A 57,671-nucleotide genomic window follows, 5' to 3' on the forward strand; every position below is an offset into this window, starting at 1 on the left:
TATCTAAAGTAGAATCCAGTGAAAAACTGATTATATTAGGTACTCAAATGAATACTTATATGCTTTTAGTTGGTGGACTCTTATCGATAGGAGTCATTAATTTTGCAGATTTAATTATAAATATTATGTATGGTGAATCATTTATAAGTACAATTCCATTATTATATGGGTTTGCTGTTACATTATTTTTACGTTACTTTGCCGCTACTCATGGTGCAGTTTTGACGATTTCGAACAAGCAGGGGCTAAGGGCGTTAGGAGTAACCTTATCATTGTTGATTAATGTACTTTGTAATGTGCTATTAATACCTAGATTTGGATTGAAGGGTGCCTTGTTGTCAGGAATGATTACAGTCTTTTTCTTAAATATGCTATATTTTGTGGCTGTATATCGATTAATTAGAAGTGTATTTTTGGATAAAAAAAATATACTTCTTTTAATTTTATATGTTGTTTTATTAATTTTATCTTTTGCATATTTAATTCACTATAATATTTTTATACGGATTATTATATGGATAATAGTCGCTACTCCTTTAATGATATTTTTATCGATTAAAATGCGAGGAGTGAAAAGGAGATAATATGAAAAAAAGTAAAATATTGAATTTTTTATCTATTATACTGAAATATCCATTCTTTATGTTATCTTTTTTAGTTCCTAAATCTTCTAAGATATGGGTCATGGGTGCGTGGTATGGTGAAAGATATTCTGATAATAGTAAATATTTATTTGAGTATATAGTTACAAATGAAGATAATATTATACCAATATGGTTAACTCATAATCAAGAAGTCTTAATGGAATTAAGATCTAAGGGACAAAGGGTATATTTAATAAATTCTATTTTGGGATATTGGTATTCTTGTAGAGCATCTGTAGCAATTTTTTCATCAGGGTTAGTAGATGTAAATCCATTAGGGTTATATAGGGCTAAGAAAGTTCAGCTCTGGCATGGTATTCCTTTAAAAAAGATTGGCTATGACGATAAATTTTCTTATCCACAAGGGAAACAAAAAAATTTGGTTGGTCACATTAAAAGCATAGTTTTCCCTTATACTAATGAAAAATGGGATGCTATGATTTCTACAAGTCCTTTAGTATCAAAATATTTTCATTCAGCTTTTAATATAGCAGAAGATAATATATATGTTACTGGATATCCGAGAAATGATATTCTTTTTGAGAAAAATATTCCTGAAATTAAAATGATAAGTGAGTTAAGAGAAAAATATAAATGTAATAAAATAATTGGTTATGTGCCTACTTTTAGAAATGGTCAATTCAATCTATTAAAAAATGAGGATAGGGAAAAATTGGAGCGATTTTTAGAGGAAGAAAATTGCATCCTTTTGGTAAAGTTACATTTTATAGATATGGTTAGAAATAATTTTAAAGTTAATAATTTTAATTCTCGATTGATATTCTTGGGAGAAGAAGTTAGTGATGTCAATATTCTTTTACCGCACCTAGATATTTTATTAACGGATTATTCTAGTGTATATTTTGATTATTTATTATTAGATAGACCTATAGTATTTACACCATTTGATTTACAGGAATATAAAAATAGTAGTCGTGAACTATATGAAGATTATGAGGATGTAACCCCTGGTATAAAATGCAAAAACTGGGAAGAGGTTGAAGTTGCGCTATCGGAATTAATAAATGGTCATGATAATTATAAACTAGAAAGAAGTTTAGTGAGAGCGAAACATTTTAGTTATGTAGATAATAGAAATAGTATGCGAGTTGTAAATATAATTAATAATTTGAAAAATAAAGGTCTGAGAGGGGAAAAGAAGTGAAAGGAATAATTTTAGCAGGTGGTAGTGGTACACGTCTCTACCCATTAACAATGGTAACAAGTAAACAATTATTACCAATATATGATAAACCGATGATTTACTATCCACTATCTACATTGATGTTAGCAGGAATTCGTGAAATCTTAATTATTTCAACACCAGAGGATACGCCACGTTTTGAATCTTTGTTAGGAGATGGATCTCAATTTGGTATTTCTCTTCAATATAAAGTGCAACCAAGTCCAGATGGACTAGCACAAGCATTTATTATTGGTGAAGAGTTTATTGGTGATGATTCTGTAGCGATGGTGTTAGGGGACAACATTTATTATGGTAGTGGAATGAGAAAAATGTTACAACGAGCAGCTCAGAAAGAAAGCGGAGCTACAGTATTTGGTTATCATGTACATGATCCGGAACGTTTTGGTGTAGTTGAATTTGATGAGAACGGAAAAGTATTGAGTGTAGAAGAAAAACCGAAAGAACCAAAATCTAATTATGCAATTACTGGTCTATATTTCTATGATAATCGTGTAGTTGAAATTGCAAAAAATGTTAAACCATCGGCACGTGGAGAATTAGAAATTACATCTATAAATGAAGCATATTTACATAGTGGTGAGTTAGAAGTTGAATTATTAGGTCGTGGTTATACATGGCTAGATACGGGTACGCACCAAAGTCTTGTAGATGCAACAAACTTTGTAAAAACAGTTGAAGAACATCAAGGGATTAAAATTGCAGCACTTGAAGAGATTGGATTTATTAATGGTTGGATTAATAAAGAAACTTTAATTGAATCAGGTGATCAGTGCTCTAAAAATGGCTATGGCCAATATTTATTAAAAGTAGCAAATGGCAGTATTAAATACTAATTTGGAGTGAACATAATGAAAGTTTTAGATACAAACTTATTAGGTGTTAAAGTAATTGAACCGAAAGTGTTTGGAGATCATCGTGGTTGGTTTATGGAAACATATAGTGACCAAGCGATGAAAGAAGCAGGAATTGATCTACAATTTGTACAAGATAATCAATCATTTTCAGCAACAAAGGGAACACTTCGTGGTTTACACTATCAATTAAACCCTAAAGCACAAACTAAGCTTGTACGTTGTACACATGGATCAATATTTGATGTAGCAGTAGATATTCGTAAAGGAAGTCCTACATACGGTCAGTGGTTCGGTATTGAATTAAGTGCTGAAAACAAAAAACAATTACTAATTCCAAAAGGATTTGCACATGGATTTATGACATTAACAGACGATGTTGAAGTTCAGTATAAAGTTGATGAATTATATGCTCCTGAATGTGATCGAGGAATCGTTTGGAACGATGTTGAAGTTGGTGTTGAGTGGCCAATGGAAATTCAACCAGTGTTATCTGAAAAAGATGAAAAAGCACCTTCACTAAAAGAAGCAGAAAATAACTTTATATACGGGGAGTAAAAAAATGAAAATTTTAGTAACCGGTTATAATGGTCAGCTTGGATATGACGTAGTAAAACGTGGAGAGAAGCAAGGGCTAGAAATGCAAGGTATTGGAATAGAAGATTTAGATATTACAAATGAAGCTGCAGTTTATGAATTTGTAGATAAAGTAAAACCAGATGCAATTATTCATTGTGCAGCATATACAGCTGTTGATAAATCTGAAGATGATAAAGAACTTTGTTGGAATGTGAATGTAGAAGGTACAAAGTACCTTGCTACAGCAGCAAAAAAATTAAATGCTAAATTTGTTTATATTAGTACAGATTATGTGTTTGATGGAGAAGGAACTCATGCATTTGTAGAAACTGATGCGCCTAATCCGGTTGGGTACTATGGTTTAACAAAGCATGAGGGAGAAAAAGTAGTTAGAAGCTTAATAGATAACAACTTTATTGTGCGTATTTCATGGGTATTCGGTATTAATGGAAATAACTTCATTAAAACGATGCTTCGTTTAGGTGAAACACGTAATGAACTGAATGTTGTGGGAGACCAAATAGGATCACCAACTTATACGTATGATTTAGCTCGTTTGTTAGTTGATATGGTTGTAACAGAGAAATATGGTACATATCATGCTACAAATGAAGGTTTCTGTAGTTGGGCTGAATTTGCGCAAGAAATTTTTGAAATAGCAGGGCAAGATGTGAAAGTAAATAGCATTACAACGGAAGAATATCCTACTCGTGCAGTACGTCCTAAAAATTCACGTATGTCTAAGAAAAAATTAATTGATAATGGATTTGAGCCATTACAAGATTGGAAGAAAGCGACAAAACATTATATTACACAATTACAGCAAGAGGTGAAATAAGATGAGAAAAAAGAAATTATTAGTAACAGGTGGCGCAGGTTTTATAGGAGGAAACTTTGTACAGTATATGGTAAATAAATACCCAGACTATCATATTGTAAATTTAGATGTATTGACATATGCGGGAGATTTAACAAAGCATAAAGATATTGAGAACAAAGATAACTATTCATTCGCTAAGGTTGATATCGTAGATCGTCAAGCGGTAAACCAACTATTCGAACAAGAAAAATTTGATTATGTTGTGCATTTTGCTGCAGAGAGTCATGTGGATCGTTCTATTGCTGAACCTGAAGTATTTATTAGTACCAATGTATTAGGAACACAAGTATTATTAGATGCAGCAAAGGCGTATGGTATTACTAAATTCGTTCACGTATCAACAGACGAAGTATATGGTGAATTAGATTTTGATCCAACTACATTCTTTACAGAAGATACACCTTTACAACCAAATAGCCCATATAGTGCAAGTAAGGCTTCTTCTGATCTATTAGTTCGAGCGTATCATGAGACATTCGGTTTACCAGTTAACATTACACGTTGCTCAAACAACTATGGACCATTCCATTTCCCTGAAAAATTAATTCCATTAACAATTTCACGTGTATTGAATGATGAAAAGGTTCCTGTATATGGGGACGGTAAAAATATTCGCGACTGGTTACACGTTATTGATCATTGTGCCGCAATTGATCTAGTTATGCATGAGGGTGTAAATGGAGAAGTTTATAATGTTGGTGGACATAATGAGCGTACAAATTTAGAGGTAGTAAAAACTATCATTAGTACGCTTGGTAAATCAGAAGAACTAATTGAGTTTGTTCAAGATCGACTAGGCCACGATAAGCGCTACGCAATTGACCCAACAAAATTAGAGAAATTAGGCTGGAAACCAACTTACACATTTGAAACAGGAATTGCTCAAACAATTCAGTGGTATTTAGATAATGAAGAATGGTGGAAGGCAATTGTATCTGGTGAATATAAGGGGTACTTTGTTAATCAGTATAAAACATTATCAAATGAGTGATGAATTATTTTAATTCTATTATTTTATAAAAATCCTAATTCTAAATATAAGGGGAAATAAGAGGGGTATATTAAATTCTTTTAATAAAAAATCATGCATATAAGAAATTTAGTAATAGGAGTGAAACTTTTATAATGCGAAGAGTTTTGACATATGGAACATTTGATTTACTACATTATGGTCATATAAATTTAGTAAGGCGAGCAAAAGATCTAGGTGATTATTTAATAGTTGGATTATCAACAGATGAATTTAATGCATTAAAAGGAAAAGAATCTTATTTTAAATTTGAAGAGAGAAAAATGCTACTGGAAAGCATTAGATATGTAGACCTAGTAATATCGGAAAATACTTGGGAACAAAAGATTGAAGATATCATAAAGTATGAAATTGATGTATTTGTTATGGGTGATGATTGGGAAGGGAAATTTGATTTTTTAAAAGAACATTGCGAAGTGGTTTATTTACCAAGAACTGAAGATATATCAACTACTCAAATAAAAAGTGAACTTTCGTTACAATCATAAGGAATAAAAAAGCTTTTATTTATAAATGTATTTGTTGTAATATGGTGAATAGCAATAATGCATAATTAGTTATAAATAAAAATTAAAGAAGGTAAAAAATATGAAAAAGAAAATTTTATTTTGGGTTTTAGGTATAATAGGTTTTCTAGTGATCGCAGGGGGGGCATATGCATACTATGTTTATTCTAATGTATCAAATACATTAGATGCAGTACATAAGCCATTAGATCGTGATAAGTCTGAAAAACGTGATAAGAAAGTAGATGTCGCTGATAATAAGCCAATATCTATTTTGTTAATGGGCGTGGATCAAAGAGCGGAAGAGACAGGGCGTTCAGATTCAATGATGCTATTCACACTAAACCCACAAAAAAAGTCTATGAAAATCACTAGTATTCCACGTGATTCATATACAGAAATTGTAGGTAAAGGCAAAAAGGATAAGATTAATCATGCATACGCTTTTGGTGGAATCGATATGGCTGTCAAAACGGTGGAAAACTTCCTTGATGTACCAGTCGATCACTATATTGAAGTGAACATGGCCGGCTTTAAAGATGTTGTCGATGCAGTTGGTGGAGTAGATGTTAATAACGATTTAGCATTCAAATATGAAGGATCACAATTCGCTAAAGGGAATATACATCTTAATGGTACAGAAGCATTAAGATATTCCCGTATGCGTTACGAAGACCCACGTGGTGACTTCGGTCGTCAAATGCGCCAACGCCAAGTCATCCAAGCTGTAATTAAAAAAGGTGCAAGTGTATCTTCTCTAGCTAGTTACGGTGATGTGTTAAAAGCAATTGAGAAAAATGTTAAAACAAGTTTAACTCAGGATCAAATGTTTGATATTCAAAAGAACTATAAAGATTGCATGGAAAATAGTGAAGAAATCCAAATCCCAGGTGACGGCCACAAAGCCGCTGATGGTATTTGGTATTACTATGTTCCAGATGCAGCGAAACAAGATATTACGAATAAGTTAAGATCACATCTTGAAGTGATTAAGTAATTATGGAATAACCCAACTCCTTTGGTAGGAGTTGGGTTTATTTTTGCGTGAATTTATATTAGTATTATATGTTGTGAGAATAATAGATGAGGTGAATCGATGAATAAGAAGGCAGTACTTGTCCTAGTTATTTTTGTATTGTTTGTCGCTTCGGTTGTGAGCGGTAAATTATACTGGAATAAGAAGGTTGCGAATGCAACAGGACAGACGAGTGAAGTAACGAAAACGAAGTCTGAAGTTAAAGATAGTGGAACGAAGAAATCAGAGAAGAAACAAGATGCGAAAGCATCTTTTAATGAAGCATATGCGAAGAATTTACCAGATGAAGTGAAAGAGAAGTTAAAGAAAGCCGCTGAGGATAAAAAGGCAGTAAACCTTGTTATTGTTGGTGATGAAGCTTCTTCATCTGCAAAAGATGCTTGGGCAGCTAAGTTAACGGCTAACCTAGATGCTTCTTATGGTAAAGGTTTATGGAATGTGACGGTAAAAGAATATAAGGGTGAAAGTACAGACGAGTTGATTGCGAATAAACGTGATAAAGAGATTGCGAAAGAAAAGCCAGATGTGATCTTATTTGAGCCACCGTTTATTACTGACAATGGTAAAACTGGTAATGGAAACTCTGTTGCGAGTACACAGAAGTTTGTACAAGCACTTTCTACTAGCGCAAAGGGTGCTACAATTATGATTCAACCACCAAACCCAGTGTATGGTGCGAAGAATTATCCAAAAGCAATTGAGGCGTTAAAGCAATTTGCGACACAAAATGGTTATACATATGTGGATCATTGGGGAGCATGGCCTGATGCATCAACGAAGGCTATCCTGCCGTACTTAACAGAAGAGTTTGGTTTCCCAAGTGCTAAAGGCCACGAAGTTTGGGCACAATATGTAACGGATTATTTCGTTGCTAAGTAAAGGTACACAAAAGGTATACGAGCAATCGTATACCTTTTATAATAAGAGAGTGAATAAGAAATCCTAATATATAGTAGGAGGAAGACAATGAGTTCAATCCTAATTTGCGGCGGAGCTGGATACATCGGTTCTCACGCTGTGAAAAAATTAGTAGACGAAGGTTTATCTGTAGTAGTAGTAGATAACTTACAAACGGGTCATGAAGATGCAATTACGGAAGGTGCAAAGTTTTATAATGGCGACCTTCGTGATAAAGCATTTTTAAGAGATGTGTTTACACAAGAAAATATTGAGGCGGTTATGCATTTCGCGGCTGATTCTTTAGTTGGAGTTAGTATGGAGAAGCCTCTGCAATATTATAATAATAACGTGTATGGTGCACTTTGCTTATTAGAGGTAATGGATGAGTTTAAGGTAGATAAGTTTATTTTCTCTTCTACTGCGGCGACGTATGGTGAGGTAGATGTAGACCTTATTACTGAGGAAACGATGACAAATCCAACGAATACGTATGGAGAGACGAAGTTAGCAATCGAGAAGATGCTTCATTGGTATAGCCAAGCTTCTAATTTACGTTATAAGATTTTCAGGTACTTTAATGTGGCTGGTGCAACTCCAAATGGTATTATTGGGGAAGATCACCGTCCAGAGACGCATTTAATTCCTCTTGTATTGCAAGTGGCGTTAGGTCAACGTGAGAAAATTATGATGTTTGGTGATGATTATCATACACCAGACGGTACTTGTATCCGTGATTATATTCATGTTGAAGATTTAGTAGCGGCTCACTTCTTAGGTCTTAAAGACTTGCAGAACGGCGGAGAAAGTGATTTCTATAACTTAGGAAATGGTAATGGTTTCAGTGTAAAAGAAATCGTTGATGCAGTTCGTGAAGTTACAAATCATGAAATTCCAGCTGAAGTAGCACCGCGCCGTGCGGGAGATCCAGCACGTTTAGTTGCTTCTTCTCAGAAAGCGAAAGAGAAGTTAGGTTGGGATCCTCAGTATGTAAATGTGAAGACAATCATTGAGCATGCTTGGAATTGGCATCAGAAGAAACCTAATGGGTATGATAAGTAAGACTAATAAGTGAAGGAGAGGGTATTGTCGTTCAACATATGTTCGACAATACCCTCTCTTTTTTTATAAGATTTTTGCTATACTAAACTGTACTATAATACAGGATGGAAGGAGGAGAACAATGAAAATACTTGTAGTGGATGATGAGTCGAGTATTCGTAATTTGATTCGGATGCAGCTTGAGATGGAAGGATATGAAGTGCTTACGGCGGCTGACGGGAGAGAAGCTTTAGAGAGATGGAAGGAAGGGCCGGATGTTTTGATTTTGGATGTTATGCTTCCAGATACAGATGGGTATGAGTTACTTCGTTTGTTCCGGGAGAAGGATCGGGATATTCCAGTGCTCATGTTAACTGCGAAGAGTCAGATGAATGATAAATTGCTTGGCTTGCAACTTGGTGCAGATGATTATGTGACGAAGCCGTTTAATTATGCGGAGCTTATTCTTCGGGTTAAGAATATGACGCGCCGCGTGAAGAAGAAAGAGGTAACGGTAAGCCATGAAGTAATCGGGGCGGGAGAGATAACGATTTGTCCTAAGGAAAGAAAAGTGCATGTGAGTGGACAAGAGGTTCAGTTAACGTACAGAGAGTTTAATTTATGTCAGTTGTTTGTTTCAAATCCGCAACGTGTATTTATGAGAGATGAGTTACTTGAGAAAGTATGGGGATTTGAGTATATCGGAAATACGAGAGCGGTTGATATTATGGTACAAAGACTGCGGAAGAAGCTCGGGAAGAGCGGGGAATATATTAAGACGATTTATGGCGTTGGCTATAAACTGGATTGTTAAGTGGTGATGGTATGTCTTTAAAAAGAAATATGGTGTTTGGAATCGTTGGACTATTAATCCCGATTTTTGTTCTTTTGTACGCAGTTGTTTATATTACGTTAGAAAAGAATATGTATCATAATGCGGCAAATTCTTTAGAAAAGTTAAGTGTAGAAGCACAAATTTATACGATGAATTATTTAGAGAAGGAAGCAGAGGTAGAGACGCTCGGTCCGAATTCACTTTTAATTGCTTCGTATTTAGCGAAGCGCATGGATGTCCGTGTACAGATGATTGGGAAGAATGGAGATGTTGTGGCGGATACGCAAAAGGGAGCGCTTCTTCATCGGAATATTGATATCGAGAGTTCCTTGAAGGGAAAGAAATCTTATGTGTTTGAAGAGGGAGACCCAGCTCCAATTCTTTTGTTTTCAAGCCCGGTTTATTATGGAAACGATGTCATTGGTAGTGTTCGTTTTATAAATGAGTTAACGGGTGAGAAGGAAGTTTTAACAAATGTTGGTTGGACGTTTTTAATGACGTCTCTTTGTCTCGTAGCTGCAGGTATTTTCTTTGCAATTCGTTTGGCAAAGTCTCTTCATAAGCCGATTGATCAGTTAAGACAAATGGCGCACCGGCTTGCGAATGGTGATTATAAAAGTAAGATTGAGTTAAATGAATATGTGGAAATTGCGCAGCTTTCAGCGTCTTTTAATGCGATGGCTGATGGGATTGAACTACATATTAAGCAATTGAAGGAAGAGAAAGAGAAGCAGAAAGATTTCTTAGACCGTATTACGCATGAGCTAAAAACACCGCTAACGGCGATTATTGGCTATGTGGATTTAATTCCGAAGTTAAAGGCGAAGGAAGATGTACAGGAGAGCTTGCGTTATGTAGCTGTAGAAAGTGAGCGTTTATTATCACTTGTAGAGGAATTACTTAAGTCTTCAAAGTACGGTACGAGTACGTTTGAAATATCACCTACAGTTGTGAATATAAAGGAGTTAGCCGAAGAAGCAGTTTCAATCGTGAAACCTCGTCTGCAGAAGTTTGAGATTGAAGTTATTAATGAGTTAACAGATGTATATGTTGTTGCCGATTTCGATAAGACGAAACAGATTTTCTTAAATGTGCTTGATAATGCGATAAAATATAGCGATGCTACGCAAATTCGTATGAATGTCATTGTAAATGAGCGTGAGGCGAAGGTGTTTGTTCATGATGATGGCATTGGTATCGATGAAGGGGTGCTGGCAGAGTGGAATGAATCGCCAGAAGGGAAGGTACTTTCTTCTAGTTACGGGAATGGGTATGGTTTGTATATTTGTCAGGAGATTATGAATAAGCAGGGCGGAAGTATGCGGATTGAGAGTAGTGAAGAGGTTGGTACTACCATATTTATTACATTCTTACTTCCGAGACGGATGGAAGACATAAAAAACTTGAAAGCGGTTAAATGATACATTTATGAAACAATTATGCGGTATTTTCGAAACAACGTTTTTTTATCTTGGAGGTAGGCAGAAATGAAAAGGCTATCATTTCAAATTCTTATGTTTGTCTTTTGTATCATTGTTTCTCTTATTTTGTTTTATGTGATGGAGAAGCAAATATATAATCGGATCACAATTGTGAATGACAAACAAGCTGTTTTACAAAGAGTGAATGAATCCCTGCCTACTGAAATGAAGGTTAGGCATGAAAAGTGGGGAGAAATTGTTATAACGGATGAAGTTCGTTTGCATACGATTGTTTCATTCTTTGACCGAATTCAAATCAATCCGAGTGAAGCTAAGAATCAAGAACAAGTATTTACTGGAGAAGTAACGTACTTGAATGGTCAGAAACGTACTTTTGCAGTAGGTGACTTGTTCCAGTACGGGGCTGATATGTACGGAAAGAATGGTACGGATCCAATGATTTCAGTATTGCAAACGTATTTGTTAAGCCTGTATTACACACCGGAACGTATTCATGATTTTTTTGCGTCAGCACAGGATGTCATAGTACGCCAAGGTGATGTAGAACGTGCGGTGAATGTTACGCACATACTTGATTCGATTCGGTATGCAAAGCAAATTACAGATTACGGAGAAATTCAGAAGTTATTACAATCACAGAATGAACCGATCGCTTATGTTACCGCTTATAAATCTGGTAAGCGTATAAAGAATGAGCGTGAAGACATTCTTACTATTTCTGTGTATCCATCGTATTTTGTTGTGCAATATCTCGGTGATAATAATGGGAATGTCATGTATATGAAAAGCTCCCTCGCAAATGTATTTGTAAAGGAGAATGTGTCATGAGAAAGATAGCCTTTTTCTTCTTTTTGCTAGTAATTGGAGGAGCGATGTCTAGTTGCTCTCGAGATACGACCTCTATTAAATATAATAAAAGTGGTCTCCCTATTTTGAATGATCGTCATCTTGTTGCGTATGTAGCGGCTCGCGAGGAAGTTGGGGAAGCGTTGCTTTCATCATTTTGTAAACCACGCGGCTGTACGTATGAATTTATTCGTCTTTCGACAGAAGAGCTTCTTCGGAGGGTAGAAGAGGAAGCTGGAAATCCGAAAGCGGATATTATTATTGGCGGTACGGTAGACGCGCATCAAATGATGAAGCAAAAAAATCTATCTATTCCTGTTACGAGTCAGCATGCGAACCGTATTTCAAAAACTGTGAAAGATAAAGACGGTTATTGGTACGGTTATGAAGTAGAGAAGCTGGCAATTGCAATCAATAAAGAGCGGTGGAACGAAGAAATAGCACCGCTCGGACTTCCTTATCCATCAAGGTGGCAAGATTTATTAAATATAGTATATAAGGGACAGATTGTTATGCCAGATCCAAATGTTTCAGGAACAGCCTATACGTTTTTTCAATCACTTATTGATACTGTAGGTGAAGAGGAAGCAAAAGAATATGTTAAGAACTTTGCAGGGCAAGTTGGTGAAGTAACGGTGAATGGTTACATGCCAGTAGAGCTTGTTGCGAGTGGTGAGTATATGATAGGCATCAATTTCATGGGAGATCAAAGAATGCTTCAAAAACAAGGCTTTCCAGTTGTAAGTATCGTACCTGAGCAAACAGGGCTATCTGTTAATGCGATTTCGAAACTAAAGCGTGCACCGAATGGTATTATTGCGGATTTATTTATTGATTATTGTTTATCAGAAGAAGCGGGTCACATTTTAGAAAAGGTTTCGTTTGGCGTGCCAACGATGTTTGCGAAGAACGAGAAAGAAATAGAAGGACAGCCGGTTAGAAGAACGAACCAACATATATCAAATAGTGGAATAATCGAGATATGGAATAGACAACGTCTCTCTCAGAAGTGAGAAAAGGAGACGAAAGAATATGTTTAAATGGCTCAAGCCAGCACCTGCAATTGAAAGATTGCCAGCGGATATGATCGATCGTGTATATCGATTACTACGTATTCGTGTGTTAATCGGAATTTCAGTTGGATATGCTGCTTATTATTTAGTTCGTAGTAATTTTAATTTATCTACTACATATTTAGTTGATGAGTTCGGATTTAGCACTACACAAATTGGGTTATTGGGTGCAGTAATGGCTGTTGTTTACGGACTTAGTAAATTCTTTATGGGTAATTTATCTGATAAGGCATTTGCTCAACGATTTATTGCAGTAGGTTTATTTTTATCTGGACTTGTTAATATTTGTTTCGGCTATGCATCTTCCTTTGGGATGATTTTAACATTACTTGTTCTAAACGGTATTGTGCAAGGTATGGGTGCACCACCTTGTAGTATCGTTATGACGAAATGGTTTTCAAAGAAAGAACGCGGTACGAAAACAGGTCTTTGGAATATTTCACATAACGTTGGAGCACTACTTGTTCCGCCATTCATTGGAATTGGTGTAGGTATTTTTGGGGAAAGTCATTGGCAAGGTGGCGTATTTATTTTCCCAGCGATTATCGCAATGGTAATTGCAGTTCTTGTTTGGATTAATGCGAAAGATACACCAGAATCAGAAGGTCTTCCGCCAATTGATGAATATCGTAATGACTATGAAGAGCTTGAAAAAGTAGATAACGCTAACAAGATGTCACCAAAAGAAATCTTAATGAAGTATGTAGTGAAAAATAAATTTGTATGGTTCTTATGTATTGCGAATGCATTTGTTTACTTAATTCGTTTCGGTGTTATTAACTGGGTACCAATTTATTTAACAACAGTTAAAGGTTTTACAAAAACAGAGGCGCATTTTGCGTATTCAATATTTGAAACAGCAGCGATTCCAAGTTCTTTAATTGTCGGTTTTTTAAGTGATAAATTATTCAAAGGGAAACGTATGCCGTTATGTGTTATAAGTATGGCTGGGGTTGTTGTTGGAACAATCGTGTATTGGCAAGCAACTAATATTATAGTTGTGAGTATTGCAGTTTCTATTATCGGTTGTTTAATTTATGTACCACAATTCTTAATCGGTTTAAGTGCAATGGAATTAGTACCGAAATTTGCAGTAGGTACGACAGTTGGTATGTGTGGTCTGTTCGGTTATGTTGGAGGAAGTTTCATAGCAAACGCCGCAATTGGTATTATTGTTGATCGTTCTGGCTGGGATGGTTGCTTCATGTTACTGTTAGCAGGTGGTATTTTATCAACAATATTCTTATTGATTGTTCAAATAGGACATGAGAGAAAAGCTTCTAAAGTAGCATAATATTTCATCTTAAAAAGCTATCCAGTTTATATGCTGGATAGCTTTTATATTTTTATACGAGGAAAATCAGTATGTAAAATTGCAGTTTAATATGTAAATGATTTTTATTAATTAATATAATTTTTTTAGATTTAATAAACCAATTACGTACATAGTTAGACCAAAAAATCCCCCGCCACAGATGAAAATTACAACTTTAAATAAAGAAATAGAGATTTCCTCCGAACCTACATAGGGAAGGATATAATTCATAAAAACAAACATTTGAAAGCCCCAAAGCAAACCTGCTTTTAAGCCAGCTTTTCTTAATTTTTTCTTGTGTTGCAAATATTCTTCTTGTGTTGCACATTCAGTATCACTTAAACCTTTTTTCTTAAATTTAAAGGCTAAATAATTAGCATAAATCATATTAGATAGAAAAACTAATATAGTTCCTATAGATATTGTATGGTTCATAGTATCAACAAGTAACATAATAAGCATGACCAACATATTTAACCACCATAAACCAATTCCAGCTACAGATAATTCTTTATTGATTTCTTGTTTTTGATATTCATCTCGCTCACTCATTGTTCCAACAAAACTATTATAAACTCTTTCTTTCCATTCAATTTTCATCATTTAATCTCCCTCCCAAAATAAACTGTTTAAATCTGTTTTTAGTGTTTTTGCTAATTCGATACATAAGGCTAAAGAGGGATTATATTTATTGTTTTCAATTAAGTTTATTGTCTGTCTCGCCACTTTAACTCTTTTAGCTAATTCTAGCTGCGATAGACCTTCAGATTTTCGATATTGTTTAACGTTATTCAAATATAAACCTCCTATTAATAGTTGTAGACCTTGTGTACCAGAATGTCATGTATATGTGACATTTTATAATTGAATAAATTAAATGTCAAATATATATGACAAAAATGACAGTGGTGCAATTAGGAAAATGATTTTAAGAATTTATCTTGGTAAGTAGTTTATTAATAAACGATAGCTTTTCTTATATTACTATAATCTTTCCTTAAATCTATCTTAAAAGACATAATGTCATATTTCTAATCATTGGAATTTTTGTTACAATATAAATGGATGTGTAAAACTTTGTAAAAAGAATGTAATAATATGTAATTCATTTTCAGAAAGTTTTATACAATTTTTATATTAAACTATTAAGTTATAAAAAGGAGCGAGAATATGGTACCAAATACGGTTCGTACTCCAAACAAGAAGAAAAAATGGATTATTATCGGGGTTATTGCACTAATTGTTATTGTAGCAGCAATTAATATTTTTGTAATGCAAGGGAAGAAGAAGGGGGCATCAACATCGGCTGATGCTGTAAGTTTTGAGAAGGTAACGGAGCGTAAGCTGAATAATACGAAGTTAATTTCTGGTCAGGTGAAGCCTGGGAATATTGAAAGTTTTTATGCGGATCCGGCCAAAGGAAAAGTGAAAGATATTGAGGTAAAAGAAGGACAAGAGGTAGAGAAAGGTGCGAAGTTATTCTCTTATGATAATGAAGAGATTAATCTTCAAATGAAGCAAGCTGAGCTTGATCAGAAGATGGCAGATATGCGTTATGATCAAGGGAAAAAGAAGATTGATTCGCTGAAGAAAGAAATTAAGAAAGCGAAAGATAGCGGAGCTGGGAAAGAAGTAACAGATCCGATGGAAGAGCAAGTAAGTGAGTTAGAGATAGCACAAAAGACAACTGATCTTGAGAAAGAAAAAGGGAAGTTGCAGAAAGAAGAGTTAAGTAAAAAGCAGAAAGAGCTTACGATTTATAGTAACTTTGCTGGCGTTGTTCAAAAGTTAGATAAAGATGCAGCACAAAGTTCATCTCAAGCGTTAGGTGGTCAAGGGAAAGCATTTTTACAAGTGGCTTCTAAAGATCCATTCCAAATTCAAGGTACGTTAACTGAGCTTCAAAAGTCACAAATTCAAAAGGATCAAACATTTACTGTTACTGCGAAAGCAAATAATAAGAAGAAGTGGACAGGTAAGATTACAGAAGTAAGTGAATTCCCAACGAGTGCAGAGATGGCGCAAGCTGGAGGTATGGGCGAAGCGACTCAAAATATGTCTCAATATACATATAAAGCAAGTCTTGATAGTCAAGATGGTTTATCTCCAGGTTATCACGTTTCTCTGCAAGTAAATTTAGAGAATAAGAAGATGGTTGCTGTTCCGACTAAGAGCATTGTAGAAAAAGACGGTGATGCATTTGTTTATGTTGAGGATAAAGGAAAGCTTCGTAAACAAAATGTGAAAAAAGGTTCTACTGATGGAGATTGGACAGAGATTACTGAAGGCGTAACAGTGGGGCAAAAGGTGGTTAAAAATCCTTCCGACGATGTGTATGACGGAATGGAAGTGAAAGAGAAATGATTACGTTAAATAATATTGCTAAAACGTATTATCAAGGAAAATTGGCAGTGCCGATTTTGCACGGTATTAGTTTAACGATTCAGAGCGGCGAGTTCGTTTCGATTATGGGACCGTCTGGTTCTGGTAAATCAACGCTTATGAATATTATCGGTTGTTTAGATCGTCCAACAGAAGGCGAATATATGCTGAACGATGTGAATATCTTAACAGCAGACGAGTCAAAGCTTGCTTTAATTCGTAATGAATATATCGGCTTTGTGTTTCAGCACTTTAATTTGCTTCCGCGTCTTTCAGCAGTCGAAAATGTTGAGCTTCCGCTCGTATATGGCGGCGTGAAGAAGGCAGAGCGTCGTAAGCGTGCTTTAGAGGCATTAGGTAAAGTTGGATTAGCAGATCGCGTACATCATTTACCGAACGAATTGTCAGGTGGACAGAAGCAGCGTGTCGCAATTGCAAGAGCGATCGCGAATAATCCAACGTTCATTATGGCCGATGAGCCGACTGGTGCACTTGATACGAAGTCTGGTGAGCAAGTTATGGATATTTTCACGAAGCTTAATGCGGAAGGTACGACGATTGTTATGGTTACGCATGAAGAGGAAGTAGCAGCGTATTCTTCCCGCCGCATTGTACTGCGAGACGGGAAAATTACAGAAGATAGAAGGTGTGCGGTATGAGTTTACTAGATAGTATAAAAATTGCCCTCTCTTCTATTTTAGCTCATAAACTGCGTTCAGCTCTTACGATGCTCGGTATTATTATCGGTGTTGGTTCCATTATTACTGTCGTTGCGATTGGGCAAGGCGGGGAAGCAATGCTGAAGTCGAAATTCGCAGGTTCTGGTGGTAATAATCTTATGCCAATTCAATTTCAACCAGATATTAATGATGAGTTTGCTATGGGTGGATTTGAAATGCCAAAGTTAACGGAAGAGGATATTTTGGAAGTAAAACAAGTCAAAGATGTTTCACACGTTATTACGACAAACCGGAATTCAGAGGTGCTTGATGTAAATGATAAAAAGGCAAATCTGAATGTTATTGGTCTTGATAATGAATATTTTGCCGTTAATAAAGTAAAGGTCGTAAAGGGACGTACTTTAAGTGAATCAGATATTACTCATGCAAATAACGTTGTGATGATTAGCACAAAAACAGAAGAAACGTTATTTAAGGACGTAAACCCAGTTGGACAAATTATTGAGATGAAGGGGCAGCCAATGCAAATTGTTGGTGTGTATACATCTGATAATGAGTTTATGGGATTTGAAATGGAAGAAGCGCTAATCCCTCTTACGTTATGGCCTGTTTTATACGGAACAGATGAGATTCAAAACATCGCAATTCAAACTAAAAATGTAGACGATTTAGAAAAAGCTGGGAAACAAGCTGTTGATGTACTGAATAGTCGTAAGCCAAGTGAAATTCCAGGTAAATACGAACTGGTGAATTTAAAAGAATTACAAGAAAATGTTTCTAAGGTAACTAATATTATGACGATGATTATCGGTGGTATCGCGGGTATTTCATTAGTCGTTGGTGGTATTGGCGTTATGAACATTATGCTCGTATCTGTAACGGAGCGTACGCGCGAAATTGGGATACGTAAAGCACTTGGGGCAACGCGTAGTAAAATTTTATTACAGTTTTTAATTGAAGCAGTTATGTTAACACTTCTAGGTGGTTTGATCGGAATTGGTCTTGGATATGGCGGAGCATATATCGTTTCCACGTTCGCAAAATGGCCACCTCTTGTTTCATGGGAAGTTGTCGTTGGCGGCGTATTATTCTCGATGACACTCGGCATTATTTTCGGATTAATTCCAGCAAACAAAGCTGCGAAATTAGATCCAATTGAAGCATTACGTTATGAGTAATTACTAGTGTAGTAGAACTATACACTACCGTTCTAGTGGGCGGTTCGTAGCCTCTATATGAGGAAGTGAACCGCCCGTTAGAACGGGTTATATAAATAGAAGGAGGCGTTATAATGGAAGCTAATGTGAATACGCAAAAAGCTGGCGGCGAGAAGCCATCACTGTTCGGAATGATTACTTCTCCTGGTTTACAGTTTGAGAGAATGAAGACGACTGAGAAAGTTTGGGGTATGTTCTTCATAGTGGCAATATTACAAGGGCTTGTAGGTGGTTTAAATTCGTATATTACGTATACATCACCTGAAATGATTGAAATGCAAAAGAAATTAGGAGGCGAATTTGCAAATAAGGATTCGCTTGTATCAGATGTAATTTCTGGTACGATATGGGGAATAGTAGGTGTTATGATTGCAACATTAGTTGTTGCAGCTATTTATAAAGTGTTCATGATGTTTTACGGGAATGATACTTCTTATAAAAAAATAGTAATGATTATTGTATACGCAGATATTATTGTTATTATTGGTGGACTTATTAACGGTGTTATAGCTTTAATTTTAGGTGCTGGACCAACTGCGTATACAAGTTTAGGACCACTATTCGATCAAGGTTCACTTGCATATGGAATTGGTAATACAATTGAATTGTTCTATTTATGGAATTTAGTTTTAATTTGGTTAGGATTACAAGTTACAGCCGGATTAAGTAAAGTGAAAGCAGCTATTCCAATTATTGTTTTATTCATTATTAAAGCGGGATTCTTAGCTGCGATTGTTGTATTGATTGCAAAGTTCTTACCTGGTTTGCCTGTATAATAATATGATTGAATTAAAAGGTGGCTCTTCGGAGTCACCTTTTTTATTTTTACCCCTATTTCAAATACCACTAACAGAATTTCAAATTCTACTTCATGTAATTTCAAATTCCGTCGGTAGTATTTGAAATTACCCAAAGTGAAATCCTTTCTTTATTTTTATATTGTGAAGGTACCGCGGAATACGAGAAAGGTATACCTTTTAGAAGTGGGTACTGTGTGAAGCCAGCGACTTTTAAAGAGGCAGTTGTTTTGTATGAGGGAATGATCGTAAATCAAATAAAGAAGTTAGGGATTTATCAAGATTATGAAGAGTATTATCAATGTGGGTTAATAGGTCTTTGGCATGCGTATGAAAAGTTTGATGCGGAGAAAGGGAGTTTTCCTGCATATGCAGTTGTAACGGTACGTGGTTATATATTAGAGAGGTTGAAAAAAGAATTCACAGTGCAAGAAAAGTGTGTATGTGTAGGAGAGTATGAGGATATCTTTCGTTTTGAAGATATTGAAATGAAAGTGAAGGATTTTATGAGTGTATTAGATGAGAAGGAGAAGTATATTATTTTTGAACGTTTTTTTGTAGGAAAGACGATGGGGGAAATCGCTTTAGAGACAGAGATGACCTATTATCAAGTGAGGTGGATATATCGGCAGGCGCTTGAGAAAATGCGAAATAGCTTAAGAGGATAAATAGTATCATAAGAATGGAAGGCAAGGGATATTGCTTTCCATTCTACTTATTTTGTTAAGGTAGTAAATGTAATAAGAGGTTTTTAAATTGTAGTGAATCTTGCATGTTCATACGTGATAATACATATCCAGCTTTTAATAATTGTTGTTTTAACTTATGGGGACTGATATGTATAGTTGTAGTTGTGCCATTTGAAAAATGAATGGTAGCTTTTTTACTTTTTTTGAAAAACTCTATGTCATCTATATGGTTATAAAAAAGCCATATACAGTTTGGAGAAGAAGGAGACTCTGTTGGGAAAGCACAAATATATTCTCGATGATTAATTGGAATCGGGACATTTTGTTTGAAATGAAAGTTTGTTTGAACTGCTTTCCGTCTGCCTTGATAAGTAGAGTGAACATTGGTTAAACAAGATTTTTTTATGAGCTGGAGAGCGGTTTGACAGGAGTAAAGATGGTTCCCACTACTGTCGATCACTTTTGTGTAATAAGAAGGGTGCTTGCAAGGTTCTAACATCATTGTTGAATTAGAAATAATAATAGCATTTTCGTCATTCATAAATTTAATTCCCCCTTTATAAATGATAACAATTCTCAATATAATTATATACGAATTAAGTAAATTAATTGTTAATCTTTTATTTCATATTGTAAATTTTAGCTATTCGTTTACAATCAATAGATGATAGTCTTTCTAATTTGCATCGCTTGTACATATATATGAAAATAGAAAAGAGTAGGCGGTGAGATAGTATGAAGAAAAGGTATATTATTATGGCTCTAGTTGTTGTTCTTCTAGTATATTTAGCAAATAGTAATCCGAGTAAAGGTGAATATACGGATTGGGCAGCGAAGCAGTTTATGAAACGTAATGATGTAAGTAAGAAGCTAGACGAAGTTCAAAAGGAAAATGAAGAGGGGCTCCTTGGCGATTTAGCATCGGCTGGTAAGAAGTTGGCGAAAAAATATGTTGAGCCGCAAGTTGGATTATTAATCGATCATTATACGAAGCGAGATGATTATATATTCTTCTCAACATATAAGACGGAATTTGATATCGGCGGAGAACACTATAAATATGTATGCGTCGGTTTTTCAAAAATCTTTATTCCAATTGAAATGCCGAAGAAAAAAGACGAATCTGCAAAATGATGCAGATTCGTCTTTTTGTCTATAAGGTAATGGGAACTTCAGATACAGTCTTTTCTACGAGACGAGCTCCTTTTTTTCGGGTATTTTCATTAATTGATGAAAATACAGATGAGGCAAGGATCGTATCCATTACTTGATTTACGACTTGTGCATCAATAGGTGTGATCGGCTTCTCGATAGAAAAGACAACTGTTTTTCCATCTTCTTTCGCGAAAATTAATTCTAGTACTTGCATACATTGTTTCCTCCTTTTTATTTATCTTGTAATCAGTGGGGGCATCCCCACTGATTACATTGCCACCTTAAAGGTTAGAAAGATCTGATGTGCTAACAAGTTGTACAGCGTGAAGTGGTGATGCTTGTAAAGAAGCAAGAGCACGTGCTACGTTTTGTACTTTCTCTAAGTTTGCGTTTGTTTTTACGCGCTTAAATTGTTTGTTCTTAAAAACTGTTTTTCCATTCTTATCTAATCCATTGTTTAAGACGAGACGTAAAGTTAAATCCATTACGATTGTTTCGACTGCCATGTTTATCACCCCCTTTCACTATATAAATAGGATGCAAATGTCATGTTTTGGCGTGAAATTTATTCTTTTTTTTGGTACTCTTAAAAGACTAAGAGAGGGGTTTCGGAAGAATGAATCGTAAATGGTTATTTTGGATTCCTGTTTTACTATGGATGGGGCTGATTTTCTATTCCTCGGCACAACCATATAAAAAGCAGGATATGCGTTCGGATATTGAACAATATGTAAATGTGGAGTTTGTGAAAGAGCATTTTTCATGGGTATCTATCGATTACGGTGGTGGTACACCTGTTAGCATTGCAAATAAAGGTGTAGGCGGATTTATTGAGTTTTTCCTTCGTAAAGGTGCTCATTTTATGGTGTTCTTTATGCTCGGTTCATTGACGTATTATGCATTTCATCGATCGGGTTGTTCGAGAAAACGATGTTTCATGTACGCGCTCCTTTTCGTTGCGGGATATGCAACGTTTGATGAAATTCATCAATGGTTTACGGGCGATCGTACACCGATGTGGCAAGATTCATTGCTAGATACGTGCGGCGGATTAACAGGGATTATAATAAGTAATTGGTTTTGGAATAGAAAAAGGAGCTAATCTCGAAAAGATTAGCTCCTTTTGTTTATACACCAAGTAATTCTTTTAGTTCATCTGTAGATAGTTCTGTCATCCAACTATCGCTTGTAATGACGGCGTTGTTTAATGACTGTTTTCTTTCTAACATTTCATCGATTTTCTCTTCAAGTGTCCCCGTTGTAATCAGTTTATGAACGTGAACGAAACGCTTTTGACCAATGCGATATGCACGATCTGTTGCTTGATTTTCTACCGCTGGATTCCACCAACGATCGTAGTGAATGACATGGTTGGCAGCTGTTAAGTTTAACCCTGTACCACCTGCTTTTAACGATAAGATGAAGATGTCATACGTGCCGTTTTGGAACTGTTCGATCATTTTATCACGTTCTTTCTTCGGTACACTACCGTTTAAGAAGAGGACGCGCTGACCGAAATGTTTTTCTAACACATCTTTTAGCATGTTCCCCATACCAATGTATTGCGTGAAGATTAAGCAACTTTCATTTTGATCTTTTATATTTTCAATAAGTTCCATGAGCGTGCTCGTTTTCATGGAACGTTCGATAATGTCTTTCGGTTCTGTTTCTTTTAAATAAAGAGCTGGGTGATTACAAATTTGTTTAAGTTTGTTCAGCATGAGTAATATAAATCCGCGTCGTTCAATTCCGCTTAATCCTTCTACATTTTGCAATGTATCTTGAACAAGTTGTTCATATAAGGAAGCTTGTTCACCAGTTAGTGGACAGTAAGCTTTCTGTTCTTGTTTATCTGGTAAGTTTAATGCGACTGTTTGATCTTTCTTCGTACGACGCAGTAAAAACGGCGAGATAAAACGTTGAACTTGTTGGATTTTTCCTTCGTCACGGTCCTTTTCAATTGGTGAGACGAAGCGGCGCTGGAATTGTCCTAAGCTGCCAAGGTATCCATGATTAATGAAGTCGAAAATAGACCAAAGCTCGGCAAGGCGGTTTTCCATCGGTGTTCCAGTTAATGCGATTTTGTGATTTGCTTGTAAGTTTCGCACTGCTTTAGACTGTTTCGTGTGTGGGTTTTTAATATTTTGTGCTTCATCCAAAATAACAGCATCCCAGCATAACGTACTAAGTTCTTCCTCATCAAGCTGAGCTAATGCATAAGACGTTAATACAACATCTGCTGATTGAAGGAAGTCTTTAAATGATTCTCCTTTCGCCCTATTACTTCCATAATGTAACTGAACGCGTAAATTCGGTGCGAAACGCTCAAATTCTTTTTGCCAATTTCCAAGAACAGATGTCGGTGCCACGATTAAGGCAGGACCTGTTTGGAGATTGTTTTCTTTTATATATAGTAAGTAAGTGATCGTTTGAATACTTTTTCCAAGTCCCATGTCGTCAGCTAATAATGCACCGAATCCAAGCTTTCTTAAATATAATAACCACTCAATGCCATGTTGTTGATACGGACGGAGTGTTGCGTTTAGTGAAGAAGGGACATCTACTTTTGGAATATCTCCAATGTGCAATAGTTTTTGGAATAGATCTTCATAATATCCATCTAGTTCAATTTCAATATCGTTAAATGGACTATCCTCTTCTACAATTTCTGTTTCAGCAGTGTTTGATAAATGTTGCTGAAGGACATCTTTCATTTCAAGTCCATACTTATCAGCACGGTTCATGAGCTTTCGTACTTCTTCAATAAAGGCTGGATCTAGTCGCATCCATTGACCATTTATATTGAATAACCGTTTGTTTTGTTCAACGAGTTCAAAAAATTCGCTTTCTGATAAATCAATGCCGTTCGTTGAAATGCGCCAGTCAAAGTTAACGAGTGTATTCATACCGAAGAAAGATTGCGTTTGCGTAGCATTTTGCTTCAGTTGCACACGTAATTTTGGTTTTGTCGCTTTTAAATTTTGCCACCACGATGGTAATAAGATTGTAATACCTGCGGCGAGTAATTCGTTACTTGCTTCTGTTAAGAAGTTCCACGCTTCTGTTTCAAAGAGTTCACTTCGGAATGTATCCCCTTCTTTTAACCACGGTACGAGCTTACTGAAGCTTTCTTGTGTTTCAAGAATACGTTCTTCATAATCGTGCCATCGTTTGGGTAAAGAATCGATACTTTCATATACATATATGCGATGTGCCCCGCGCTTTGGTGTAACAATTGTTTCAAGCTTCCACATTTCAAATTCTTCTTGCGGCTCTTGTAGTCGTAGTCCGATTGTAAAGGGAAGGTCATCTTCAATGTAACCAATTTTTCGAAGCCAATCTTCTTCATGTAGTGCTGCGTCTAATTGTCTTTTCGTAAAGTCGTAATGTTCATAAAGTCTCTTTGCATCTTCCCATCCGTCATTTGAACGGTTATCTTGTAATATGCTTTCATTTACTGCAGCCGAGAAAAGAGATGCCAATGTTTCATCTTCGATTGGAGTATTTTGAACTTTCCAAGATGGTTGTTTAGGCCAGCGCTCCATATCAGGTACGAAGCTACCGCTTGTGAAGGCATCCCACAATTCGTTCGCATCTTCCGTAAGTGCTGTAATAGGGCCGTTCATTTGAATACGGGCAAAGGAGTTCACCGGTTTATTCGCGATGTATTCAAATGCTTGTGCGTTTGTTAGCATAACACCTTGTCTTCCTTCAAAGCTTGCTTCTTTTAGAAACGTGCCGTAGAAGGAAGTGGAGTGCCATGTAAATGCATTTCGTTTCCAACTTGTTACGGATAATGGAGTACCGCTATCATCTTCTCCCCAAAGGAACCAACCGTGACTAACGTGCTGGAGCCTAATTGTTACTTCAGTTTGATTGATCATCGATTAATTTTCCTTTCCGTAATTCCTCTTGTAGTGCACGCAGACGTGAATGTAAGTTTGCGATATGAATAATGAAAGCATCCCATTCATCGGTACGCTTTAATCGTTTATATAATGTACGTAATTTCTTTAAGTAACGAACTGCACGTCTATATGATTTGCGATTTCGCTCTTCAATAGCTTCGGTAGCAGCAAGGTGATAAAGAGGAAGGGCTGCTTCTGGTGCTTCCTTCTCAATATCTTTCAGCGGTTCTTTCAAAAGTTCAATTGCTTCAAAACCGTGTAAGAGCTGAAGTTCTGCCCATGTGCGATACTGCTTTTTCGCCAGTACGTATTGTTCATAGTTTGCGAAACTATATGGTAATAGCTCTTGCAAAATCATTTCGAGTCCTGCTTGTTCATTTGTATGGGTTGCATATGTTTCATACATGATGACGAATAAGCGAACGATATCTTTTATGAAAATTGTATTTTCGTGCTCATGTATCGTTTTCTTCACTTGTTTATACGTAAAGGAAAGCCAGTTTTTCGCACGATCCCATTTCATTGCATTTAATAATTCCTCTAACCAATAGAAGTACAGACTTACAACAGAAGCAGGTTGTTTTTTTAATAAGTCCATCGCTAATCGATCTTCGTCATTTAAAAAGAGTAGATGAGAAGATGCTAATGCTTTGGAAAGTGGATTCATTTTCGTATCGATTCGTTTTTCTTCTTCTTGTAGTTGCTCGTTATTGTGTAACAGTTCACTCCATATGTGACGATAAATAAAGAACCTCTCTTGCGTATAGGCATCGGTGGAGAAGAATACTTCGTGAACGAGACGAGCTGTTTCTTGCAGAATTGATTTAGACTCTGAAGGAATCGATTCTGATTGTAAGTCCCGAACGATGGATTCCACTTTATCTACAAATAAGCGAACGACGTTAACAGGCTGATGATAAGAATACGTTTTATTTGCTTCAAAGTTCTGAATTTCTTCTAATAATTTTTGAAAGCAATAAAGCGCTGCATGTAGCCTGAACAACTCATGTATTACAACGATACGCGGGGCTTTCCGCTCGAGTTTCGTATAGAAGTCCGTAAAAATACTCATAAGAAAATACATTTGTTTATAAGTAAGCCGAGCTTGTTCTTTTTTAAATGATTCATATTCGTTATCAAAATATGATTGCCAACTTTTATAATCCGTTTCTTCAAAAGCTGATGATTGCAATACTTGTCTTGCAGTTCGAATAGGAGGAAGGGAAGGTTTCGTATTATTTTTGAATAAAGTTAATACATCTCCTACTTGCCCGAAACTAGATGCTGCCGATAGTAACACAGCGAGCATATGCTCACACTGCGTTGGTGCGAAGCAATCGCAATAGCTTTCAGCTACGTTACGAATCGGGATATGGACGCTATATACGCTGCCTTCAGCATCTACAGTTCCTGATAGCGTATAGCCATCAAAGTCAACGTTGTAGACAACACCACTACGATATAGGTGCCGAGCTGTAGCGACATGTTCCTGATCAGCTGTTTGCTGTGGATCTAGTCCTTGAACGAACTCATTCGCAATCATCATAATTTCATCTTTCGTAATTGAGTGTTGCAGCATAATATTCCTCCGTACACATATTTCTTTCCTTTACCATTATAAACAAAAAATGCTCAAAACAGAAAAAATGAAATTTAGATTACATTACTTGAAAATCATGGTAATATATAAAATGTTAATTTTGTATATTACTATATATTTATGGAGGGATTAGGTTTTGTCAGATTTACAATCGAAGTTTGGTAGCGGTATGAACAAATTGCAAGAGGGAATCGAGCAAGGGAAGATGAAATTACAAGTAGCTCAAGAGGTTGCGCAATTAAAGAAAATTACGCAAGAGAAACTACAGGCGAAAACGGAAATTTTGCTGGAACTTGGTCAAATGGCCTATATGCAACTCCGCAATGATGAAGTTCGAGTAGATGTGTTAAAAAATATTATAGAACCAGTACAAGAGCTGGATGTAGCTATTTATAATACGCGTAAGCAAATAGCTAATTTACAGAATCAAGGACAGAAAGGGCAATGTAGCTGTGGCGGTCCCTTATCAGTAAATGATAAGTTTTGTGGACAGTGTGGAAAAGAAAATGAGTTACTCCTTCAATCAAAAAATGATGAAAATGAATCATGTACTTCATGTGGTGAACAAATTGCAACAGAGGCTACATTCTGTCCAGTTTGTGGTATGAAGCAAAGTAAGGAGTGAGGAACATGTATTGTAAAACTTGTGGTTTAGAACAATCGGATGTAGCGAATTATTGTACACATGATGGATCAAGTACAGGTAGTGTAGAAAGTGAAGTTATGTTAGCACCGAAAGACTCAAAGTATTGCCGAACTTGTGGAGTGGAAAGTAAAGGGACCGCTACATATTGTGAGAAATGCGGGGATTCCTTATTAGGTATTATAAAAAAAGAAATGAAAACGAGATTACCAGACGAAGGTTTACAATTGCATGTAAGTCCATCTGGAAGCACTTTGAAAAAGGGTTTACTTGGTGGTGGGCTTGCAATTGCATGTATGTTTATAGCCGGTTGGATTGGTAGTTTAGTTGTCGATGCGGCGATTAACGATCTAGTGAGAACGATGCTCACAAAGATGGACGGTATGCTGAATGAGACTACTGTTAATCAATCTTTCATTGGCATAGCACCATTAATTTTAATGTATCATTTAATAGGCCTTGAAGTTAGTGGGAGCGGAGCATATACGATGTCATTTATCCTTCATTTCCCATTGTTCATCTTGTTAGCAATTCCGGCACTTATATTAGGTGGAATTGGATTCTTTGTAGAGAAAAGCAACCCTTCTGCTATTTGGCGTGAGAAGTTACTAACATCGAGTGTCATCGGTATCGTATATGGAATTTTCTTGTGTATTGTTAGCTTTATTGCAGGTTCTTCTACGACAATTTCTCAATTCTATAAAACGATGACAATCAGTATTGGTTATTCACATGTTAGTAGTTTATTGTATGGCATTATATTTGGTTTATTATTTACCTTTATTGGTATGTGTATTCAAGCCGGGCCACACCGTCTATTATCTTCTATAAGTCGAAGTATTCCATATGCAACATCTATTTATTATAGTGTGGTAACTGTATTAAAAGGATTGCTTATTACATTTGGTATTATACTTATTACAATTTTATTTAGCAGTTCAAAGTCAGTGGGACCAATTGATTTTCCAGAGAAAACATATAAAACATTCATTTCATTAGAAGCAACACCATACATGTGGAATATGGCTCACTTTGCTCCAACAGCAATTGAATGGGGAGATATGGATAGAGAAATGAGAAGATACGCAATGGAAAAAGGGCCATTGCATTTATCTTATACGTCAGGAATATCAATAAATGGTACGTCATTAAAAGATTTGGAAATTGCTAACGGAGCTAATCTTCAACGAGTAAAAGAAATTGATGACTTTAATTCCTATATGCACTGGTGGGGGTTATTAATTTTATTACCATGTATTTTACTATTTAGAGCTGGAATGAAATTGGCTCAATATCCGATGAAAAATATGTACGTAACTATCGCTGTGTTTAGTGTGGTGTATACTGTGATGATGCTTTGTGTAAATGGATTGGCCAAAATTCATGTTGAGGCCTCAGGGAGTAAAGAAGTGATGAAAGAATTTGCTGGGATTTCCGGTCCATTGTTTTCTATTCAAAGTAGCGCGCTGTATTTAATAGTAGGTAGTTTTCTTCTTTCTTACGCATTAACATTCGCCGGTATGAAGTTAGGGAAAAAATAAGGGGGAGAGCCATTTGAAGTTTTGTGGGAAATGTAATAAACAAGTTGCAGATCATTTGAACTTTTGTTCCGAGTGTGGAAGTAAGGTAGATGTAATTGCTGATCAGGCAACTTCTTCTCGTTCAGAAGTACAACGAGAAATAAAGCCAGTGAAAAGTAAGAAAAATATAATGTTACTTATAGGCTTTGTTGTTATCTTTGCTATATTGTTTGGTGCGTATAAATTTGGAGCAAGCAAGTTTTCGAAAGAAAAGCAGGTCAATGCTATGATTGAAGCATTCCAAAAGAAAGATGCGAATGCAATTGATGAGTTTGTAAAAGTAGATGATCCGAGTTTGAAAGTGAAAGTTGACGATATTAAAGGATATATCCGTTATTTAAAAGAAAATCCTTCTTATAATAAAGAACTGCTATCTTATTTACAAAGAGAGACAGTAGATCAAAAACTAGCAAGTGATAAAGCATCATTTAAAGATGGTCAAATTATAGAAGACGGTAAAGAATGGTTCTTATATCCGAAATATAAATTTAATATGAAATCTTATTATATGAATGTAAGCACAACTGCGAAAAGCGCTGAAATATATGTGAATGATAAGAAAGAGACAGAGTTATCGAGTGATAAAACTTCAAAAGAAGTTGGTCCATATTTCCCTGGTTCTTACGTTGTAAAGGCAAAAGCGAAGACAGAACTAACTGAGTTAGAAACAGAAAAAGAAGTGGACTTGGCAGATGAAAAAGAGGCGAAAGTGGATGTGACATTATCATTAGAAGGAAATTATGTAACCATTTCTTCTGATGAAAATGATGCAACTGTATTTGTGAATGGAAAAAAACGTGGAAAATTAAGCTATGGAAGTTATAAGCTTGGTCCTGTATCCACAGATGAAACAGTAGAAGTACATTTAGAGAAAACTACTGATTTTGGTGTGATGAAATCTGAAAGTGTTAAAATTGGAGACCAAAGCACGTATTACTTAAAATTCCCAAAAGAAACATCAAGTTCGGCTGTTGGTGACTTTGTACGAAATCATATTTATGATAATGTACGTGCGATTTCATTAAATGATTTTAGCTTAATTGAAAATAATTATGATAAGAGCGGGAAATCGTATAAGGAAGACCGTGATTATATACAGTATTTACACAAAAAAGGAATTACAGAAGATTTATTAACAATGGAAATTCGTAATGTAGAGCGTCAAAGTGCTACGAAATATAAAGTAACGACATATGAAGAGTATCATATTCGTTACGGTGATGGCTCTGTGAAGTTCAAAAGCTTTAATAATGATCATATCGTTACTGTGAATGGAAATGGAAAGATATTGTACCATTCTCTTGGAGCGAATAATACGTTGAAATCAGAGGAAGTATCTGGTCCAACTCATTAATGCAAAAGACTATCTCATGATTGAGATAGTCTTTTTTCGATTAGAAGCGCGTCTCTTTTAATATCGCTTGTACATACGGATCATGTAATATTTGCTCTATGATTGGTAACATGTTTTGTTCGAATGGAATGTCGATAGGGAATGGCTTTTGTGAGCCGGGTTTGACTCCATATTGGACAAATTTGTAATGTGTATTTTCTTCAGACTTGAGCACAATTAATTTATAGCGATTGTCGTCGCCAGCGAGTGAAAAATCAATAGAAGTAGCGTCATATGTTACTTCATCTTTATATATATACGGTTTTGGTGTACCGATCCAGTCTACTTTTGCTTGTACATTCATGGATATAACCTCCTTATATGTATTATAAAAAAATAAAAGCCAGCTCTCAACAAGGAGAACTGGCTTCAGCAGTCATTGGTTATTTTAAAATTTTCACTTTAACAGTTTTGCGGCCCCATTTTTGAGCAGCGCTATCTGATCCAAGTAGGATGTCGATACGGTTACCTTTAATTGCACCGCCAGTATCTCCAGCGATAGCTTCTCCGTAACCTTCTACCCATACTTTAGATCCTAATGGGATTACTTTCGGATCAACAGCGATCATTTTCATGTTTGGGTTCGCTGTTAAGTCATGACCCATTGCAGTTAATACACGGCCGCCATATGTGCCACCGTTTTCGCTCGGATGAGCTGTATATGCTGTAGCTACAACTGTTAACTCACGACCACCAGAAGGTGTGCTAGTTTCAGCAGCTTTTACAACAGGCTTAGCAGCTTGTTTTGCTTGTGCTGCAGGTGCTTTAGCTGGTGCTACAGCTTTAGCAGGAGCAGGTTGTTCTTGTTTCTCAATAACAGGTGCTGTACCTGTTAAGAAAGGAACGTGAACATAAGCTGTTTTTCCGTTATATTCGAATTGTAACCACTCATTTTGTACTTGGTTCGTTGTTTCAATCATATCATCTTTCTTAAGCGTCCCAAGAATTTCTGAGTTTGTGTTCGCTTCAGCACGTACGTTTAATACGTTAGCTGTTACGTAGTAGATGCTTTTAGTGAACTCTGCACTTACGAATGCGTCTTTACCATCTAAAGTGATTTTTGACCATCCGTTCTCTGTATTTTGAACATCTATTTTATTACCGTTTAGTAATTTACCGACAACTTTTGATTCAGTAGTAGGGTTTTCGCGTACATTTAGTACGTCTGTTGTTACAACAGTTTCTGCATTAGCAGATGATGTGAAAATCCCAAGACCAAAAACTGCTGCTGTTGCTATACCAATTAATTTTTTCATGATAGCCTCCATTGCGTTTGTTTTCGTGTCCTCATTATAGCAACAGATTTTTTCGGATTTGGGGAAAACACACAATTACAAACCATTCGTAATAAGTCGTTAACATGCTGTAATATAACAAAAAATATAGGAAAGCGTTTTTCATTCTATATGATTAGTAGGTTTCTACTTATATTCAAAATATTTAATACAACATATTGTTTTCGACGTAAATAAAAATATTACAGGGGTGTTACATGATGTTTACTAAACGATTACATTCCTTGAGTATTTTACCGTTTTATGGGTAATATAGTTATATAAACATAAACATTTCATTTGTGAAATTATAAACACGTGCTATATACTAGCAAAAAACCGCATAATTGTTACAAAAAGAAAGGGTTGCAAGGAAGAAAAATGCCCTTTTTTACATCTGTAACACACCTTTTTTTGGGGAAATATATTCCCATCCGCATTTTTCTCGCACAATTTGACAGCAGTATTTCGATCTTATAGCTCTTGCAGAGTGAAAAAGGTTATACGGAAGGTAAGGCTGTCCATAAGAATTCGAATTGGTGAAGGTGAAAGTAAGAAAAACACCACAAAAATCATAGTTTTCTATCCGATTTTACATATCGGAATTTATGTTATTTACAAAAGTGAAACCTACGAAGGGGGATTTGATGAGGAAACTGACAAAAACATTCATCGTTTCATTAACATTATGTATTGCATTTACACTTTGGGGGATTATTCCCGAATCTATTATGGGAAAAGGTAGCCTAGGAAATGTAACAACCGCAATTCAAACTGCATTAGTTAGTAAGTTTGGATGGTTCTATATTATTTCTGTTTCTATTATTTTAGGTGTGTCTATCTTTTTAATTGTTTCGAAATACGGTTCTATTCGTTTAGGTAAAGATGATGACGAGCCTGATTATAGTTATATGACATGGTTTGCTATGTTATTTAGTGCTGGTATGGGTATCGGTTTAGTCTTCTGGGGCGTTGCGGAACCATTAAACCATTTGTATGCACCTCCGTTTGGAGAGAGTGCAACTGAGGAAAGTGCACGTCTTGCACTGCGTTTTTCATTTTTCCATTGGGGATTACATCCTTGGGGACTATATGCATTTGTAGCGCTTTGTATTGCTTACTTTACTTTTAGAAAAGGAAAAGCAAGTACAATTAGTGCGACAGTAGGACCGTTATTTAAAGGCGGGGACCATGGACGTATTGCTCATTTATTTGATGTGTTAGCTGTTTTCGCGACTGTGTTTGGCGTGGCAACATCATTAGGTCTTGGTGCAAAACAAATTGCCGGTGGTGTTAGTTATTTAACATCCATCCCGAATTCATTAACGACTCAGTTAGTTATTATTGCAATCGTAACAGTGTTATTTATGTTATCTGCGCAAACAGGTCTTGATAAAGGAATTAAATATTTAAGTAATACGAATATTATTTTGGCATTTGTACTTATGATTATTGTATTATTTGCAGGTCCAACAAACTTTATTATGAATTACTTCACCTCAACAATTGGTGCTTACATTCAGGAATTACCAAGCATGAGTTTCCGATTGAGTCCATTAGATGAAGGTGGAAACCAATGGATTCAATCGTGGACAATTTTCTATTGGGCATGGTGGATTGCATGGTCACCATTCGTAGGTACATTTATTGCTCGTGTTTCACGAGGACGTACCATTCGTGAGTTTGTTATCGGTGTGTTACTCGTACCGACCGTAATTGGTGCCCTTTGGTTCTCTGTTTTCGGCGGAACTGGTATTCATATGGAGCTGTTCGGTGATGCACATATTTTTGAAAAAGTGAAAGAGATGGGAACAGAAGTAGGGTTATTCGCTATGTTTGACCAGATGGGAAGCTTTGGATCGGCTTTATCTGTTCTAGCTATTCTTCTTATTTCTACATTCTTTATTACATCTGCAGATTCAGCGACATTCGTTTTAGGAATGTTAACGACACATGGTAGTTTAAATCCGCCAAACCGCATTAAAATGATCTGGGGTATCGTTTTAGCAGCCTTAGCTTCTATTTTATTATATGTAGGTGGCTTAGAGGCCTTACAAACGGCAGCTATCATTGCAGCATTCCCATTCGTCTTCGTTATTTTCTTTATGATGGCAGCATTATTTAAAGAGTTACAAAAAGAAGGGCGTATGAAGCGTCATAAATAATAGAAGGAAAAAGAGCTGATTATGTATCAGCTCTTTTTTATATAGAAGGAACTTGAACTGCAAGTAAGGGAAATAAAATACTTTACAGATTTTCCGAATAGGAAAGCCCACTACGGTGCGATAGTACCCCCTTTAGGGGGTGGGATGATAGTGAGGTCAAATGCGATGTACAGATAAAATACCGAAAGTATGTTCTGCACATCAAGTATTTGAAATGGTATAATTTTCATAACAGACAAGTAAAAGTCTCTAAAACAATCTTGTTCTCTGAAAACAGAATACATATGAGGTTGGAGTAACAAATTCTTCTGCTCCGTAAAATGTATTGAGTCGTCAAGTACAAGACGCTAAAACACATTTGAGAACTCAAAATCTGACTCGTTTGGTAATAGAACGAGTGCCGTATCTACTAGATGAACTGGATACGGAGTGTTGATGGCACACCGCAATCTTGCACGTCAGCGATACTAGAAATAGACGTCGCCTTTGGTAGCAAGAATCCCACTGACGTTAGTCAGCTTGCGGCTTTAGCCGTGGGAGTGTCAATATATTAGTAGTATGCCTTTTATATGGAGAAAAATCGATACATTTCGACAATGTTCGATATATGGCGGATTCTATTCATATTTTTGACAAAAAATTGTCGGAAATGTGTTGTCACGTTTATATATATGTGCTATATTATTTCCTGTAAGCGATTTCAAATAGTTTTAAAGCGTATTCAAGGGGGACATCTAGAATAATGAAACGTTACGAAAGAAAGTGGAAGCATATTTGTTTGAAACGTGTGGCACATCGTAGTGTCCAAGAAAGCACGGAACCTAAGACTGAAACGCGTAAAGAGCAACAAGAGAAGCAATTGGTTCTACAAAAATAGCAATCACTTTTTCGTATATAAATGAAGGTCGATCGTTCGTTGGGGGATGGACGTGAAATTACTTTCAGCTAAGGGGTATTGTCTGATATATATTTTATACGGCAATAAATAAGCACAGAGCATACGGCGCTCTGTGCTTATTTTTATTATTTATCTTTTTTGAATCGAACAGTTTTATCCCAGCCAATGACTTGTTTCTTGCTTTTTGCACGTAAGTATAAAATTAAGCTACGAATGAATAAGTACGTAAAGAGCTGTGCGTACGTAAAGTACATGATCACACTAATAAAAATATTAGTTGGTGTAAAGGTTCGTTCCACACTCTGGGCACTAAATAATTGAGAAACATATGTAACATATGCGACATACCACATAAATAGTAGTGGAATGCTATATTGAATTTGGAATATCCCGAGTAACCCAATTACAAACCAAACGTTCGAAATGATTAAGAATAACCAAAATACAACATACACTAAAACTTGTTGTAAAGAATGGACGAGCAGTTTTCCTTTAAAGAAACTTAATGAAGAAAACATTTTTTCTAAAATGTACAAGTTCCCTTGAAGCCAACGTGTACGCTGCTTAATAAGGATTTTTAAATGCTCAGGTTCTTGTTCCCATGTAATTGACTCTGGAACGATTGGCAGGAGATAACCTTTTTGTGTAATTCGTAATGTTAATTCAGCATCTTCAGCAATTGCATAAGGGTCATAGCCGCCAAGCTCTTCTAATGCAGCGCGACGAAGAAGCATGTTTGTTCCTGTTAGTGAACCTGTTTGGAATAGTAACCAGCGTCCGGATTGCATAAGGAGCTGGAAGATTTGAAATTCTAACGAAATCATTCGTGTTAGCCAGTTTCTTTTTTCATTTACAGTACGAACATGCCCAACAGCTCCAACAGCATCCTCGGTTGTTTCAGCGTGTTCTACAAGCATTCGCAATGCATGTGGTTCAGGCTGGTTATCTGCATCATAAACACAGAAGTATTCACCATCTGAAATACTAAGGCCATAGTTTAATACACGTGATTTTCCTTTTGGTTCACCAGGGGGAACGCGAATGTGACGAATATGAGCATAAGCTTTGTCAAAATCGTCACCAATTTCAGGTGTCTCATCTTGCGAGTTATCGTTTAATAAATAAACAGTTAGTTTGCCTGGATATTCAATCTTTGCCATCGCCTCTAAAGTATCCTTAATAACGACGCCTTCATTGTGAGCTGGTATTAAAATATCGACGCTTGGGTAATGTTCTAGCGTACGATCTTTTTGTTTCCTACTTCGGTGAACTAAAACTGCGAGTGTTAAGAAAGAATAGTAAACGAGTAAGCCAGAGAATAGAAAGGCTGTAAAAATAAGTACATACTTAATTGAAAATGTGATGCTGATCCAAAAAACGAGTACGCAAAATAGAAGGAATAAAAGAAGTATAACGAGTGTCATCATAATAACTTCGGTCCTTTTGTAGCGATTTGTTCTCGTTTAATCTTGATGTCTTGAATAGCCTCATCTGCAAGCCATTTTTCCATTTTAGGCTGTAGACGGTTCATTACAATATCAGCACCCGCTTCATTTGTATTTTGTAATAAAGTGACTAATGTGTTGTTATCATACTCAGCAACAAGGTCGAAGTCAGCTCTTACCGTTTCAATTAATAAGGAAGCTACACGGTCCATAACACTTTCCTTCGTATATTTACTAAAGGAAGTGAAATCAAAATAAATCATAACGCCTGTTTCATTACGACGATTCATTGCATTGATTAATAATGCTTGTCGTCTCTCAAATTCTTGTCTTGTTAATAATTTCGATTCTCCGATGTATTGTTCTAACGTTCTCACAAGTTCGGTTAATTCTTTATTTTCATGAATAACCTTCTTTAATAGATGAGTGGAGATATATACAATGAAGAAATTTGCTGCCATTAGGAAGTGAGTAATAATGTATTCCCATTGTTCTGATGTACTCCATAAGTAAAGCCATGCTTGGTAGAACAGGTAGAATACCGAAATAATGGTTCCTAATATGAAGAAAACAAATGCAGTTTTATCAGGCAAAAATAGAAATAGTACATTAACAATTACATATATAATTGTAAAAATGAGAGCATGCTCATATTGCGTTACATGTACAGTTGTAAAATAAAATAAAATTTGTAAAATCCACATAGAGAGGACTTTATAGAAGTTATCTTTCACAAAACTTTCCTCCTTAAAGATAATTCATACAAGGATACTTGTAGTATGCGCAATTATTAAGAAATAGACCGGATGACTATATTCTTTTTGAGAGAGCAACAATAAGTAGTATCCCTCTTTTGTAAGAAAAAATAAACAGACTTGATAATTATTGCATCATAATGTTTTTATATTTCGGCATAAAGTATTTAATATATACTAAGAAAATAAAAAGTCCCCTCTTTAGAAAGAGGGGACTTGCTTTATTTTATAAGAACATCATACCTGCAACTGCTGCGTTTAAGAAGTTAGCTAGTGTACCAGCGATAACTGCTTTAATCCCTAATTGTGCAATTTGTTTACGGCGAGTAGGAGCTAATGTTCCTGTTACACCTAATTGAATTGCGATAGAAGAGAAGTTTGCGAATCCACAGATTGCGAATGTTAAAATTAGATTTGTTTTTGCAGAGAACTCTGCCATATGTGGTCCTAAGTTTGCGTATGCAACGAATTCGTTGATTGCAAGTTTTTGACCGATAAAGCTTGCTGCTTGTACGGCTTCACCAGGAGAAACCCCGATTAAAATTGCAAATGGTGATAGTAAGTAACCGAAGATTAAATCAAGGCTAAGTTTAATATCGAACCAAGAGCCAATCCATCCTAATAGGCCATTTAATAAAGCGATTAATGCGATGAAAGCCATTAACATTGCTGCTACGTTAATAACAAGTTGCATACCTTCTGATGCACCACGTGCTGCTGCATCAATAACGTTTGCATCTTCACGCTCTGTAGAAAGTTCAACGTTATTATCTACTTTTTCTGTTTCTGGCATAATTAGTTTTGCAATTAATAGACTTGATGGAGCTGCCATAATTGCTGCTGCTAATAAGTGTTCTAACGGAATACCCATTGCTGCATAGCCGACAAGAACTGATCCAGCAACAGCTGTCATACCGCTTACCATAATAGCGAAGAATTCACTATTTGTTAAACGTGCTAAGTAAGGTTTGATTAAGATTGGAGCTTCAGTTTGTCCTAAAAATACAGTTGTTACTGAGTTTAAACTTTCTGCTTTAGAAGTTCCAAGAAGTTTACTTAACCCGCCACCAATGATACTAACAAATTTCTGCATAATACCGAAATGATATAAGATTGCTACTAATGAACTAATAAATACGATTGGAAGTAGTGCTTGAATAACGAAGATAAATCCCCAAGGTCCTTTTGCGTTGACTAAATCCCCAGCAACGAACTTAATTCCCTCGTAAGAAAAATTAATTAATCCTTGAACGCCATCTGCAGCGTGTTTTAAACCTGCTTTTCCGGCATCCCATCGTAATACGATAAATGAAAATGACATTTGTAATGCTAGCGCGATTAAAATTGTGCGCCAATTAATAGCTTTGCGGTTGGAAGATAGTAAGAAAGCGATTGCTAATACTCCAATCACGCCGCCAATTCCCCATAAAAGATTCATGCAGTGTATGCTCCTTCCTCATAGTAAAAAAATGTATAAAACAGTTGTCTATACTTCTGCAAATATAACATCTTAAGTAACTTATCATAATGGACATCAGAGGTCAAACGTCTAACGAAAAGTTTAAATAAAAAGAAAATTCTTCAAAAAAACACATATAAAATGATTAGACATGAAATAGGTTATGTTTTTTATGTGAAAATATACATTATGATAACGTTATGGATCATTATTGTAGAATATAGTGTATGAAATAGGAAAATAGATACATTATTTTTTGGGGGAAATAGGTTATACACATTAAAAAGAGCCTTCTAGTAATCTAGAAGGCTCTAAAAATATAACTTAAGGTGCTTTCGTATAACCTAAGAAGTGCTTACTCCAATAAGAATTGCTTAATGAAGCGATTGCTACACCTTTGTCTCCAGCTTGGATAAATGATCCGCCCCCAAGGTAAATACCCATGTGAGAAGGACCCGATTTATAAGTGTTTTGGAAATAAATTAAGTCGCCTGGTTGTGGATTTGAAGTTTGTGGTAGGCTACCCCAATATCCCGCAACACTTTGACGGCTAATGTTATGACCAAATTTCTTAAATACGTGGTAGATGTAGCCACTGCAGTCCACACCGTTAGCAGAAGTTCCGCCCCAAACGTATGGTACGCCTTGCATTCCTTTTGCATATGCAAGTATAGAAGAACTGTTGCCGCTATTATTACCTGTATTGTTGTTATTGTTTTGATTGTTATTTTGATTGTTGTTAGGCTTATTATCTACTGCGCCGCCAACTGGTGTTTTAGAAAGGTAACGTGTTCCGATATAACCAGTTTGACCGTTGTAGTTAATTTTGCTCCATCCAGAGTTTTCAGAGATTACTTGAACCTTCTGTCCTTGTGGAAGTGCGCCTATGATTCTATAATTTGTACCTTCACCACTACGTACATTTAAGGCAGAAGCATTAATGTAGTAGTCACCAATTGCACCTTGATTAGGTTGTTCAGGTTGTTTTGGTTGCTCAGGAGTAGTAGTGCCACCTTTAACGAATTTCATGAATTCGCTACTAACGTAGCCTGTTTTTCCTTGATAGTTAACTTTAAACCAGCTACCTTCAGAGCCAATTACGTTTAATGTCGTACCATTTAATACGCCACCAATTACGCTATGGTAAGTAGCAGGGCCTGTACGTACGCGTAGAGATGTTGCGTTAACAACGTAAGTACCGCCAGTTTGAACAGTTACATTATTATTTTGTTCTTGTTTGTTATCTTGGTTGTTTCCTTGTGTAACGTTATCGCTAGAACCACCTTTTGTTACGTAGTCTTTACTTACGTAAGCTGCTTGTCCTGCATAATTGATTTTGAACCAATCTTGAACTTCGCCAACAACTTGTACGACTTGTCCTTTTGTAACAGAACCTACAGTTGTGTGAGAAGTGCTAGGACCTGTACGAACACGAAGGGAAGATACATTTACTGTATAGTTTCCGCTTGTTGGTTTTACAGATTCTTGGTTATTATTATTCGTATTGTTGTTTGAAGAACCTGCATTAGCAGAAACACCAGATACGAATTCGCCACTTACATAGCCAACTTGTCCATTATGGTTGATTTTCACCCAACCATTTTCTTGGCCAATTACGTTTAATGTTTGTCCTGCATATACACGTCCTGAAACAGAACTAGAAGTGTTAGGAGCAGTACGTACACGTAATACATCAGCAGTAACTTTATTGTTTCCGCCTGTTGTACTTACATTGGAATTGCTTGCACCATTTTTTGATACAAATTCGCCACTAACAAAGCCTGTTTGTCCATTCGTGTTAATTTTGAACCAACCATTTTCTTCGCCAATCACGTTTAATGATTGACCGTTATAAACGCGCGAGATGATGTCGTGAGAAGTACTTGATCCTGCACGAACATGTAATACGCTAGCGTTTACCGTATAAGATGAGCTGTTTGATGCAGAAGCTTGGACAGTTGTAGCAGCTTTTTGTGTATTTTGTTCAGGGGCAGCTTGAACACTATCAAGTGTAGGTGCTGCTCCTCCTGCTACAGACACTGCCGCAAGACCGGCAAGGTATTTTTTCATAATTTGTCGATTCCTTTCTGTCTGTAATGTAGTGAAGAAATATTTACCAACTGTTAAAAATTCTAAAGAGCATGTCGATTACTGTCAAGACTTATGCGGGAATCTGAATATGACAAAAAGATTACAAGAAAAAATCAAGGCATAAATCTATACCTTGATTTCCATTTAAATACATATATTGAATGTAGAAAGGATAGAAATTATTCGTGTTTAAGAAGATGACATATTGGATTGTAACAAACTCTGAGAAAATGATCGTTGCAGCATTTTAGTGATAGGGCCAACTTGACCATCTTGGATTGCGGTTCCATCAAGATGAGTCATCGGCAAAATTTCAATCGTTGTTCCTGTAAAAAAGCATTCATCCGCTTGATAAACATCACGAACGCTGAAAAGCTCTTCTTGTACTGGAATACGAAGGGTTTTCGCTAAAGAAAGGACATATTGACGAATAATGCCGTTTAAAATAAGGTGATTAGCTGGATGTGTGTAAAGAGTTCCGTTTTTAATTAGAAAGAAGTTAGAGTGGCTTCCCTCAGTTACAGTACCATTTCGTACGAAAAGGGCCTCTTTACAACCTTTTCGTTCCGCTTTCGTATTAGCTAATATATTTGGTAATAAATTTAATGATTTAATATCACAGCGTAGCCAACGCGTATCCGGTTCTGATATGGCACGTACACCATATTCAATCCATAACGCTGGTCTTTCTTTCTTTGTAATATAGGCATAGATTGTTGGAGGGACGTCATATGAGAACGTATGGGTACGAGCTTGTACACCACGAGATACTTGCAAATAAATCGTTCCATCTTCGTGGAAATTATTATTTTCGATTAGTTTATAAAGTAGGGTAATCAGTTCCGCTTTTGAGAAAGGGAGTGTTAATTCTATTTCTTCCATGGAGCGATATAATCTTGTGATATGCGGATCTAATAAGTGAAAGTTCCCTTTATATAGACGAATAACCTCGTAGACACCATCCCCAAACTGCAAGCCTCTCTCTTCAAGGTCTATGTACGTTTTCTGTTTCGTTGTATCAATAACTGCATCATTCCAAAGTACAAATCTTTCATATGCCAATTTCGATCCCATCCTTTCGTAAGTAAAGAAGTCACAATACTAATTTTTATGTGAGTAATTCTTTACATATGACGTATATGTATTTGTAAATGGTAGAGAAGTGGTAGTGATTTACAGCATTTCGTATATACAAATTCGAAAATAAGAAATAAGAATCCTGCTTTTAAATAAAAAAAAGCAACATTCTTATGGAATGCTGCACAAGGAGGGTAGCTATCTTTCATAGGGACATCGTCTTATTGAATGTTTTGTGTATGGAAACAAAACATATTGAAAGACAATTATAAGAAAGTAGAAATAAACGATTCACATATTTCTTTAAGGGATCTTATTACAGATGAAAGATAAGAAATATATAGAACCTCGTTTACATATTTTATTATAGAGATACTTCATTAATTTTATATGAATATTTGGTAAAGGTTATGTAATGTTAAAGTTAATGAATATAAGTAATTGTATGGAGAAATATAAAAAAAGAGGCTGAGATTACTCAGCGCTCTTCTTTTCTTCTTTAATAGCTGTCTTTACTTCACCAGTTTTGATCTTGTTGCTTTCAGAGAAGCGAAGTAAGTCACCCTCAATGATTTTGTCAGACATGTTCAATTCATTTTGGGCACGATCAATAAGTGGTTGAGATTCCTCTTTTGGCAGTTGTACAACTTCGCCAGTAGCGCGGTCGTAGAATGTACTGTTCGTGTACATGTACTTATCTGTAACGAAGCTACCATCACGAAGAACAACGAAGCCTTTATTATCAGGTGAGAATACGTCATGACCGAATCGAACGTCATTCGTAGAGTCTACACCAAGTAAGTTTAGAATAGTTGGTTTAATGTCAATTTCACCAGTTGGTTTTGAAATTGTTTTACCTTCTTTTTGACCTGGAACGTGAATAAACATCGGTGTTTTTTGTAAGTTCATATGGTCAAATGCAGTAATTTCTTCTTTTCCTAAGAACTGTGCCATTGCACGGTTATGGTTTTCAGAAATACCGTAGTGGTCACCGTAGAATACGATAACTGAGTTATCGTAAATACCTTCTGCTTTTAGACGCTCAATAAAGTGTTTCATTGCTTCGTCTAAGTAGCGAGCTGTTACCATGTAACGGTCAAATACACCATCACCAGAATTGTATTCATCAATTAATTTTGTATTGTCATCATAAGTGAACGGGTAATGGTTTGTTAAAGTAAGGAAGCGAGTATAGAACGGTTGCTTCACTTGTTTTAACATATCGACTGACTGATCAAAGTATTCGATATCTTTTAATCCCCAGTTTAATTTCGTTTCTGGCGTAATCTTGTAGTCAAGCTCGTTGTAGTAACGATCATAACCAAGTGCCGGATACATAATGTTACGGTTCCAGAATGTTGCGTTGTTTGCGTGGAATACTGCAGTGTAGTATCCTTGCTGGCGTAAAATTTCTGGAGTTGCTGTATATTCGTTGTTACCGTGTGTGAAGAATACAGCACCACGGTCTAGTGGATACATTGAAGTATCTACTAAGAATTCAGCATCAGATGTTTTTCCTTGCCCAGTTTGATGGAAGAAGTTATCAAAGTAATAACTTTCTTTCGTAAATTGGTTTAAGAATGGTGTAACTTCTTGTCCGTTAACTGTTGCACCAATTAAGAATGTTTGTAATGACTCAAGAGAGACAACAATTACGTTCTTCCCTTTTGCAGTACCAAACATATTTGGATCTGGTTTGCTTTGCGTTGTTTTTACGTAGTTCTCTGTTTCCTGTAACTTACTACCGTCAGCAAATGCTTTTTGTGAACTTGATTTTGCTTGTAAGCCAAGATCATACACTTGATGTACATATAAACCTAAGTTTTTAACAAGCATAACACGGTCGAATGAACGTGTTAATAGTTCTGGACGCTCAGCTTCTGCCAGTCCTAAGTTTGCGAAGAAAATAGCAATTGTTGACACGAAGTATAGGGAACGCATTGGGCGTGCTACACGTTCTGTCGGTGCAAAATTCTTCATCTTCTTCAATAAAATGAAGAATACGATAATATCAGCAAATGCAAGGATAATTTTGTAGTTAAACAATTCTTTTACACTAGAACCTAAACTTCCGAAGTTGGATGTTTGTCCTAGTACTGGTAAAGTAACGAAGTCATTGTAGAATCCGTAGAACATTACGTTACCAACAAGAACGATTGTTAAAATAAAATTAATTCCAAGTGCTATATAGTTACGTTTTTTCCCTTTTGCAAATAATGCAAGACCAACAAGCAGTAATGATGCTGCTAATGGGCTAAGGAATAAAATGAATTCTTGCATGAAAGATTCAAGTTTTAAATCAAAGCTTGTGCGTGTAATAAGATATGTCTTCAACCATAAGGCTAAAGCTACGAATACAGTGAAACGCACATTTTGAAATTGTGATTTCAAGGTTTCTTTCATTCATTTCCACCCTTTCTCTATCAGGCTTGGTCGATTTTGGAGCGAAAAATGCTAAAATAAAAAATACATAGTTTTCTTGGCCATAATTAGAGGTTCTATATTCACCCATATACGACTATAACTATGCATACCCTTTTAGTTTCTTGTGTTACTCATAAGCATAACGTCATTTCTGTATTATACAACAAAATTCATTTCTGAGAAACACTATAACATTTTACATTTTTTGTATAAGATTTGTCACTACCAGAGAAAACTTTAACATTCGTTTATATGTCCGTCAACTAGAAAATATAACAAAGGTAGAGCAGAATGTTAAGTGAAAGTGAAAAATTTCTTGTTGAGAAATAAGAAATGACAATGGGTAAGTGGTTATCTAGAAACCTATTATATGAAGGGAAGTATGTAAAAATTAACGAACACTTGTTCTTTTTAGGTTTGTTTGTTACAATGAAAGTTCATTGATAGATTATGTGTAATTTTGATGAACTTTTACTGAAAACATATTGTAGCTTATTTCTTTTAAAAAATAGGGAGGCTTTTACATGGAGCAAAAATTTTCAGTTGAAGCATTTTGGAAGAAGGTAAAACATGTCGCAAAGCAGGCAGGACAGTCGGTCATTTATGCAAGTTTATTGCTGTTTTACGTTTTGCAGAAACCAGATGTTCCAAAACGAGTGAAAATTATTGTAATTGGGGCACTTGCTTATTTTATTGCACCGATTGATGCGATTCCAGATTTCGTTGCTGGAATTGGTTATACGGATGATTTAGGGGCGTTAATGGCTGCGTTATTACAAGCGTCGTTATACGTCGATGATGATGTAAAAGATAAAGCACGAGTGAAGTTGGCAGAATGGTTTGGTTCGGATATAGACACATCCTTTATCGATCAGAAATTAGATCAATAGGTGAGAACTGTCACATGGTGACAGGGCAAACGTAAGCGAGGAAGTGCATTATGCCGTCAGGAAGAACGCATACGAAAATAAACTTAATATCCCTTCCGGTTGTTTTGTTTCTGCTCTTTTCGTATGGACTAACAAATTTTGATTTTTTATTAACTTTTGCAATTGGCTTTTTAGTAGGTACTACATTTTTAACACCGGATTTAGATACGTATAGTAATGCGTATAATAAATGGGGATTCCTGCGTATATTTTGGTATCCGTATAAGAAGGTAATGCCGCATCGCTCCTTCTTTACACACACAATTATACTTGGTGATGTGATTCGTATTGCATACATGTTAATTGTGTTTTCTCCGTTTTTATTCCTATTAAATGTAATCGCGCTTGACGGGAATTTAATAGAAATTGCGAAGGAACATGAGGTTGAAATTGTAACGTTCGTAATGGGAATTGTTGTGGCAAGCACGCTTCACATTATAGCGGATAAAGTGAATACGCGCCGCAAGAAAATGATGAGAAAAAAGAAGAAACGCAGAAGATAAAAAAACCGTCCCAAAAAGGTATTTTGGGACGGTTTTTCTTTTTAATCAAACGTTTGTTTAAAAAGAGATTAAGCTTTCAGTACTTTAATACCTTTCACGATGTTCCAAATGAAGTAGTATAAGCTAATGATTCCGCAAATACATAAGACAATCATTGTACCGATGCCCAGTGTTACATCCGGTTGATCAGATCCAAGACCCATAATTCCTAAAATAGTTACGCCAATGAATGTAGCGATACTTGGGATAATGTGTGTCCATAGAGCACGTTTTGCATGTGGTTTCGTTTCAGCATCGCCTACAATCCACACAATAATAGGGAATAAGATAGGGGCAAATAATACACTAAAGTATGATAAAGCTGCTAATATTTTGTTTCCATTCATATATATCACCTCATAAATAATGTCCGTTGTTATACTATTATTATGCAATAGTTTTGGCAAGCTTTCTATCGATGAACATTACAAGAACATGACGGTTTTGTAAGATTTTTTTGTTAAATGATAAAATTTTCAAAAAAATCTTTTTAAATGGAAATTGTTATGGTACAGTATAAATGAAAGTTATTGAAAACGTTTTCTTAAACGTTTTTTATTTTTAGACTTAAAGGTATGATGACCTGATAGTCTATTGATGAGGTTATTCTACTTAAAAGGGGATTCTTTAGGGGGAGAGAACAATGAACACATGGACACAAGTTTATGATCCGTTCGGAAACATTTGGATTTCGGCGGCGGTCGCACTTATTCCGATTATCTTTTTTTTCTTAGCTTTAGCAGTTTTCCGCATGAAGGGGTATGTGGCAGGATTTATTACAGTTGTACTTACAATTTTAGTGGCATTATTCGCTTATAAGATGCCGTTCACGATGGCAATGGCAGCGACTGGATATGGTTTTTTATACGGACTATGGCCAATTGCTTGGATTATCATTATGTCGGTATTTTTATATAAAATATCTGTGAAAACAGGTCAATTCGATGTGATTCGTGCATCTGTATTATCCATTACGAATGACCATCGTTTACTCGTTATTTTAATCGGTTTTTCATTCGGAGCATTTTTAGAAGGGGCAGCGGGATTCGGTGCACCAGTAGCGATTACGGCAGCGCTTCTTGCAGGCCTTGGGCTAAATCCTTTATATGCGGCAGGTCTTTGTTTAATTGCAAACACAGCACCAGTAGCGTTCGGAGCGATGGGTATTCCGATTACAGTTGCTGGACAAGTAACAGGTATTGATCCACATAAAATTGGACAAATGGCTGGACATCAATTACCGTTCTTATCATTATTTGTTCCATTCTTTATCGTATTTTTAATGGACGGGTTGAAAGGAGTAAGACAAACGTGGCCTGCTTTACTTGTAGCAGGTAGCTCATTTGCAATTACGCAGTTCATAACAGCGACATTCTTAGGACCAGAACTTCCGGATATTACGTCGGCACTTGTAAGTTTAGTTAGTTTAGCGCTGTTCTTAAAAGTATGGCAACCAAAAGAAATTTATCAATCAGGGCAAGCAAATAGAGAAGTAGCTGCAACAACAGCGGCATCGATGCCGAAATTAACGTTAGGAAAAGTAGTAAAGGCATGGTCTCCATTTATCGTATTAACGGTTATGGTAGTCATTTGGAGTCAAAGTTTCTTTAAAGCATTATTTGCTCCAGGAGGCGCGTTAGAAAGCCTTGTATTTAAGTTTGAAATTCCAGGCTTGCACAATTTAGTAATGAAAGCAGAGCCTATTGTAAATAAAGCGACGCCTTACGAGGCAATTTTGAAGTTTGATGTATTATCAGCAACGGGAACAGCAATTTTAATTGCTTGTCTCATTTCCATGTTTATTTTGAAAATGAGTGTAAAAGATGCAGTGGTAACATTTAAAGAAACTTTAAGTGAACTTAAAATGCCAATTCTATCTATTGGATTCGTATTAGGATTTGCATTTATCGCAAACTATTCTGGGCTATCTTCTACACTAGCGTTAGCACTAGCAGGAACTGGCGGACTATTCCCGTTCTTCTCACCATTCTTAGGATGGATTGGTGTATTCTTAACAGGGTCTGATACTTCAGCGAATGCATTATTTTCAAATTTACAAGCAATTACAGCGCAGCAAGTCGGTGTATCTGAAGTACTTCTCGTTGCAGCGAATACAACGGGCGGTGTAACCGGGAAAATGATTTCTCCGCAATCGATTGCCATTGCTTGTGCAGCAGTTGGACTTGCTGGAAAAGAATCAGATTTATTCCGGTTTACAGTGAAGCATAGTTTATTCTTCGTAATTATTGTTGGTATTATGACGTATGTACAGGCATATTATTTAACGTGGATGATTCCATAAACAACAAAAGAAATAAACTTTGCATTTTTCAGATTATCGTGTATGATGAGAAAGTATTGAAAATTAAATCAGTGATAAACTAGGGGTGCCTAACGTATGCGTAGGCTGAGAGAGAAGCGCGTGAACTTCTTAACCCTTTGGACCTGATCTGGCTCGTACCAGCGTAGGGAAGTTAACGGCTTTACATAATGATGTCTTTATGAGCCAGGTCCTTATTTTTTTATGGACCTGGCTCTTTTTATTTTGGCATACGCTGGCCATATCTCGTCCTTGTCACGTACAGGGGGGCAACAAAGGTTATGAAACAGTCTGTTTCAGCTGAGCAAATTGAATTGAAATCGAGTTTACCAGGAAGTAAGAAAGTGTATGTGGATGGACCACGAGAAGGTATGAAGGTGCCGATGCGTGAGATTGAACAAAGTGATACAAACGGCGTTCCGAATCCGCCAATTCGCGTATATGATACGAGCGGTCCTTATACGGATCCCGCGTATAAAGTGGAGCTGGAAAAGGGGATTCCAACGCCACGCCACTCTTGGATACTGGAGCGTAATGATGTAGAAGCATACGAAGGGCGCGAAGTGAAACCAGAGGATGACGGTGTGAAGGTGGCTTCGAAACATACACCTGTTTTCCCGCAAATGGATCGTAAACCACTTAGAGCGAAGCAAGGTGCAAATGTTACGCAAATGCATTATGCACGTAATGGCATCATTACGTCTGAGATGGAATATGTTGCGATTCGTGAAGGGGTAGAACCTGAGTTTGTTCGTAAGGAAATTGCGGAAGGTCGCGCTATTTTACCAGCGAATATTAACCATCCCGAAGCAGAGCCGATGATTATTGGACGTAATTTCCACGTGAAGGTGAATGCAAATATCGGAAACTCTGCTGTATCTTCTTCTATTGCAGAAGAAGTAGAGAAGATGACGTGGGCTACTCGCTGGGGTGCAGATACGATTATGGATTTATCTACAGGTAAAAACATTCATACGACGCGTGAGTGGATTATTCGTAATGCGCCTGTACCAGTTGGAACTGTACCGATCTATCAAGCGCTTGAAAAAGTAAACGGAATTGCAGAAGATTTAACGTGGGAAGTGTATCGTGATACGTTAATTGAGCAAGCGGAGCAAGGCGTAGATTACTTTACGATTCACGCTGGCGTATTACTTCGTTACATTCCGATTACTGCAAAGCGTACGACAGGTATCGTTTCGCGCGGTGGTTCAATTATGGCGCAGTGGTGTTTATACCATCATAAAGAAAACTTCCTATACACTCATTTTGAAGAGATTTGTGAAATTATGAAGCAGTATGATGTTTCGTTCTCTCTTGGAGATGGATTACGTCCAGGTTCGATTGCAGATGCAAATGACGAAGCGCAGTTCTCTGAGCTTGAAACACTTGGTGAATTAACGAAGATTGCTTGGAAACATGATGTGCAAGTTATGATTGAAGGGCCTGGGCATGTACCGATGCATTTAATTAAAGAAAATATGGAGAAAGAGCTTGATATTTGCCAGGGCGCACCATTCTATACACTTGGACCGTTAACGACAGATATTGCACCAGGTTATGACCATATTACATCCGCAATTGGAGCTGCGATGATTGGCTGGTTTGGAACAGCGATGCTTTGTTATGTAACGCCGAAAGAACATTTAGGTTTACCGAATAAAGATGATGTACGCGAAGGTGTTATTACGTACAAAATCGCTGCGCATGCAGCTGATCTGGCGAAAGGGCACAAAACGGCTCATCAGCGTGATGATGCACTTTCAAAAGCTCGTTTTGAATTCCGTTGGCGCGATCAATTTAATTTATCTTTAGATCCTGAACGCGCGATGGAGTATCACGATGAAACGTTGCCAGCAGAAGGTGCGAAAACGGCTCATTTCTGTTCCATGTGTGGACCGAAGTTTTGTAGTATGAGAATTTCACATGATATTCGGGAATATGCAAAAGAAAATGATTTAGAAACGACAGAAGCAATTGAAAAAGGAATGAAAGAGAAAGCGAAAGAATTTAAAGAAACAGGTAGTCATTTATACCAATAACACGTTACACCTCTTTACTTGATTGATCACACTGTAGTACCTAACTTAAATATAGAAGAAGCCCGCTTTGCTAAGACGGTAGCAAAGCGGGCTTCTGTTGTTTATTCCGCTATTTGTGGGCAGTAAGACCCCCGCCTCAAAATTCAGCGGAAGCAAAGAAGTTAGGTGGGGGGCAACTGCCCGTAAAAGCCCGATTAGTTAGGGCTGATTAAAGTTTCACTTTATAAGGCGAAGAAGAGATGTACCCAGTAGAATAAGAGGAATAATGTAACGACTGTTGTGAGTGGAATAACGATAAGGGATACACTTAAATAGTCTTTCCATTTTACTTTAATTTTGTTTTGTTTCAGGATATACATCCAAATGAGAGAAGCTAGCGTACCGATTGGTAATAATAGTGAACCGATGTCACTACCAATGATATTTGCGAGATAGATAGTTTTTAATGTGACTGGATCTAATCCCATTTCTGTTAACGTAATGGTCCCAATCATAAGTGCAGGGTGATTATTGAAGACATTGGAGAGGAGAGAAACGAGTCCACCCATTGCAAAGCTAGCATAAAGCAGATGTTGACTTACAACTGGTTCAAGCCATTGGACAAGCGCTGCTGTTAATCCTGCGTTGTGGAGCCCGTAAATAATGACATACATAGAGAAAGCAAAAATCAAAATGTGCCAAGGTGTCTTTTTCAAAATGTCGACAGGGTTCGTTCGTAAGTAGTACCATCTCCAAATAAGAAGAACGAGTGAACCGAGTACGGCAACAATCTCGATTGGGATGGATAAGAAGGATGCAACGAATAGAAGACAGCGCATAAGGAAGACGAAGCCTAATACTTTTAGCATGAACCTTGTCCGTTTTTGTTTCGTATCAACTGAATTTTTTCCTTTTAACGGATGAAAGTTTTTCGTGAAGAATATTTCTTCAATATCATATGAAGAAACAGGCAATTTTTTCGGAAGTTTTTTCTTCAAAACCGTATACATAAGCCATGACATAAACAATAGTCCTAATGTTGCAGGTACAAACATCATAGCAGTATGCATATAAAGAGTCATATTCACGATATTTAATGCGATTAAGTTTACGATATTACTTACACCAATTGGTGCACTAGATGCAGTAGCGATTAAAGCACCGCTTAATAAATAAGGGATTTGTTGATGCGGTTTTAATTGAAGATTTTTTAGGAGAAGAATTAAAATTGGCGTTGTAATTAAAATACTACCGTCGTTATTAAATAAAAGAGTCATAAGAAAACATAATAATTGAATATACCAGTATAAGCGGCGCCCGGAGCCTTTTGCTAGGTTTGCAAGTTTCGCTGCGGACCAGTGGAAGAAGCCGAAGCTTTCTAATATAACCGCCATAACGATGGTCGCTAATATTGTTATGGAGGCACCGCCAATTTTACTAATAATGTCCATGACGTCTGGTTTTGATACAAGTCCAGTAATCAGGATAATGCCAGCGCCAATTGCTGCCGGCCACGCCTCATTTAAACCACGAGGTCGCCAAAAGATAACAATCATTGTTAAGAAGAATACAATAATAGTAATCCATATTTCAATGCTCATATTTTACCTACCTTTCTACTTTTCCTTAAAGTAATGTAGCTTGTCTTAAGGTTTGTATTGGTAGTATATTCAGCAAAAAATAAGAAGAACTAGACGTATAACGGAGTGCAATAAATATGTGTTTTTCAAGTTATGGGACAAGTATCTCTCTTAGTGAAATAACTATTGTGAGAGGAGTCTAGAAATTAAGGGGGCAGTAAGATAGTAAATGAAATTTATATGGGCGATTATGGAGATATATCGGCGCAACTCAAAATATATCAGCGATTATTGAAATATATCGGCGCAACTCAAAATATATCAGCGATTTTTAAATTATATCGACTTATCGACAAAACATGACAAAAGGAGCCCACCCCAAAATACCTTTTGGAACAGGCCCTACAATATTATTTTTCCTTCAAAAAAGTTCGATCCTTCAAGAATAAATTCCAGAAGAAAATAAATCCTGGTAATAAAATTGCAATCCCAATTGCATATAGAATAAGCAATGCATAGAATGTTTCGACCGTTGTAAAGCTTGTAAATACAGTTACATCAGGATAAATAATATACGGTAAATGCGCAACGCCGTAAGCATAACTTGCAAATGCATATTGAGCGACGACTGCTAAAACAGCGATGCGAGGGTATCCTAGTGTGTCATACTTCTTGTTTGTCCACCAAAGAGAAGAGTATCCGATAATGAATAAAACGATAGAAACTGTAAACCATGTGAATTGCTTTATTAGCCCTTGCATAAGCCAGTGTGTTTCCGGATCCATTACAACGAGGGCAATAATCGCCGTAACGAGCGTTGCAGGACCAAGGATAATCGCGTTTCTTCTATAAATTCTATATGCATCTTCTGAACCTTGTTCTCTCGCAAAATCAGCAAGAAAGAGAGAGGAAAGAAATAGTTCCGAAGTTAGTCCGAAGAGCATATAACAATAAATAACAGGACTAGAAAGAAGTTTTCCATATAGGAGTACTTCTTTTCCTTCAGACATTGTAATATAGGCACCTTCTGTAACAGGTAAAACGGTAATTAATAGGGCTGGAATTAAGAGTCCTGTAATACCTGAAATAATACGAAGAAGGTGTTGGTACTTCGGCAGGGAATAAGCAAATACCATAAATGTACTGCGAATTGCCACGAGTACTAGAATTAACATAACGGGTACGAACATTACCGTTGCTAGGGTAAAAGCGGCTTTCGGAAAGAAGCCAAGAAAAGCGACAACGACAAAGACGAGAAATGTATTTGTTACTTCCCAAGTCGGTGATAAGTATCGGTTGGCAAGCTTGGCAGCTAGCGTTGGATGTTTTGCGTATACCATGCCCCAAAAACCTGCTCCAAAATCGATGGACCCTAATATACTGTATACGAAAATAAGAGCCCATAAGATGATGATTGCAATACTTTCCTCATGCACGAGAATCGCCTCCTTCGTGATGTAAATCATTTGTAAGCGGATGTTTCTTAAAGAATGTCCGTAGTACAAAAACTGTTAAAATACCGAGTCCAATATATAAAATGATGAATAGAATAAATAAAGGACCGACAAAATCAGCGCGTGTAGAAGCGTCGACTGTACGTTGCATACCGTAAATGGTCCATGGCTGACGACCGCTACAGCTGAAAATCCACCCAAATTCAATGCCGAGCATCATAACTGGTCCACATGCGGCAGCTCCCCAAAGAAGCCACTTCGGTAGCTCTGTTTCTTTTTTTCGGTAAACAAAGTACCAATATAAGAGGGCAATTGCTGCAACTGCAAAGGTAAAGGCAGCAGTGCCAACCATTAAATTGAACAGTGTATGCGTGTAAAATGGTGGCCATGTTTCTTGTGGAAATTCCTTTAGTCCTTTTACGACAGTGTTAGGGTCTAGTCCTACTAGTAGGCTAAGCATGTTCGGAATTTCTAGTGCATAGTTTAGTTCAAGTGTGTTAGGATCTACAACGCCGCCAATTGATAACGGTGCATGTGATGTCGTTTCAAATAAAGCTTCAGCAGATGCCAGTTTTTCAGGGGAATGCTTATGTAAAGCAATTGCCGATTCGTGTCCCGAAAGCCACATCGTAGCGCCTGTAATAAATGTCACGACGAGTCCTAACAGTAGTCCTTTTTTATGATATGCCACTTCACGTTCACTTACATTCTTCTTTAATAATTTAAATCCGGCGATAGAGGCAATGACGGCAGCTCCAGTTGCGTAGGCTGTAATCACAACGTGGAATGCGCTCGTGCCAAAACTCGGATTAAAGAAAGCTTTCCACGGATCAACGTTAAAAACTGATCCATCTGGTCCCATTGAAAAGCCCGCGGGTGTATTCATCCATGTATTTGCCGATGTAATAAGCACGGCGGATGCCGTGGCACCAATCATGACGAAGAATAGCGAGATTAATCTCATGAATGGAGGTAGTTTGTCAGCTGCATATACATAAATGGACATGAACAAAGCCTCTAAAAAGAAGGCGAAAATCTCAATTTGAAAGGGAACAGAAATAACCTGCCCAACAATTTTGGCAAAACCAGGCCAAAGCAGTGAGATTTGCACACCAACGATTGTTCCAGTTGGAATTGCTACACCGAGAAGGATGGCAAAAGCCTTTGTCCATCTTTTCGCCATAATGGCGTAGTCGGAATCTTTCTTCCAGTGATAGAGTATTTCACTTATAAAAATCATTAATGAAAGTCCGACACCAAGTGTTGCGAAGATAATGTGGAATGCTAGTGAAGAACCGAAAAATGCTCTTGCTAATGTTACCGTATCCATATGTAAACTCCTCTTCTTTTTTGCCATTATTTTCTGATTGAATTGGAAGATTTATTCAAAAAAACTACCAAAAATATATATGTATTTAAAAAGTGGATATGGTAATATAATGTTTGAATATTCTAAATAGAAAGAAGTTAATATTTTGTTTGTTTTTTAGTGAGGAATATTTTATAATCTTTTATGCGAACATAAGTTCTGTTTTTGGAGTGAAGAAGTTTATGTGAAATGGAGAGGATGTTTTATGTATCCTGAAGTCATTAAAAAGATGGCATTTTCAAAAGAGCATAGAGATTTATTATTGAAGCTGTATAATAAAGAGATTACGCGTAGTGAGTATGATCGACTCGTAGAATCGCTATATAGACCTTCTAAAGAGGCTTGTGAGGGATAAAGGAACGGGAGACAATCTATTAGATTGTCTTTTTTACATTTACGTATGTTCTGGTAAAATTAAGGATAGCCTTACTAGGGAGGTGAAAAGTTTGCGGAAACGTATATATATAGTGATTGGCGTTATTCTTTTAATCGCTTTAGGTGGAATTGTATTTTGGTCAGCTTTGCAAGGAAACCGTACGGAACATTTTATTTTAAGACATATGGTGAATGAAAATGGGACGCTTGCTACATATCGTTTAGAGGATACAAAAGCAGGTACTGGTGAAGCGAAAGGCCGTGAAGCTTTATCGGAATCAGCAGGACTATGGCTGCAATATACACTCGATAAAGACGATCAAGCGTTATTCGATGAACAAGTTAAGGTTATTCAAAATAACTTTGTACATAAGAACCAAATTGTTTTATGGAAAATCTCTGAAAAGGGAGAAATGCAGTCAGCTACAAATGCACTTATTGATGATCTTCGTATTATAGAACAGTTATATCGCGCTTATGAAATGTACAAGGAAGAGCGCTATAAAAACTTGGCAGATCAATTGAGTGATGCTGTAATTCGTTATAATAAGAAAGATAATTATTATGTTGATTATTATGATGCAGATGCAAGGAAACAAAATGATTTTGCAACAACGTCATATGTAAATCCGCATGCATTCTCCTATATGAAAAAGTATGGAAAAGTTTCTGCTCAGCAATATGAGGAAGTCGTTCAATTTTTAGCGGATTATCCAAGGCATGGATGGGCATTCCCGAAAGAGTATAAAGCAGATGGTACATTTACGTACGACAAAGAAGTGAATCTGATTGACCAATCATACGTTGCATATCATCGTAGTTTAGGTGGTCTTTCATCAGATGCTTATTTGGAATTTATAAAGAAGAAATTCCAGGAGGATGGAAAGCTATACGGTCGTTACAATTTAGAAACGGGAAAACAAACTGTGAATTATGAATCGCCAGCCGCTTACGGATTAACGATTTTGTACGTACTACAAACAGGTGATACAAATTTCGCAAAGGAATTATATGATCATATGGCCACATTCCGAAATGACAACGTATTTAGTAGATACTACGGTGGATATGTAACAGGCGAAAATAACAATACGCATATTTTTGATAATGTTTTGCCGCTTTTAGCTGAAATAGAATTAGAGAAGAGTGAAAAATAAAAGGTGCCACCCTATGGGGATGGCATCTTTTATTGTTTAATATCATTTTAAGTCCTAATATTGGAGAAGTAATCAATTACGAATTCACGGAATTTCTGAGCAGTTTTCGATAAGTAACGTTTTTTTGACCAGCTTAACCCAATCGTTCGCTCACAATTTGGTTCAATAATACGTAACTTATTTAATGCTAAAGTAGAGTTTTTTAATAAAGTTAAACTTGGGACAAAGGCGATGCCGAGGCCTTGCTTAATCAGGTCGCTAATCACGGTTGGTTCATCTACTTCAAAAGCAATATGTGGAGTGAAGCCAGCTTCTTTACAAAATTCATCTGTTAAGTGCCGAAATCCGTAACCAGTGTTCATACTAATGAACGGTTCGTCTTTTACTTCATGCAAATATACACTTTCACGTTCTGATAAACGGTGCCCTGAAGGGACGACTAAGAAAATTTCTTCTGTAATAAGTGGTTCCCAAATAATCTCTTCGCCTTCAATTGGCACAGAAGAAATGCAAAAGTCAATTTCTATATTATCTAGTTGTCGTTTCATAGAAGGAGTAGATGCGAGAAATTGTTGGAATCGAACGTTAGGATGTTCTAGTAAAAAAGAACCAATTAGTTCGGGTAATATTCTTGGAATAGAAACAGCCAACGTAATAGAGCTTTGTTGTAAGTCAGCTAAATCTTTAATTTCTCGTTCGCCTTCACTTAATTCATGAAAAATGCGCTCTACTCGTTTTAAAAATACTTTCCCGAAAGAGTTTAATGTAATTTGTCGCCCTTGGCGGTCAAATAACGGAACGCCCAAGTCCTTTTCTAATCTAGCAATTGTTTTGCTGAGTGAAGGCTGTGCGATATGCAATTCTTCAGCGGCTTTTGTCATATGCTCTAATCGTGCAACTGTTTGAAAGTATTTTAGTTGAAGAAGTTCCATTTTGACTCTCCTTTCTATAGACCAAAAGGAATGGATTGATAATTAAAGATGTATTATACAGTATGGAAATGGACGTGTATAGTAAATCTGTTAAACCATTCTAATGGTGTGAAATTCGGAGAAGGAGTATGTTTCATGAAAGGAATTCAACTTGTATTTAAAGATTGGAAAGCGATGTGGCACCATAAACATGGGCGTATCGCTTTAATTTTTTTGTTAATCGTTCCTTTAATTTATTCAGGGTTCTTTTTAGCTGGATATTGGGATCCATACGGAAAATTAGATAAATTACCTGTTGCGATTGTAAATTTAGATAAGGGTGCTGCAATGGATGAGAAAACAATTCATGCAGGAGACGATTTTGTAAAAAATTTAAAAGAGAATAAGGAACTGGCTTTTCATTTCGTATCAGAAAAAAATGCTGAGGAAGGGCTAAAAGAAGATAAGTATTATATGGTTGTTACGATTCCAGCCGATTTCTCTAAAAAGGTAAGTACACTTATGGATGAAAAACCAGAACCAGCACAATTGCAGTACAAAGTAAATCCGGGTAAAAACTTTGTAGCAGCGCAAATTGGAACGACAGCTGTTGAAAATATGAAAACAAAAATTTCAAATAGTATTACGAAATCTTATACAGAAGGTGTCTTTTCAAAGTTTCAAGACTTAGCACAAGGGTTGAGTGATGCAAGTAATGGTGCTGGGAAGTTACATGAAGGAACGACAGATGCAAGAAATGGGGCAAATCAGCTTGCAGATGGTATTCATCGTTTAAGTAACGGGACATCAAAAGTGAAAGAGGGAAGTGAAAAACTTGCTTCTAGTCAATCAGCTTTAACTGATGGAGCGAATGAGCTGAGTGAAGGGGCAAAATCCCTTCATAGTGGTATGGAGTTATTAGCACAAGGTGAAAAAAACTTACAATCAGGGGTTAGTGAATTAAGTGCTGGTACAAATGAATGGGTGAACGGAAGTGAGAAACTTGTTGACGGGCAAGTGAAAGCGGACAATGCAGCAAATAGTGTAAAACAACAATTAGAAGAGTACGTGAAAAGTCATCCAGAGGTGCAGCAAGACCCTGCTTTTCAAAAGATTATCGCTACTTCTAATGGATTAGCTCAAGCAACAAACACTTTAAATAATAGTCAGAAACAATTGACACAAGGCGCACAGAAGCT

At 36.5% G+C, this 57,671-nt stretch carries 54 protein-coding genes and 1 riboswitch (2 of these 55 running past the window's edge); of the genes, 34 read left to right on the forward strand and 20 right to left on the reverse strand.

Going from position 1 to position 57,671, the window contains the following annotated elements; translation table 11 throughout:
• The 15 genes from QCI47_RS01135 to pgtP form a co-directional block, all read left to right on the forward strand.
• Positions 1 to 584 carry the final stretch of an oligosaccharide flippase family protein gene (locus tag QCI47_RS01135; RefSeq protein WP_076873385.1) on the forward strand. 802 nt of this gene lie to the left of the window's left edge, so the window shows 584 of its 1,386 coding nt (coding positions 803–1,386); its start codon lies beyond the left edge, outside the window; its stop codon occupies positions 582 to 584.
• 1 nt (position 585) lies between these two features.
• Complete coding sequence (locus QCI47_RS01140) at positions 586 to 1,809, forward strand: CDP-glycerol glycerophosphotransferase family protein (protein WP_076873384.1); 1,224 nt, start codon at positions 586 to 588, stop codon at positions 1,807 to 1,809.
• Positions 1,806 to 2,684 (forward strand): glucose-1-phosphate thymidylyltransferase RfbA, encoded by an 879-nt coding sequence (gene rfbA / locus QCI47_RS01145; protein ID WP_076873383.1) that lies wholly within the window; start codon positions 1,806 to 1,808, stop codon positions 2,682 to 2,684. Before QCI47_RS01140 ends, rfbA begins: the two co-directional genes overlap by 4 nt.
• Before the next feature lie 15 nt (positions 2,685 to 2,699).
• Entirely contained in the window at positions 2,700 to 3,260 is a 561-nt protein-coding gene (gene rfbC / locus QCI47_RS01150) for a dTDP-4-dehydrorhamnose 3,5-epimerase (protein WP_353811670.1), read from the forward strand.
• Positions 3,261 to 3,264: 4 nt separating this feature from the next.
• The gene (gene rfbD / locus QCI47_RS01155) at positions 3,265 to 4,119 is read left to right on the forward strand and encodes a dTDP-4-dehydrorhamnose reductase (RefSeq protein ID WP_074543796.1); all 855 of its coding nucleotides are present in this window, start codon (positions 3,265 to 3,267) and stop codon (positions 4,117 to 4,119) included.
• Position 4,120: 1 nt separating this feature from the next.
• On the forward strand, positions 4,121 to 5,152 hold the full coding sequence (gene rfbB, locus QCI47_RS01160) for a dTDP-glucose 4,6-dehydratase (RefSeq protein ID WP_076873381.1): 1,032 nt from the start codon (positions 4,121 to 4,123) through the stop codon (positions 5,150 to 5,152).
• Between the two features lie 134 nt (positions 5,153 to 5,286).
• Positions 5,287 to 5,679: a glycerol-3-phosphate cytidylyltransferase gene (gene tagD, locus QCI47_RS01165; RefSeq protein ID WP_076873380.1), complete on the forward strand. Its 393-nt coding sequence runs from the start codon at positions 5,287 to 5,289 to the stop codon at positions 5,677 to 5,679.
• Between the two features lie 100 nt (positions 5,680 to 5,779).
• Positions 5,780 to 6,694 (forward strand): polyisoprenyl-teichoic acid--peptidoglycan teichoic acid transferase TagU, encoded by a 915-nt coding sequence (gene tagU / locus QCI47_RS01170; protein ID WP_309422457.1) that lies wholly within the window; start codon positions 5,780 to 5,782, stop codon positions 6,692 to 6,694.
• Between the two features lie 99 nt (positions 6,695 to 6,793).
• Positions 6,794 to 7,612 (forward strand): SGNH/GDSL hydrolase family protein, encoded by an 819-nt coding sequence (locus tag QCI47_RS01175; RefSeq protein WP_061131842.1) that lies wholly within the window; start codon positions 6,794 to 6,796, stop codon positions 7,610 to 7,612.
• 87 nt (positions 7,613 to 7,699) lie between these two features.
• Positions 7,700 to 8,692, forward strand: a complete 993-nt coding sequence (gene galE, locus QCI47_RS01180) for a UDP-glucose 4-epimerase GalE (protein WP_000095012.1) — start codon at positions 7,700 to 7,702, stop codon at positions 8,690 to 8,692.
• Positions 8,693 to 8,813: 121 nt separating this feature from the next.
• Entirely contained in the window at positions 8,814 to 9,485 is a 672-nt protein-coding gene (locus tag QCI47_RS01185; RefSeq protein ID WP_086707030.1) for a response regulator transcription factor, read from the forward strand.
• An 11-nt stretch (positions 9,486 to 9,496) separates the two neighbouring features.
• Complete coding sequence (locus QCI47_RS01190) at positions 9,497 to 10,927, forward strand: HAMP domain-containing sensor histidine kinase (protein WP_000054049.1); 1,431 nt, start codon at positions 9,497 to 9,499, stop codon at positions 10,925 to 10,927.
• Between the two features lie 66 nt (positions 10,928 to 10,993).
• Complete coding sequence (locus QCI47_RS01195; RefSeq protein WP_309422455.1) at positions 10,994 to 11,776, forward strand: DUF3919 family protein; 783 nt, start codon at positions 10,994 to 10,996, stop codon at positions 11,774 to 11,776.
• Positions 11,773 to 12,807 (forward strand): ABC transporter substrate-binding protein, encoded by a 1,035-nt coding sequence (locus QCI47_RS01200; protein ID WP_353811671.1) that lies wholly within the window; start codon positions 11,773 to 11,775, stop codon positions 12,805 to 12,807. The genes QCI47_RS01195 and QCI47_RS01200 overlap by 4 nt, the downstream gene beginning before the upstream one ends.
• A 19-nt stretch (positions 12,808 to 12,826) precedes the next feature.
• Positions 12,827 to 14,161, forward strand: coding sequence for an MFS transporter (gene pgtP, locus QCI47_RS01205; RefSeq protein WP_000477581.1), 1,335 nt, complete (start codon positions 12,827 to 12,829; stop codon positions 14,159 to 14,161).
• A 111-nt stretch (positions 14,162 to 14,272) separates the two neighbouring features.
• Here the strand turns inward: pgtP and QCI47_RS01210 are convergent, their stop codons facing one another.
• Positions 14,273 to 14,785 (reverse strand): DUF3278 domain-containing protein, encoded by a 513-nt coding sequence (locus QCI47_RS01210; protein ID WP_048552976.1) that lies wholly within the window; start codon positions 14,783 to 14,785, stop codon positions 14,273 to 14,275.
• Positions 14,786 to 14,977 (reverse strand): helix-turn-helix transcriptional regulator, encoded by a 192-nt coding sequence (locus QCI47_RS01215; protein WP_086707034.1) that lies wholly within the window; start codon positions 14,975 to 14,977, stop codon positions 14,786 to 14,788.
• A 375-nt stretch (positions 14,978 to 15,352) separates the two neighbouring features.
• Between QCI47_RS01215 and QCI47_RS01220 the strand changes: the two genes are divergently transcribed.
• From QCI47_RS01220 to QCI47_RS01240, 5 genes are all read left to right on the forward strand, one after another.
• Complete coding sequence (locus QCI47_RS01220; protein WP_070807200.1) at positions 15,353 to 16,546, forward strand: efflux RND transporter periplasmic adaptor subunit; 1,194 nt, start codon at positions 15,353 to 15,355, stop codon at positions 16,544 to 16,546.
• A complete protein-coding gene (locus QCI47_RS01225) occupies positions 16,543 to 17,223 on the forward strand; it encodes an ABC transporter ATP-binding protein (protein WP_086707035.1) in 681 nt (226 codons plus the stop codon). The genes QCI47_RS01220 and QCI47_RS01225 overlap by 4 nt, the downstream gene beginning before the upstream one ends.
• Positions 17,220 to 18,422 (forward strand): ABC transporter permease, encoded by a 1,203-nt coding sequence (locus QCI47_RS01230; protein ID WP_061529314.1) that lies wholly within the window; start codon positions 17,220 to 17,222, stop codon positions 18,420 to 18,422. Before QCI47_RS01225 ends, QCI47_RS01230 begins: the two co-directional genes overlap by 4 nt.
• 113 nt (positions 18,423 to 18,535) lie before the next feature.
• Positions 18,536 to 19,237, forward strand: a complete 702-nt coding sequence (gene yknW / locus QCI47_RS01235) for a YknW family membrane protein (protein ID WP_000387982.1) — start codon at positions 18,536 to 18,538, stop codon at positions 19,235 to 19,237.
• Positions 19,238 to 19,455: 218 nt separating this feature from the next.
• Positions 19,456 to 19,926 carry a sigma-70 family RNA polymerase sigma factor gene (locus tag QCI47_RS01240; RefSeq protein WP_000801289.1) on the forward strand — a complete coding sequence of 157 codons (471 nt, stop codon included), beginning with the start codon at positions 19,456 to 19,458 and terminating at the stop codon, positions 19,924 to 19,926.
• A gap of 55 nt (positions 19,927 to 19,981) precedes the next feature.
• On the opposite strand, the gene QCI47_RS01245 is transcribed toward QCI47_RS01240, so the two are convergent.
• A complete protein-coding gene (locus tag QCI47_RS01245) occupies positions 19,982 to 20,488 on the reverse strand; it encodes a competence protein ComK (protein WP_000997432.1) in 507 nt (168 codons plus the stop codon).
• Between the two features lie 194 nt (positions 20,489 to 20,682).
• Here QCI47_RS01245 and QCI47_RS01250 point away from each other — a divergent pair, with 194 nt between their 5' ends.
• A complete protein-coding gene (locus QCI47_RS01250) occupies positions 20,683 to 21,081 on the forward strand; it encodes a DUF4359 domain-containing protein (RefSeq protein ID WP_000747726.1) in 399 nt (132 codons plus the stop codon).
• Positions 21,082 to 21,100: 19 nt separating this feature from the next.
• Here QCI47_RS01250 and QCI47_RS01255 read toward each other — a convergent pair whose 3' ends face one another.
• Positions 21,101 to 21,316: a DUF2922 domain-containing protein gene (locus tag QCI47_RS01255; protein WP_001197595.1), complete on the reverse strand. Its 216-nt coding sequence runs from the start codon at positions 21,314 to 21,316 to the stop codon at positions 21,101 to 21,103.
• 67 nt (positions 21,317 to 21,383) lie between these two features.
• Positions 21,384 to 21,608: a DUF1659 domain-containing protein gene (locus QCI47_RS01260; protein ID WP_061529311.1), complete on the reverse strand. Its 225-nt coding sequence runs from the start codon at positions 21,606 to 21,608 to the stop codon at positions 21,384 to 21,386.
• 110 nt (positions 21,609 to 21,718) lie between these two features.
• On the opposite strand from QCI47_RS01260, the gene QCI47_RS01265 reads away from it, so the two are divergent.
• Complete coding sequence (locus tag QCI47_RS01265; protein WP_076873373.1) at positions 21,719 to 22,204, forward strand: VanZ family protein; 486 nt, start codon at positions 21,719 to 21,721, stop codon at positions 22,202 to 22,204.
• A gap of 25 nt (positions 22,205 to 22,229) precedes the next feature.
• On the opposite strand, the gene QCI47_RS01270 is transcribed toward QCI47_RS01265, so the two are convergent.
• Entirely contained in the window at positions 22,230 to 24,986 is a 2,757-nt protein-coding gene (locus QCI47_RS01270) for a DEAD/DEAH box helicase (protein ID WP_353811672.1), read from the reverse strand.
• Positions 24,970 to 26,589 (reverse strand): SWIM zinc finger family protein, encoded by a 1,620-nt coding sequence (locus QCI47_RS01275; RefSeq protein ID WP_074543809.1) that lies wholly within the window; start codon positions 26,587 to 26,589, stop codon positions 24,970 to 24,972. Before QCI47_RS01275 ends, QCI47_RS01270 begins: the two co-directional genes overlap by 17 nt.
• Positions 26,590 to 26,746: 157 nt before the next feature.
• Between QCI47_RS01275 and QCI47_RS01280 the strand changes: the two genes are divergently transcribed.
• Genes QCI47_RS01280 through QCI47_RS01290 form a run of 3 tightly spaced genes read left to right on the forward strand, consistent with a single transcriptional unit; the run spans position 26,747 to position 30,187 of the window.
• Positions 26,747 to 27,235 (forward strand): zinc ribbon domain-containing protein, encoded by a 489-nt coding sequence (locus QCI47_RS01280; RefSeq protein ID WP_001281743.1) that lies wholly within the window; start codon positions 26,747 to 26,749, stop codon positions 27,233 to 27,235.
• A gap of 5 nt (positions 27,236 to 27,240) precedes the next feature.
• A complete protein-coding gene (locus tag QCI47_RS01285) occupies positions 27,241 to 28,794 on the forward strand; it encodes a hypothetical protein (protein ID WP_000271593.1) in 1,554 nt (517 codons plus the stop codon).
• 13 nt (positions 28,795 to 28,807) lie between these two features.
• Positions 28,808 to 30,187, forward strand: coding sequence for a zinc ribbon domain-containing protein (locus tag QCI47_RS01290; RefSeq protein ID WP_071742101.1), 1,380 nt, complete (start codon positions 28,808 to 28,810; stop codon positions 30,185 to 30,187).
• Positions 30,188 to 30,227: 40 nt separating this feature from the next.
• On the opposite strand, the gene QCI47_RS01295 is transcribed toward QCI47_RS01290, so the two are convergent.
• Positions 30,228 to 30,530 carry a DUF3910 family protein gene (locus tag QCI47_RS01295; RefSeq protein WP_001102524.1) on the reverse strand — a complete coding sequence of 101 codons (303 nt, stop codon included), beginning with the start codon at positions 30,528 to 30,530 and terminating at the stop codon, positions 30,228 to 30,230.
• Positions 30,531 to 30,609: 79 nt separating this feature from the next.
• A complete protein-coding gene (locus QCI47_RS01300) occupies positions 30,610 to 31,482 on the reverse strand; it encodes a cell wall-binding protein EntA (protein WP_071742102.1) in 873 nt (290 codons plus the stop codon).
• 665 nt (positions 31,483 to 32,147) lie between these two features.
• Between QCI47_RS01300 and opuD the strand changes: the two genes are divergently transcribed.
• Positions 32,148 to 33,665: a glycine betaine transporter OpuD gene (opuD, locus tag QCI47_RS01305; protein ID WP_309422447.1), complete on the forward strand. Its 1,518-nt coding sequence runs from the start codon at positions 32,148 to 32,150 to the stop codon at positions 33,663 to 33,665.
• A 742-nt stretch (positions 33,666 to 34,407) separates the two neighbouring features.
• On the forward strand, positions 34,408 to 34,542 hold the full coding sequence (locus QCI47_RS01310; protein ID WP_000833067.1) for a hypothetical protein: 135 nt from the start codon (positions 34,408 to 34,410) through the stop codon (positions 34,540 to 34,542).
• Positions 34,543 to 34,688: 146 nt separating this feature from the next.
• Here the strand turns inward: QCI47_RS01310 and QCI47_RS01315 are convergent, their stop codons facing one another.
• The 6 genes from QCI47_RS01315 to QCI47_RS01340 all read right to left on the reverse strand — a co-directional run bounded on the left by QCI47_RS01315 (position 34,689) and on the right by QCI47_RS01340 (position 43,793).
• Positions 34,689 to 35,990 (reverse strand): glycosyltransferase family 2 protein, encoded by a 1,302-nt coding sequence (locus QCI47_RS01315; RefSeq protein ID WP_353811673.1) that lies wholly within the window; start codon positions 35,988 to 35,990, stop codon positions 34,689 to 34,691.
• A complete protein-coding gene (locus QCI47_RS01320; protein WP_353811674.1) occupies positions 35,987 to 36,742 on the reverse strand; it encodes a dGTP triphosphohydrolase in 756 nt (251 codons plus the stop codon). The genes QCI47_RS01315 and QCI47_RS01320 overlap by 4 nt, the downstream gene beginning before the upstream one ends.
• Positions 36,743 to 36,989: 247 nt before the next feature.
• Positions 36,990 to 38,201, reverse strand: coding sequence for a NupC/NupG family nucleoside CNT transporter (locus QCI47_RS01325; protein ID WP_001051012.1), 1,212 nt, complete (start codon positions 38,199 to 38,201; stop codon positions 36,990 to 36,992).
• Positions 38,202 to 38,546: 345 nt separating this feature from the next.
• A complete protein-coding gene (locus QCI47_RS01330) occupies positions 38,547 to 40,292 on the reverse strand; it encodes a C40 family peptidase (RefSeq protein ID WP_353811675.1) in 1,746 nt (581 codons plus the stop codon).
• 210 nt (positions 40,293 to 40,502) lie between these two features.
• Positions 40,503 to 41,387, reverse strand: coding sequence for a D-amino-acid transaminase (locus QCI47_RS01335; protein WP_074543814.1), 885 nt, complete (start codon positions 41,385 to 41,387; stop codon positions 40,503 to 40,505).
• A 477-nt stretch (positions 41,388 to 41,864) separates the two neighbouring features.
• Positions 41,865 to 43,793: an LTA synthase family protein gene (locus tag QCI47_RS01340; protein WP_048553009.1), complete on the reverse strand. Its 1,929-nt coding sequence runs from the start codon at positions 43,791 to 43,793 to the stop codon at positions 41,865 to 41,867.
• A 545-nt stretch (positions 43,794 to 44,338) separates the two neighbouring features.
• Here QCI47_RS01340 and QCI47_RS01345 point away from each other — a divergent pair.
• Positions 44,339 to 44,704 carry a YkvA family protein gene (locus QCI47_RS01345; protein ID WP_000435502.1) on the forward strand — a complete coding sequence of 122 codons (366 nt, stop codon included), beginning with the start codon at positions 44,339 to 44,341 and terminating at the stop codon, positions 44,702 to 44,704.
• 50 nt (positions 44,705 to 44,754) lie between these two features.
• Complete coding sequence (locus QCI47_RS01350; protein ID WP_001139070.1) at positions 44,755 to 45,246, forward strand: metal-binding protein; 492 nt, start codon at positions 44,755 to 44,757, stop codon at positions 45,244 to 45,246.
• Between the two features lie 68 nt (positions 45,247 to 45,314).
• Here QCI47_RS01350 and QCI47_RS01355 read toward each other — a convergent pair whose 3' ends face one another.
• Positions 45,315 to 45,632: a magnetosome magnetite crystal formation protein family gene (locus tag QCI47_RS01355; protein ID WP_001014100.1), complete on the reverse strand. Its 318-nt coding sequence runs from the start codon at positions 45,630 to 45,632 to the stop codon at positions 45,315 to 45,317.
• A gap of 296 nt (positions 45,633 to 45,928) precedes the next feature.
• Between QCI47_RS01355 and lldP the strand changes: the two genes are divergently transcribed.
• Positions 45,929 to 47,587 (forward strand): L-lactate permease, encoded by a 1,659-nt coding sequence (gene lldP, locus QCI47_RS01360; RefSeq protein WP_001099319.1) that lies wholly within the window; start codon positions 45,929 to 45,931, stop codon positions 47,585 to 47,587.
• 71 nt (positions 47,588 to 47,658) lie between these two features.
• A riboswitch (TPP riboswitch) is annotated at positions 47,659 to 47,774 on the forward strand.
• Between the two features lie 112 nt (positions 47,775 to 47,886).
• The gene (thiC, locus tag QCI47_RS01365; RefSeq protein ID WP_000814470.1) at positions 47,887 to 49,647 is read left to right on the forward strand and encodes a phosphomethylpyrimidine synthase ThiC; all 1,761 of its coding nucleotides are present in this window, start codon (positions 47,887 to 47,889) and stop codon (positions 49,645 to 49,647) included.
• A 221-nt stretch (positions 49,648 to 49,868) separates the two neighbouring features.
• Here the strand turns inward: thiC and QCI47_RS01370 are convergent, their stop codons facing one another.
• The 3 genes from QCI47_RS01370 to cydA form a co-directional block, all read right to left on the reverse strand.
• Positions 49,869 to 51,227, reverse strand: a complete 1,359-nt coding sequence (locus QCI47_RS01370) for an arsenic transporter (RefSeq protein ID WP_000021134.1) — start codon at positions 51,225 to 51,227, stop codon at positions 49,869 to 49,871.
• A 389-nt stretch (positions 51,228 to 51,616) separates the two neighbouring features.
• Positions 51,617 to 52,642 carry a cytochrome d ubiquinol oxidase subunit II gene (locus QCI47_RS01375; protein ID WP_000544181.1) on the reverse strand — a complete coding sequence of 342 codons (1,026 nt, stop codon included), beginning with the start codon at positions 52,640 to 52,642 and terminating at the stop codon, positions 51,617 to 51,619.
• Positions 52,635 to 53,990 (reverse strand): cytochrome ubiquinol oxidase subunit I, encoded by a 1,356-nt coding sequence (cydA, locus tag QCI47_RS01380; protein ID WP_000381959.1) that lies wholly within the window; start codon positions 53,988 to 53,990, stop codon positions 52,635 to 52,637. Before cydA ends, QCI47_RS01375 begins: the two co-directional genes overlap by 8 nt.
• A 244-nt stretch (positions 53,991 to 54,234) precedes the next feature.
• On the opposite strand from cydA, the gene QCI47_RS01385 reads away from it, so the two are divergent.
• Both QCI47_RS01385 and QCI47_RS01390 read left to right on the forward strand, forming a co-directional pair.
• Positions 54,235 to 54,384, forward strand: coding sequence for a hypothetical protein (locus tag QCI47_RS01385; protein WP_000283184.1), 150 nt, complete (start codon positions 54,235 to 54,237; stop codon positions 54,382 to 54,384).
• Positions 54,385 to 54,475: 91 nt separating this feature from the next.
• Entirely contained in the window at positions 54,476 to 55,561 is a 1,086-nt protein-coding gene (locus QCI47_RS01390; protein WP_001231578.1) for a hypothetical protein, read from the forward strand.
• A gap of 47 nt (positions 55,562 to 55,608) precedes the next feature.
• Here the strand turns inward: QCI47_RS01390 and QCI47_RS01395 are convergent, their stop codons facing one another.
• Positions 55,609 to 56,493: a LysR family transcriptional regulator gene (locus QCI47_RS01395; protein WP_000421916.1), complete on the reverse strand. Its 885-nt coding sequence runs from the start codon at positions 56,491 to 56,493 to the stop codon at positions 55,609 to 55,611.
• A 135-nt stretch (positions 56,494 to 56,628) separates the two neighbouring features.
• Here QCI47_RS01395 and QCI47_RS01400 point away from each other — a divergent pair, with 135 nt between their 5' ends.
• On the forward strand, positions 56,629 to 57,671 hold the 5' portion of the coding sequence (locus QCI47_RS01400; RefSeq protein WP_240814495.1) for a YhgE/Pip domain-containing protein. The gene runs 958 nt beyond the window's last position; 1,043 of the gene's 2,001 nt are visible here — the first part of the coding sequence; it begins with the start codon at positions 56,629 to 56,631; the stop codon falls past the right edge of the window.

Origin of the sequence: Bacillus cereus group sp. RP29, from assembly GCF_040459765.1 — a bacterium.
GTDB lineage: Bacteria > Bacillota > Bacilli > Bacillales > Bacillaceae_G > Bacillus_A > Bacillus_A paranthracis.

Excerpts from the sequence above, each read along its gene's own strand:
- QCI47_RS01395 (WP_000421916.1), bottom strand. The coding sequence starts at position 56,493 with ATGGAACTTCTTCAACTAAAATACTTTCAAACAGTTGCACGATTAGAG.
- QCI47_RS01355 (WP_001014100.1), bottom strand. The coding sequence starts at position 45,632 with ATGAATGGAAACAAAATATTAGCAGCTTTATCATACTTTAGTGTATTA.
- rfbB (WP_076873381.1), top strand. The coding sequence starts at position 4,121 with ATGAGAAAAAAGAAATTATTAGTAACAGGTGGCGCAGGTTTTATAGGA.
- galE (WP_000095012.1), top strand. The coding sequence starts at position 7,700 with ATGAGTTCAATCCTAATTTGCGGCGGAGCTGGATACATCGGTTCTCAC.
- QCI47_RS01310 (WP_000833067.1), top strand. The coding sequence starts at position 34,408 with ATGAAACGTTACGAAAGAAAGTGGAAGCATATTTGTTTGAAACGTGTG.
- opuD (WP_309422447.1), top strand. The coding sequence starts at position 32,148 with ATGAGGAAACTGACAAAAACATTCATCGTTTCATTAACATTATGTATT.
- QCI47_RS01245 (WP_000997432.1), bottom strand. The coding sequence starts at position 20,488 with ATGAATGACGAAAATGCTATTATTATTTCTAATTCAACAATGATGTTA.
- QCI47_RS01300 (WP_071742102.1), bottom strand. The coding sequence starts at position 31,482 with ATGAAAAAATTAATTGGTATAGCAACAGCAGCAGTTTTTGGTCTTGGG.
- QCI47_RS01295 (WP_001102524.1), bottom strand. The coding sequence starts at position 30,530 with ATGAATGTACAAGCAAAAGTAGACTGGATCGGTACACCAAAACCGTAT.
- rfbD (WP_074543796.1), top strand. The coding sequence starts at position 3,265 with ATGAAAATTTTAGTAACCGGTTATAATGGTCAGCTTGGATATGACGTA.
- QCI47_RS01275 (WP_074543809.1), bottom strand. The coding sequence starts at position 26,589 with ATGCTGCAACACTCAATTACGAAAGATGAAATTATGATGATTGCGAAT.
- QCI47_RS01260 (WP_061529311.1), bottom strand. The coding sequence starts at position 21,608 with ATGGCAGTCGAAACAATCGTAATGGATTTAACTTTACGTCTCGTCTTA.
- QCI47_RS01225 (WP_086707035.1), top strand. The coding sequence starts at position 16,543 with ATGATTACGTTAAATAATATTGCTAAAACGTATTATCAAGGAAAATTG.
- thiC (WP_000814470.1), top strand. The coding sequence starts at position 47,887 with ATGAAACAGTCTGTTTCAGCTGAGCAAATTGAATTGAAATCGAGTTTA.
- QCI47_RS01265 (WP_076873373.1), top strand. The coding sequence starts at position 21,719 with ATGAATCGTAAATGGTTATTTTGGATTCCTGTTTTACTATGGATGGGG.
- rfbC (WP_353811670.1), top strand. The coding sequence starts at position 2,700 with ATGAAAGTTTTAGATACAAACTTATTAGGTGTTAAAGTAATTGAACCG.
- QCI47_RS01345 (WP_000435502.1), top strand. The coding sequence starts at position 44,339 with ATGGAGCAAAAATTTTCAGTTGAAGCATTTTGGAAGAAGGTAAAACAT.
- QCI47_RS01230 (WP_061529314.1), top strand. The coding sequence starts at position 17,220 with ATGAGTTTACTAGATAGTATAAAAATTGCCCTCTCTTCTATTTTAGCT.
- QCI47_RS01325 (WP_001051012.1), bottom strand. The coding sequence starts at position 38,201 with ATGAATCTTTTATGGGGAATTGGCGGCGTGATTGGAGTATTAGCAATC.
- yknW (WP_000387982.1), top strand. The coding sequence starts at position 18,536 with ATGGAAGCTAATGTGAATACGCAAAAAGCTGGCGGCGAGAAGCCATCA.
- QCI47_RS01385 (WP_000283184.1), top strand. The coding sequence starts at position 54,235 with ATGTATCCTGAAGTCATTAAAAAGATGGCATTTTCAAAAGAGCATAGA.
- QCI47_RS01270 (WP_353811672.1), bottom strand. The coding sequence starts at position 24,986 with ATGATCAATCAAACTGAAGTAACAATTAGGCTCCAGCACGTTAGTCAC.
- QCI47_RS01335 (WP_074543814.1), bottom strand. The coding sequence starts at position 41,387 with ATGGGATCGAAATTGGCATATGAAAGATTTGTACTTTGGAATGATGCA.
- pgtP (WP_000477581.1), top strand. The coding sequence starts at position 12,827 with ATGTTTAAATGGCTCAAGCCAGCACCTGCAATTGAAAGATTGCCAGCG.
- cydA (WP_000381959.1), bottom strand. The coding sequence starts at position 53,990 with ATGGATACGGTAACATTAGCAAGAGCATTTTTCGGTTCTTCACTAGCA.
- QCI47_RS01250 (WP_000747726.1), top strand. The coding sequence starts at position 20,683 with ATGAAGAAAAGGTATATTATTATGGCTCTAGTTGTTGTTCTTCTAGTA.
- QCI47_RS01185 (WP_086707030.1), top strand. The coding sequence starts at position 8,814 with ATGAAAATACTTGTAGTGGATGATGAGTCGAGTATTCGTAATTTGATT.
- QCI47_RS01175 (WP_061131842.1), top strand. The coding sequence starts at position 6,794 with ATGAATAAGAAGGCAGTACTTGTCCTAGTTATTTTTGTATTGTTTGTC.
- QCI47_RS01200 (WP_353811671.1), top strand. The coding sequence starts at position 11,773 with ATGAGAAAGATAGCCTTTTTCTTCTTTTTGCTAGTAATTGGAGGAGCG.
- QCI47_RS01330 (WP_353811675.1), bottom strand. The coding sequence starts at position 40,292 with ATGAAAAAATACCTTGCCGGTCTTGCGGCAGTGTCTGTAGCAGGAGGA.
- QCI47_RS01370 (WP_000021134.1), bottom strand. The coding sequence starts at position 51,227 with ATGAGCATTGAAATATGGATTACTATTATTGTATTCTTCTTAACAATG.
- QCI47_RS01220 (WP_070807200.1), top strand. The coding sequence starts at position 15,353 with ATGGTACCAAATACGGTTCGTACTCCAAACAAGAAGAAAAAATGGATT.
- QCI47_RS01285 (WP_000271593.1), top strand. The coding sequence starts at position 27,241 with ATGTATTGTAAAACTTGTGGTTTAGAACAATCGGATGTAGCGAATTAT.
- QCI47_RS01140 (WP_076873384.1), top strand. The coding sequence starts at position 586 with ATGAAAAAAAGTAAAATATTGAATTTTTTATCTATTATACTGAAATAT.
- lldP (WP_001099319.1), top strand. The coding sequence starts at position 45,929 with ATGAACACATGGACACAAGTTTATGATCCGTTCGGAAACATTTGGATT.
- tagD (WP_076873380.1), top strand. The coding sequence starts at position 5,287 with ATGCGAAGAGTTTTGACATATGGAACATTTGATTTACTACATTATGGT.
- QCI47_RS01255 (WP_001197595.1), bottom strand. The coding sequence starts at position 21,316 with ATGCAAGTACTAGAATTAATTTTCGCGAAAGAAGATGGAAAAACAGTT.
- QCI47_RS01190 (WP_000054049.1), top strand. The coding sequence starts at position 9,497 with ATGTCTTTAAAAAGAAATATGGTGTTTGGAATCGTTGGACTATTAATC.
- QCI47_RS01350 (WP_001139070.1), top strand. The coding sequence starts at position 44,755 with ATGCCGTCAGGAAGAACGCATACGAAAATAAACTTAATATCCCTTCCG.
- QCI47_RS01210 (WP_048552976.1), bottom strand. The coding sequence starts at position 14,785 with ATGATGAAAATTGAATGGAAAGAAAGAGTTTATAATAGTTTTGTTGGA.
- QCI47_RS01315 (WP_353811673.1), bottom strand. The coding sequence starts at position 35,990 with ATGATGACACTCGTTATACTTCTTTTATTCCTTCTATTTTGCGTACTC.
- tagU (WP_309422457.1), top strand. The coding sequence starts at position 5,780 with ATGAAAAAGAAAATTTTATTTTGGGTTTTAGGTATAATAGGTTTTCTA.
- QCI47_RS01195 (WP_309422455.1), top strand. The coding sequence starts at position 10,994 with ATGAAAAGGCTATCATTTCAAATTCTTATGTTTGTCTTTTGTATCATT.
- QCI47_RS01340 (WP_048553009.1), bottom strand. The coding sequence starts at position 43,793 with ATGAAAGAAACCTTGAAATCACAATTTCAAAATGTGCGTTTCACTGTA.